This is a genomic window from Rhodovarius sp., from assembly GCF_040399605.1.
In the GTDB taxonomy this organism is placed as follows: Bacteria; Pseudomonadota; Alphaproteobacteria; order Acetobacterales; family Acetobacteraceae; genus Rhodovarius; species Rhodovarius crocodyli_A.
Genome location: NZ_JBBARU010000021.1, coordinates 1 through 43,134 on the forward strand (window position 1 = coordinate 1; position 43,134 = coordinate 43,134).

General features: G+C 68.1%; 39 protein-coding genes. 19 read left to right on the top strand and 20 right to left on the bottom strand.

What is annotated here, in order from left to right:
• The 10 genes from ABWP84_RS07930 to ABWP84_RS07975 form a co-directional block, all read right to left on the bottom strand.
• A partial coding sequence (locus ABWP84_RS07930) for a tripartite tricarboxylate transporter substrate binding protein (RefSeq protein ID WP_353211478.1) occupies positions 1-838 on the bottom strand: 838 nt, incomplete at its 3' end.
• 80 nt (positions 839-918) lie between these two features.
• Entirely contained in the window at positions 919-1,887 is a 969-nt protein-coding gene (gene speB, locus ABWP84_RS07935) for an agmatinase (RefSeq protein ID WP_353211479.1), read from the bottom strand.
• A 16-nt stretch (positions 1,888-1,903) separates the two neighbouring features.
• Entirely contained in the window at positions 1,904-2,362 is a 459-nt protein-coding gene (locus ABWP84_RS07940; protein ID WP_353211480.1) for a tyrosine-protein phosphatase, read from the bottom strand.
• 35 nt (positions 2,363-2,397) lie between these two features.
• Complete coding sequence (locus ABWP84_RS07945) at positions 2,398-2,709, bottom strand: 2Fe-2S iron-sulfur cluster-binding protein (protein WP_353211481.1); 312 nt, start codon at positions 2,707-2,709, stop codon at positions 2,398-2,400.
• Between the two features lie 331 nt (positions 2,710-3,040).
• Positions 3,041-4,000 (bottom strand): tripartite tricarboxylate transporter substrate binding protein, encoded by a 960-nt coding sequence (locus ABWP84_RS07950; RefSeq protein WP_353211482.1) that lies wholly within the window; start codon positions 3,998-4,000, stop codon positions 3,041-3,043.
• A gap of 50 nt (positions 4,001-4,050) precedes the next feature.
• Positions 4,051-5,805 carry an ABC transporter ATP-binding protein gene (locus tag ABWP84_RS07955; RefSeq protein ID WP_353211483.1) on the bottom strand — a complete coding sequence of 585 codons (1,755 nt, stop codon included), beginning with the start codon at positions 5,803-5,805 and terminating at the stop codon, positions 4,051-4,053.
• Positions 5,802-7,010, bottom strand: a complete 1,209-nt coding sequence (locus ABWP84_RS07960; protein ID WP_353211484.1) for a CCA tRNA nucleotidyltransferase — start codon at positions 7,008-7,010, stop codon at positions 5,802-5,804. Before ABWP84_RS07960 ends, ABWP84_RS07955 begins: the two co-directional genes overlap by 4 nt.
• The gene (locus ABWP84_RS07965) at positions 7,007-7,243 is read right to left on the bottom strand and encodes a hypothetical protein (RefSeq protein ID WP_353211485.1); all 237 of its coding nucleotides are present in this window, start codon (positions 7,241-7,243) and stop codon (positions 7,007-7,009) included. The genes ABWP84_RS07960 and ABWP84_RS07965 overlap by 4 nt, the downstream gene beginning before the upstream one ends.
• A 44-nt stretch (positions 7,244-7,287) precedes the next feature.
• Complete coding sequence (locus ABWP84_RS07970) at positions 7,288-7,878, bottom strand: CoA pyrophosphatase (RefSeq protein WP_353211486.1); 591 nt, start codon at positions 7,876-7,878, stop codon at positions 7,288-7,290.
• A complete protein-coding gene (locus tag ABWP84_RS07975) occupies positions 7,879-8,472 on the bottom strand; it encodes a DUF1285 domain-containing protein (RefSeq protein ID WP_353211487.1) in 594 nt (197 codons plus the stop codon).
• Positions 8,473-8,542: 70 nt separating this feature from the next.
• On the opposite strand from ABWP84_RS07975, the gene ABWP84_RS07980 reads away from it, so the two are divergent.
• From ABWP84_RS07980 to ABWP84_RS08045, 14 genes are all read left to right on the top strand, one after another.
• Positions 8,543-9,544, top strand: a complete 1,002-nt coding sequence (locus ABWP84_RS07980) for an AAA family ATPase (RefSeq protein WP_408904254.1) — start codon at positions 8,543-8,545, stop codon at positions 9,542-9,544.
• Complete coding sequence (locus ABWP84_RS07985) at positions 9,537-10,391, top strand: DUF58 domain-containing protein (protein WP_353211488.1); 855 nt, start codon at positions 9,537-9,539, stop codon at positions 10,389-10,391. Before ABWP84_RS07980 ends, ABWP84_RS07985 begins: the two co-directional genes overlap by 8 nt.
• Positions 10,388-13,066 (top strand): DUF4159 domain-containing protein, encoded by a 2,679-nt coding sequence (locus tag ABWP84_RS07990; RefSeq protein ID WP_353211489.1) that lies wholly within the window; start codon positions 10,388-10,390, stop codon positions 13,064-13,066. Before ABWP84_RS07985 ends, ABWP84_RS07990 begins: the two co-directional genes overlap by 4 nt.
• Positions 13,066-15,141: a hypothetical protein gene (locus ABWP84_RS07995; protein WP_353211516.1), complete on the top strand. Its 2,076-nt coding sequence runs from the start codon at positions 13,066-13,068 to the stop codon at positions 15,139-15,141. Before ABWP84_RS07990 ends, ABWP84_RS07995 begins: the two co-directional genes overlap by 1 nt.
• Positions 15,142-15,150: 9 nt before the next feature.
• Positions 15,151-15,816 carry an ankyrin repeat domain-containing protein gene (locus ABWP84_RS08000; RefSeq protein ID WP_353211490.1) on the top strand — a complete coding sequence of 222 codons (666 nt, stop codon included), beginning with the start codon at positions 15,151-15,153 and terminating at the stop codon, positions 15,814-15,816.
• 237 nt (positions 15,817-16,053) lie between these two features.
• On the top strand, positions 16,054-17,424 hold the full coding sequence (gene carA / locus ABWP84_RS08005) for a glutamine-hydrolyzing carbamoyl-phosphate synthase small subunit (protein WP_353211491.1): 1,371 nt from the start codon (positions 16,054-16,056) through the stop codon (positions 17,422-17,424).
• Complete coding sequence (locus tag ABWP84_RS08010; RefSeq protein WP_353211492.1) at positions 17,417-18,166, top strand: SDR family oxidoreductase; 750 nt, start codon at positions 17,417-17,419, stop codon at positions 18,164-18,166. Before carA ends, ABWP84_RS08010 begins: the two co-directional genes overlap by 8 nt.
• On the top strand, positions 18,166-18,795 hold the full coding sequence (locus ABWP84_RS08015) for a LysE family translocator (protein WP_353211493.1): 630 nt from the start codon (positions 18,166-18,168) through the stop codon (positions 18,793-18,795). The genes ABWP84_RS08010 and ABWP84_RS08015 overlap by 1 nt, the downstream gene beginning before the upstream one ends.
• Positions 18,792-19,049: a hypothetical protein gene (locus ABWP84_RS08020; protein ID WP_353211494.1), complete on the top strand. Its 258-nt coding sequence runs from the start codon at positions 18,792-18,794 to the stop codon at positions 19,047-19,049. The genes ABWP84_RS08015 and ABWP84_RS08020 overlap by 4 nt, the downstream gene beginning before the upstream one ends.
• Positions 19,049-19,303 (top strand): hypothetical protein, encoded by a 255-nt coding sequence (locus ABWP84_RS08025; protein WP_353211495.1) that lies wholly within the window; start codon positions 19,049-19,051, stop codon positions 19,301-19,303. The genes ABWP84_RS08020 and ABWP84_RS08025 overlap by 1 nt, the downstream gene beginning before the upstream one ends.
• Before the next feature lie 5 nt (positions 19,304-19,308).
• Positions 19,309-22,554, top strand: a complete 3,246-nt coding sequence (gene carB, locus ABWP84_RS08030) for a carbamoyl-phosphate synthase large subunit (RefSeq protein WP_353211496.1) — start codon at positions 19,309-19,311, stop codon at positions 22,552-22,554.
• 124 nt (positions 22,555-22,678) lie between these two features.
• Positions 22,679-23,152: a transcription elongation factor GreA gene (gene greA, locus ABWP84_RS08035; protein WP_353211497.1), complete on the top strand. Its 474-nt coding sequence runs from the start codon at positions 22,679-22,681 to the stop codon at positions 23,150-23,152.
• Positions 23,153-23,163: 11 nt separating this feature from the next.
• Positions 23,164-24,366, top strand: coding sequence for a threonine ammonia-lyase (locus ABWP84_RS08040; protein ID WP_353211498.1), 1,203 nt, complete (start codon positions 23,164-23,166; stop codon positions 24,364-24,366).
• A gap of 103 nt (positions 24,367-24,469) precedes the next feature.
• Complete coding sequence (locus tag ABWP84_RS08045; protein ID WP_353211499.1) at positions 24,470-25,612, top strand: acyltransferase; 1,143 nt, start codon at positions 24,470-24,472, stop codon at positions 25,610-25,612.
• Here the strand turns inward: ABWP84_RS08045 and ABWP84_RS08050 are convergent.
• From ABWP84_RS08050 to ABWP84_RS08060, 3 genes are all read right to left on the bottom strand, one after another.
• Positions 25,569-26,726 carry a TMEM43 family protein gene (locus tag ABWP84_RS08050; RefSeq protein WP_353211500.1) on the bottom strand — a complete coding sequence of 386 codons (1,158 nt, stop codon included), beginning with the start codon at positions 26,724-26,726 and terminating at the stop codon, positions 25,569-25,571. The two genes, ABWP84_RS08045 and ABWP84_RS08050, sit on opposite strands and share 44 nt — an antisense overlap.
• A gap of 59 nt (positions 26,727-26,785) precedes the next feature.
• Positions 26,786-27,454 carry a class I SAM-dependent methyltransferase gene (locus ABWP84_RS08055; protein WP_353211501.1) on the bottom strand — a complete coding sequence of 223 codons (669 nt, stop codon included), beginning with the start codon at positions 27,452-27,454 and terminating at the stop codon, positions 26,786-26,788.
• Between the two features lie 94 nt (positions 27,455-27,548).
• Positions 27,549-28,469, bottom strand: a complete 921-nt coding sequence (locus ABWP84_RS08060) for a DMT family transporter (RefSeq protein WP_353211502.1) — start codon at positions 28,467-28,469, stop codon at positions 27,549-27,551.
• 189 nt (positions 28,470-28,658) lie between these two features.
• Between ABWP84_RS08060 and typA the strand changes: the two genes are divergently transcribed.
• Complete coding sequence (gene typA, locus ABWP84_RS08065) at positions 28,659-30,488, top strand: translational GTPase TypA (protein WP_353211503.1); 1,830 nt, start codon at positions 28,659-28,661, stop codon at positions 30,486-30,488.
• A 269-nt stretch (positions 30,489-30,757) separates the two neighbouring features.
• Here the strand turns inward: typA and ABWP84_RS08070 are convergent, their stop codons facing one another.
• Positions 30,758-31,594: a GNAT family N-acetyltransferase gene (locus ABWP84_RS08070; protein WP_353211504.1), complete on the bottom strand. Its 837-nt coding sequence runs from the start codon at positions 31,592-31,594 to the stop codon at positions 30,758-30,760.
• A 90-nt stretch (positions 31,595-31,684) separates the two neighbouring features.
• Here ABWP84_RS08070 and lysA point away from each other — a divergent pair, with 90 nt between their 5' ends.
• Together lysA and ABWP84_RS08080 are read left to right on the top strand one after the other, a co-directional pair.
• A complete protein-coding gene (lysA, locus tag ABWP84_RS08075) occupies positions 31,685-33,028 on the top strand; it encodes a diaminopimelate decarboxylase (RefSeq protein WP_353211505.1) in 1,344 nt (447 codons plus the stop codon).
• Positions 33,025-35,562, top strand: a complete 2,538-nt coding sequence (locus ABWP84_RS08080; protein ID WP_353211506.1) for a DUF4175 family protein — start codon at positions 33,025-33,027, stop codon at positions 35,560-35,562. Before lysA ends, ABWP84_RS08080 begins: the two co-directional genes overlap by 4 nt.
• Here ABWP84_RS08080 and ABWP84_RS08085 read toward each other — a convergent pair whose 3' ends face one another.
• Positions 35,563-36,345, bottom strand: a complete 783-nt coding sequence (locus tag ABWP84_RS08085; RefSeq protein WP_353211507.1) for a hypothetical protein — start codon at positions 36,343-36,345, stop codon at positions 35,563-35,565.
• 208 nt (positions 36,346-36,553) lie between these two features.
• Here ABWP84_RS08085 and ABWP84_RS08090 point away from each other — a divergent pair, with 208 nt between their 5' ends.
• Positions 36,554-37,531, top strand: a complete 978-nt coding sequence (locus ABWP84_RS08090; protein WP_353211508.1) for a tripartite tricarboxylate transporter substrate binding protein — start codon at positions 36,554-36,556, stop codon at positions 37,529-37,531.
• 225 nt (positions 37,532-37,756) lie between these two features.
• On the opposite strand, the gene ABWP84_RS08095 is transcribed toward ABWP84_RS08090, so the two are convergent.
• The 4 genes from ABWP84_RS08095 to hisF form a co-directional block, all read right to left on the bottom strand.
• Positions 37,757-39,253 (bottom strand): ABC transporter substrate-binding protein, encoded by a 1,497-nt coding sequence (locus ABWP84_RS08095; protein ID WP_353211509.1) that lies wholly within the window; start codon positions 39,251-39,253, stop codon positions 37,757-37,759.
• A gap of 209 nt (positions 39,254-39,462) precedes the next feature.
• Positions 39,463-39,837 (bottom strand): HIT domain-containing protein, encoded by a 375-nt coding sequence (locus ABWP84_RS08100; protein ID WP_353211510.1) that lies wholly within the window; start codon positions 39,835-39,837, stop codon positions 39,463-39,465.
• Positions 39,838-39,850: 13 nt separating this feature from the next.
• A complete protein-coding gene (locus tag ABWP84_RS08105; protein ID WP_353211511.1) occupies positions 39,851-40,450 on the bottom strand; it encodes a phosphoribosyl-ATP diphosphatase in 600 nt (199 codons plus the stop codon).
• Positions 40,450-41,232, bottom strand: a complete 783-nt coding sequence (gene hisF / locus ABWP84_RS08110; protein WP_353211512.1) for an imidazole glycerol phosphate synthase subunit HisF — start codon at positions 41,230-41,232, stop codon at positions 40,450-40,452. The genes ABWP84_RS08105 and hisF overlap by 1 nt, the downstream gene beginning before the upstream one ends.
• 138 nt (positions 41,233-41,370) lie before the next feature.
• On the opposite strand from hisF, the gene ABWP84_RS08115 reads away from it, so the two are divergent.
• Positions 41,371-42,090 carry a M48 family metallopeptidase gene (locus ABWP84_RS08115; protein ID WP_353211513.1) on the top strand — a complete coding sequence of 240 codons (720 nt, stop codon included), beginning with the start codon at positions 41,371-41,373 and terminating at the stop codon, positions 42,088-42,090.
• Between the two features lie 132 nt (positions 42,091-42,222).
• On the opposite strand, the gene ABWP84_RS08120 is transcribed toward ABWP84_RS08115, so the two are convergent.
• Positions 42,223-43,134, bottom strand: a 912-nt coding sequence (locus tag ABWP84_RS08120; RefSeq protein WP_353211514.1) for a zinc ribbon domain-containing protein, incomplete at its 5' end; no start/stop codon positions are given.

The following is a 43,134-nucleotide window of genomic DNA, read 5'->3' on the forward strand; positions in this document are numbered from 1 at the left end:
AGGTGATGGGGGTGGAGAGCCGCTCGAAACCCTCCACCACCGAGGGCGCGCGCAGCGCGCGCTGGCAGGCGGCCTCGGCGCGTTCCATGAAGGCGGCAGGCGTATTGGCCGGCGCGAAAAGCCCCGCCCAGATCGAATAAACCAGATCATAGCCCTGCTCGCGCATGGTGGGGGTATCGGGGAATTCAGCCGTCCGCGCCTCGGCCATCACGCCCACGGCTTGGAGGTTGTTCACCCGCAGCGCGCCGGGCAGATCGGCATAGACTTCAACATCCTGGCGCAGCAGGGCGATGATCGCCTCGGCGCTGCCCCGGAAGGGCACATGCGTCATGTCCAGATTATTCTGCCGGGCGAGCGCCACCATCACGATATGCGGTATCGAACCCGGCCCGACCGAGCCGTAATTGAAGCCGCCGCGTGCCGCCCGGGCGCGCGCCACCAGGCTGGCCGCATCACGCACCGTGCTGCCGGGGGCGGACATCACCATCACCGGCGCATCGCCCAACTGGCAGAGGGGCGCGAAATCAGCCACGCGATAGGGCAGGTCGCTGCGGAAATGCGGCTGCACCCCCATCGGGCCGGTGGTGGTCAGCAGCAGGGTGGTGCCATCGGGCCGGGCGCGCGCCACCTCGGCCGCGCCAATCGCGCCCGCCGCGCCCGTCGTGGTCTTCACCACCACCTGGGTGCCCAGCGCCTCGCCCAACTCCGGCGCCAGCAGCCGCGCCATCCGGTCGGCCGAGCCGCCAGCAGCGAAATTCACCACAATGGTGATGGGCGCCTGCGCCCGCGCCGCAGGGGCGAGCAGGGCCAGCAGGGCAAGAACGGGCAACAGACGCATGGGGCAAGGCTTCCGAAAAATGTTCGATCGCATATTTTCGCACCCGCGCTCGCCGGGCAAGCGTTCGAAACGGTTAAATTTTAACTGCCCGCCGTTTCTGCCCGCGCACGCGCCAACAGGCAGAGAATCTCGAACATCATCGTTGCACCGGCCAAAGCCGTGGCATTGCCCACATCAAAGGGCGGCGAGACCTCAACCACATCAGCACCCAGAATGCGCAACCCCTCCAGCCCGCGCAGCATGCGAATCGCCTCACGCGGGGTCAGCCCCCCCACCTCGGGCGTGCCGGTGCCGGGCGCGAAGGCTGGGTCCAGGCTGTCGATATCAAAGCTGAGATAAGTCGGCCCCATGCCCACCACCCGCCGCGCCTCGGCCACCACCGCATCGGGGCCCAGCCTTTCGCATTCCTCAATGGTGATGATCCGCACACCCTGCGCCCGGGCCCAATCCATATCATCCATGGCGTAGAGCGAGCCGCGGATGCCGATCTGCACGCTCCGCTTGGGGTCGAGCAGCCCCTCCTCGATGGCGCGGCGGAAGGGCGTGCCATGGGTGAAGCGATTGCCGCCGAAATAGCTGTCATTGGTGTCGGAATGCGCATCGAAATGCACCATGCCGAGCGGTGCCAGCGCCGGCCTTGCGCGCATAATCCCGCGCAGGATGGGCAGCGAGATCAAATGATCGCCGCCCGCCACCAACGTCCATGCGCCGCCAGCGCGGATATCGGCCACCTGCGCGGTGATCAATTGCAGCGTCTCCAGCACATTCACCGGATTGGTGGTGACATCGCCCAGATCCGCCACCGCGCAAAGCTCATAGGGCGCCACGCCGGTCACCGGATTGACCCGGCGCATCAGGGTGGAACTGGCGCGCAACTCCCGTGGGCCATGCCGCGTGCCGGGGCGATTGGTGGTGCCGCCATCGAAGGGAATGCCGATGATGGCGATATCCAGCCCCTCGGCGCTCTCGCGCTGCGGCAGGCGCATAAAGGTCACGGGCCCGGCAAAGCGGGGCATGGTCAGCCCATCGGGCGGCATCGGGTTTGTCATGGGGGAAATCCTAGCCCTATGTCCGCGCGCCAACCAGCGTGGCCACGGCATCGCGCTGCGCCTCGGTCTCCGGGTGAGATCCGGCAGCGTAAACCCGTGCCGCCGCCTCGGCCGGGGCCATCCCCAGGGCGCCGAGCAGGCCCAGCGCCGTCATCCCGGTGCGGCCAATCCCCGCACCGCAATGCAGCAGCAGTGTCTCCCCCGCCCGCAGCCGCGCCGCCTGCAGGCCAAGCCATGCGGCAAAAGCGCCCAGATCATCGGGCACGGAAAAATCCTCCACCGGATGGGCATGCACCTGCCAAGGCGCGGCACCGCTTTGCAGCAGCGTCGCATAGGCGGGGGATTTCTGGGCGATTTCGGCCGCGCCGTTCAGGCACAGCACATGGCCAATGCCCGCCTCTTGCATCGCCGCCAGCCATTGCGCCATCGCAGCCCCGCGCCCCGGCATGGCCGAGAGCCAAAGCCTGCCCGCCACCCCCTCCGGCAGGGGAAGCGGGCGCAGCAGCGGGCTCAGGCCGGAATCCGCACGACAATGCCATCGGTTTCGGCCGAGACCGGGATTTGGCAGGCTAGGCGGGATTCGGGCCGCCGATGCTCCGCCTCGGCCAACATGCTGCGCTCCTCCACATTGGGTGCGGCCAGCCTTTCGCCCCAGGCCGCATCCACATAGACATGGCAGGTGGCGCAGGCGCAGTCGCCATAGCAATCAGCCTCGATGCCCGGCACCTTGGCCGCCAGCGCCGCATGCATCGCCGTCAGCCCCTCCTCGCCCTCCACATCCCGGCGGGAACCATCGGGCAGGGAAAATATTACACGTGGCATGGGCTTCCTCATTGCTAGGCCCATGAAATCGCGCCCGGCGGGTCTTCGTCAAGAACGATGCGGCTTCGTCACGAAATCGGGTCAATCTGCTGTGATATTGCCGGCCTGAATCACCGCCTGCCAGCGCTCCAACTCGCCCCGCACCAGGGCGGTGTATTCCACCGGCCCCAGTCGGCCCGGGCGCACGCCAATGGCGGTGAAGCGCTACACTACCCCCGCATCGGTCAGCAGCGCGGCCAGTTCGCGATCCCAGCGCGCCACGATCTCGCCCGCCACGCCGGCCGGCAGCGAAAAGCCGAACCAATTGGTGGCGGCGGGGAAGCCCGCCCACCTACCCGGCCTGAAGCTCCAACCGGCGCAGCAGCGGCCCCCACCGATTGCTCTCCCTGGTCAGAAAATGGCCGAATTCCGCCGGCGTGGAGCCGGCGGCGAACATCCCCTCATTCAGCATCCGCCCGCGAAAATCATCGCCGCGGATGACCTGCACCGCGGCCTGGGAAATCCGCTCGATCATCCCCGCCGGGCTGCGCGCCGGCACCAGCAGGCCAAACCAGGTCTGCGCCACCACATCGGGCTTGAAATCGGCCACCAGCGGCACCTCCTCATTGCCCGGCATCCGCCTCTCGCCGGTCCAGGCCAGAATGCGGCCGGTGCCTCCGCGGTGCAGCGCCAGGCCGGTGGCACCGCCCACCACCAGCAGGTCTAGCCGCCCGCCCAGCAAATCCGCCACCTGGGCGGAATCCCCCCGATAGGTCACATCCTGCATCCGCACCGAGAAGGCTTCATTCACCAACAGCATGGCAATGTTGTTGAAGCTGGAAGGCCCATTGGTGCCATAGGTGATGGTGCCGGGCCGCGCCGCCGCGCGGGCCATCAGCGCAGGCAGATCCGCCGGCCCATCCGGCCGCGCCACAATGGCGAAGGGCAGGGTGGAAACCAAGGTGACCGGCGAAAAATCCTCCACCCGATAGGAGAGATTGCGCACGATATGCGGGTTGATGGTCAGCGTGCTGCCCGAGGCGATGAGCACAGTATGCCCATCCGGCGCGCTGCGGGCGACGTAATCGGCACCGATCACCGTCGCCGCCCCAGGCCGGTTCTCCACCTGCACCGGCAGGCCCAAAGGTGCGGCCATGCGTTCGGCCAGCACCCTGGCGGTGACATCGGTGGAGCCGCCGGGCGGGAAGGGCACGGTGATGGTCACCGGCCGGGCCTGCGCCTGCCCCGGCTTGGGGGCGGCGGCAGACAGGGCAATGCAGGGCGCGGCCAGCATGGCGCGGCGAGTTGGCATGGGATTCCTCCAGTCTTTGGCAGGATGTTGGCCCGCCCGGCCGGTCAGCGCTACCCGGAAAACGCCTGGGCGCGGACCAGACGGGCATAGAGCCCATCCTGCGCCATCAGCGCGGCATGATTGCCCTGTTCCAACGCCCGCCCCGCTTCCATCACCACGATCAGGTCAGCATCCTTCACGGTGGAAAGCCGATGCGCGATGACCAGCGAGGTGCGGCCCTGCCGCAGCCGGGCGATGGCCTGCTGCACCAACACCTCATTTTCGGCATCAAGCGCCGAGGTCGCCTCATCAAGCAGCAGCACGCGCGGGTTGCGCAGCAGGGCGCGCGCCAGCGAAATCCGCTGCCGCTGCCCGCCCGAAAGCCGCCCACCGCCCGGCCCCAGCGGCGTGGCATAGCCGGCCGGCAGGGCAGTGATGAAATCATGCGCCGCCGCGGCGCGGGCGGCATCCTCCACCTCTTCCTGGGTGGCACCCGGCCGGCCACAGGCGATATTGGCCAGGGCGGTGTCGTCGAAAATCAGGCTCTCCTGGCCGACATAGGCAATGGCATCGCGCAGCCCCGCGATCTGCAACCCGCGGACATCCACGCCATCGAGCAGCACCGCCCCCCCGGTCACATCATGCAGCCGGGGCAGCAAGGTGATGGCGGTGGATTTCCCCGCCCCCGAAGGGCCCACCAGCGCCACGGTCTGCCCCGGTTCGGCGGTCAGCGAGAGGCCGGTCAGCGCCGCCTCCTCGCCCTGGCCATAGGCGAAGGTCACGTCGCGGAACTCGATCCGCCCATGCCCGGCCGGCAGTGGCTTCGCATCCGCCGCATCGACCACGAGGCGCGGCGTATCCAGCACGGCGAAAACCCGCGCCAGCCCCGCCAACCCTTCCTGCAAGGTGGCATTGAGCGAGCCCAGCGCCCGCACCGGGCGCGAGGCAATGAGCAGGGCGGCAACAAAGCCGGTAAACTCGCCCACCGTGCCCAGCCCATTGGACACCCGCCAGCCGACAAAACCCAGCACCGCGGCCACTGTCAGCCCCCCCAGCACCTCCAGCACCGGATCGACCCGCGCACGGCTGGTGGCAATATGGAACAGGGATTCGCGCAAGCCCAAAAAGGCGGCGCCGGCACGGCCCTCCTCGGAGGCTTCCAGCCGATAGGCGCGCACCACGCGGGCGGCGGAAAAACTCTCGGTCAGCAGCGCCGCGGTCTCGCCCACCCGGTCCTGCATGCCCGCACTGGCGCGGCGGATGCGCTTGCCCAGGCGGATGATCGGCACGGCGGCAATCGGGTAGAGCAGCGCCGCGCCCAGCGCCAATTGCCAATCAAGCCAAAGCATGGAGCCAACCAGGCCCAGAATGGTCAGCACATCGCCCAGCCCGCCGAGGGATTTGAACAGCGCATCGCGAATGGCGGTGGCATCGGTGGTGAAGCGCGCCGCCTGGCGGGCCGGGGCCAGCGCCGTGGCAGTGGCCAGATCAGCGCGGGTGAGGGCGATGAACAGCTTGTTCTGCAAAGCCTCCAGCGCCCGCAGCACGGTGCCCTGCAGCACATATTGCTGGGCATAGAGAAAGCCGCCGCGCAGCGCCGTCACCACGATAATGGTGGGCGGCAGCACCCAGATCAGCGTCTCATCGCCACGCTGAAACCGGTCAAACGCCTGCTGGATGACAATGGGGTAGAGCGCGGTGATGCCGGCCAGCCCCAAGGTGCAGAGGGCGGCGGTGGCAATGCGGCGCCGCAGCGGCGAGAGCAATTCGCGCCACAGCCGCGCCAGGAGCGGCAGCGTGCCGGTGATGTTCTTGGCCGATGTCATGGGGCGGTGTTCCGTTTCGCGTATTCGCGCAGTTTCTCCAGGCAGTCTGCACGGCTGGCGCGGGTGGCGGCTTCCCGCAGCCACCATGCCTCAACGGCGCCCAGCAGCCGGCCGAGATCCGGCCCCGGCGGCACGCCCAGCGCCAGCGCATCGCGGCCCTGCAGCGGAAAGACCGGCGGGGGGCCATGGATCGCGGCGCGCTCCGCCGCACGGTCCAGCCCATCACGCGCATCGGCCAGCCAGAGCGGCAAATGCGCATCGGGGGGCATGCCGAAGCGGCTGAGCGCCCGCCAGATCAACAATTCTGCCTCGCTGGCACCGGGCGGCAGCATCGCGGATTGATCGAGGATATGCGCCAGGCGCAGCACCTCCGCGCTGGACAATTTCAGCCGCTGGCCGAGTGCGACATGATCCGCCCCCGCTGGCAGCAATGCCGCCAGCCGCAGCAGCGCATCCACCGGCGCCGCGCGCGCCACCAGCAGGTCCAGCGGTGCCAGATCCACCGGCAATGCCTCCGGCAGCACCGCCCCCAGCACGCCCGTCCGCTCCATCAGCCGCAGCGCATCCGGGGGCTCGGGCGCTTGCAGCAGCCGCTTGATCTCCATCCACACCCGCTCCACCGAAAGCCTGGCCAGCCCCGGCACCGCATCGCGGATCGCCGCCACCGCCTCGCCATCCGGCGCGCCCCGGCCATACCGGGCCCAGAAGCGAAAAAACCGCAAGGCGCGCAGATAATCCTCCGCCAGCCTCGCCCCCGGCACCCCCACGAAGCGCACGCATCCGGCCCGCAAATCCGCCATGCCGCCGAAGTAATCATGCAGCACGCCATCGAGGCCCATGCTCATGGCATTGATAGTGAAGTCGCGCCTCGCCGCATCCTCGCGCCAATCGCCGATCCATTCGACCTCGGCATGCCGGCCATCGGTGGCCACATCGCGGCGCAGGCTGGTCACCTCCACCGGCTGGCGCTCCAGCACCGCGGTCACCGTGCCATGCTGCAAGCCGGTCTCGAAGACTTTCAGCCCGGCCTCGCGCAGCCGCCGCGCCACCTCCAGCGGCGGCAGCGCCACCGCCACATCCACATCATGAATCGCCTTGGGCGGCTCGCACAGAAAATCGCGCACCGCACCGCCCACCGCCCGCGAACCGGGCAATGCCGCCAGCACCGCCGCCGGCGTGCCATGGCGCAGGAATTCGGGCGTCACCGCTCGGGCGTCAGCGTGGCGGGCACGTAGCGCTCGCCGCGTTCCATGCTGCGGTTCAGCCCGTAATGCAGCGCCCCGCCCAGCACCAGCGCCACCGCCAGGGCGGCGGCCAGCACCAGCCAGCCCGAAGGGGTCTCACCGGGGCGCAGATGCCGCCACAGGAAGAGCGCCGCCAAAGGCAGCAGAAAGGCGAGGGCTGCGATGAAGAGCGGCATGGCGCCTATGTAGAGCACGGATCACCCGCCCGGAAGCAGGGCAATCTCGCCGCATCAGGCCATCAGCCTTCGCGCAAGGCCTGGGCCAGAGCGACCAGGATGGTCGCCGTGGCGCCCCAGATGAAGTGCCTGTCATGCGGCCAGACCCAGTATTCCCGCATCCGCCCCTTCCATTCCTTGCTCTCGCGCCGCGGTGCTGCGGGGTCGAGCAGGGTGGCGAGGGGGAATTCGAAGGCCTCCGCCACCTCGGATGGGTCGGGCATCATCGGAAAACCGGGCTCCAGCAGCCCCAGCACCGGAGTGACCATATAGCCCGCGCCGGTCTGATGCCGTGGCATGCGCCCGATGAGGCGGGGCCAGTGCCGCGGCAGGCCCACCTCCTCCTCGGCCTCGCGCAGGGCGGCCTCCTCCGGCGATTCGCCCGCCTCCAGCCTGCCACCGGGAAAGGCGACCTGGCCGGCATGAGCACTCAGATGCGCAGCCCGGCGGGTGAGCAGGATGGCCGGCGCGCGATGCAGCACCAGCGGCACCAGCACCGCCGCCTGCCGCAAGGGCACCTGGCTGACACCGGCCGCGTCATCGGCCGAACCGGGGCCCATGGCATCAAAAAAGCCCGGCCGCGCCAGGCGATGGGCAAGTTGCTCCGGCGTCACCTATTCGGCGGCCAGTTCATGCTGCGGTACATCATCGATGGGGAAGAACACGCCCTGGCTCCACACCCCCAGCACCTGCCGCCCATCCAGGCTCTCAGCCTCAGCCAGGGCGACCAATTCATAAAACACCGCGCGATTGATCCGCGCCTCAAGCCCCGGCCGCACCATCACATAGGGGCGCGGCTCGCGTGAGATCGGGTCAAGCTGAATGCGGATCGGATGTTGGGCATCCGCCGTCACCATCTCATCGAGATTGGTGCGAAAGCTGAGCACCTGATGCCCGCCATCATTGCGCCAGAACAACTCCACCGCGATGAAGGGCGCGTCCTCCACCATGATGAACCCACGCTCCACCGGGGTTTCCAGCACATAGGCGCCATCCGCATCGCGCCGCAGCACCGAGGCGAAGAGGCAGACCAACTCCTTCCGGCCGATGGGGGAGTTCTTGTAATGCCAGGAGCCATCGCGGGCGATGCGGATGTCGAAATCGCCACAATCTCGCTTCGCCCTGCCGGCGCCGCCCTCAGCCGCGCCTGTGACGAGCCCGCCCAGCAAGCCACCGTCCAGCCCCACCGCATTCCGTGCTTTGTCCAAAGGCCCCGCCACCCTTAAGCTTCCCGTCCGACTGCCCACATAGGGGTCATATAGGAAGGCTTCGCGCCGGATGGGAGACGTGTTGGATATAGAAGCGACACAATGGCTCACCGAGGCCGAACAATTGGCCGAAAAGCTCGGCCGCACCCGCGCCGCCATCGCCCGGGTGATCTTCGGGCAGGAGGCGGTGATCGAGCAGGTCGCCATCACCCTGCTCTCCGGCGGCCATGTGCTGCTGGTGGGCGTGCCTGGCCTGGGCAAGACCAAGCTGGTGGAAACGCTGGGCACGGTGCTCGGCCTCGATGCCCGCCGGGTGCAGTTCACCCCCGACCTGATGCCGGCCGATATCCTGGGCTCGGAGGTGCTGGAGGAGGATGCTCATGGCAAGCGCAGCTTTCGCTTCATCAAGGGGCCGGTTTTTTGTCAGTTGCTGATGGCTGACGAAATCAATCGCGCCTCGCCCCGCACCCAATCCGCGCTGCTGCAGGCGATGCAGGAGCACAAGGTGGCCATCGGCGGCGAGGTCTTTGCCCTCCCCAGCCCCTTCCACGTGCTGGCCACCCAAAACCCCATCGAGCAGGAGGGCACCTATCCGCTGCCCGAGGCGCAGCTTGACCGCTTCCTGCTCGAAATCGAGGTCGGCTACCCCGATGAAGCGGCCGAGCGTGCCATGCTGCTGGCCACCACCGGCGGCACCGAGGCCAAAGCCGCAGCGGTGCTGACCGGCGCCGAACTGCTCGCGGCGCAAGCCCTGATCAGGCGCATGCCAGTGCCCGAGACCGTGCTGGAGGCCATATTAAAGCTCGTGCGTGGCGCCCGCCCCGAATCGGCAATATTGCCCGCGGTTCAAAAGAATCTGGCCTGGGGCCCAGGCCCCCGCGCCGCCCAGGCGCTGATGCTCGCCACCCGCGCCCGCGCGCTGCTGCAAGGCCGCCTCGCCCCCAGCGTGGAGGATGTGCTGGCCCTGGCCGAGCCGGTGCTGCGCCACCGCATGGCACTCAGCTTCGCCGCCCGGGCCGAGGGGGTGAAGCTGGGGGAAATGATCGCCCTGCTGAAAGCCTCCATTGCCTAGCGCCGTCCTGCGCGCCGAGGCGCTCGGCGCCCATCTGCCGCCCCTGGTGGTGGAGGCCGAGCGCGTGGCCAGCACTGTCATGCAGGGCGTGCATGGCCGCAGGCGGGCGGGCATGGGCGATAGTTTCTGGCAATTCCGCCCCTACCTGGCCGGCGATGCCGCCGCCCGGGTGGATTGGCGGCAATCCGCCAAGGCCGAGCGGCTCTATCTGCGCGAAACCGAGTGGGAGGCAGCGCAGAGCGTGGTGCTCTGGCGCGATGGCGGCCCGCGCATGCAATGGCGCAGCCATCTGGCCGAGGTGACCAAGAAGGACCGTGCCTCCCTGTTGCTGCTGGCCCTCGCCGTCCTGCTGCTGCGTGGCGGCGAGCGGGTGCGGCTGCTGCCCGGCCCGCCACGGAGTTTCCAAGGCCGCGGCGCGCTGCCCGCTTTGGCTGAAGCCCTCGCCCTCGCACCCGAAGCCCTGCCCAGTGCGGCCGATGCCCTCCCCCGCCACGCCCGCATAGTCATGTTCTCCGATTTTCTCGGCCCGCTGGAGGAAACCCGCGCCATCGCCGCGCAACTTGCCGCGCGCCCGCTCAGCGGCCGCCTGCTGCAGATCATGGACCCCGCCGAGGAAAGCCTGCCCTATGCCGGCCGTCGCCGCTTCGAGGGGCTGCTGGGTGAATTGCCGGCGATCCTGCCCCGGGTGGAAGCGGTGCGTGACCTCTACGCCGCGCGGCTGGCAGCCCAGCGCGCGGGCTTGGCCGATATGGCCGGCGGGCTGGGCTGGAGCTTTTCCACCCACCGCACCGATGCGCGGCCAGAGACGGCACTTTTGGCGCTGTGGCAGGGCCTGGCCCCGGCATGATCGTTTTCGCAGCACCCTGGCTGCTGCTGGCGCTGCTCGGCCTGCCCCTTCTCTATTGGCTGCTCCGCGTCACGCCCCCGCAGCCGCGCGCGCAAAGCTTTCCGGCCATCGAATTGCTGCGTGACCTGCCAGTGACCGAGGAAAGCCCCGCCCGCACCCCCTGGTGGGTGCTGCTGATGCGCCTGGCCGCCGCCGCCTTGCTGATCCTCGGTCTCGCACGCCCCGTTTGGGGCCCGGGGGCGGAGAGCGAAGGCCCAGGGCCGCTCTTGCTGGTGATGGATGATGGCTGGGCCGCGGCCCCAGATTGGGCACCGCGCATGGCCGCCGGCCTCGCCGCACTCGACCGCGCGGCGCGGCAGGCCCGCCCCGCGGCCCTGCTCGCCACCGCCTCCACCGAAACCGCCGCCCCCCCCCGCGTGCTGGGGCCCATGCCGGCGGGAGATCTGCGCGCGAGGCTGCTGGTGCTGCGGCCAAAACCCTGGCCGACCGATCCACATGCCGCCGCCCAGGCGCTGTCAGAGTGGCGCGCCGCCCATCCCGGCCCGCTCACCAGCCTGCACATCACCGATGGGCTGGAGGCCGCGCTCCTGCATGGCCCCCTCACCGCCGCCGGCCCGCTGAGCCTGATGCGATCACAGGAGCGCCCCCGCCGCATACTGGCCGCCCCCCGCGCCGAGCCGGACCGGCTGCATGTCACGCTGCGGCAAACCCCGCTGCCCATCGCCTCCCAGGCCGCGGTGCTGGCGCGCACCGCCGATGGCCGCGCCCTGGCCCGTGCCGTGCTGGCCTTCGCGCCCGGCACCACCGAGGCCACCGCCGCGCTCGAATTGCCGCTGGAAATCCGCAATCAGGTGGTGCGGCTGGAGATTGAGAACGAGGCCGGGGCCGCCGCCGTGGCGCTGCTGGATGAGCGCTTCCGTCGCCGCCCCGTCGGGCTGCTGCCCGGCGCCGAGGAGGGCGCCGATGCGCCGCTGATCGGCGATCTTTTCTATCTCGACCGTGCCCTGGCCCCCTTCGCTGAAATCCGCCGCGGCACGCTCGATGCCCTGCTGGCCCGACCCATCGCCGTGCTGGTGCTGGCCGACCGCCCGGTGGCGCCGGGGCGGGAGGAGCAATTGCTGTCGCGATGGGTCCAGGCCGGCGGCACGCTGCTGCGCTTTGCCGGCTCACGCGTCGCCGAAAGGCCCGATGCGCTGCTGCCGGTGCCATTGCGCGCCGAGCGCGCGCTTGGCGGCGGGCTCACCTGGGAACAGCCGCAATCCCTCGCCGGTTTCGCCGATACCTCGCCCTTTGCCGGCCTGATTGTGCCGGCCGAGATCGCCATCGAGCGCCAGGTCCTGGCCGAGCCCAGCCCGCGCCTCGCCGAGCGCAGCTGGGCCCGCCTCTCCGACGGCACGCCGCTGGTCACCGCCGAAACACGCGGCCAGGGCCGGATCATCCTCTTCCACATCACCGCCACGGCGGAATGGTCCAACCTGCCGCTTTCGGGGCTTTTCGTGCAGATGCTCCGCCGCGTGGTCGCCCTCTCCGCCGGCGTGGCCGGCGTGCCGGAGGGCGAGGCCGCGCTGGCGCCGGTCGAAAGCCTCGATGGTTTCGGCCGCGCTGTACCCCCGCCGCCGGCCGCCGCCGCCATCGCCGCGCCGGCGCTGGAGAGCACCATCCCATCGCCCCGCCACCCGCCGGGCTGGTACGGCATTCCCGGCGCCGACAGCGCCTATCGCCGCGCCCTGAATCTGGGTGCGGCATTGTCCCACCCACAGCCCCTGGCCCCAGCGCCCCCGGATGCGCGCCTGCTGTCGCTGGAGAGCCTGCCCACCGAGCGCGACCTCGGCCCGTGGCTGCTGGCGGTGGCGCTTGTGCTGCTCGCGGCGGATTTGCTGGTCTCGCTGCGCCTGCGCGGGCTGCTGGTATGGCGCGCAGCGGCTTTGGCCCTGGCCCTGGCCCTGCCGGCCCAGGCGCAAACCGCCCCTGAAGGCGCCCCCGCCCTCGCCACCCGCCTCGCCTATGTGGTCAGCGGTGATGAGGCGCTGGATGAATTGCAGCGCCAGGGCCTCGCCGGCCTGTCGGATTTCGTGAATCGTCGCACCGCCGCCGCCCTGGCCGAGCCCATGGCGGTGGTGCCGGGCGAGAGTGATCTGGCGATGTTCCCGCTGCTCTATTGGGCCATCTCGCCCAATGCAGCGCCGCCCTCCGCCGCGGCTTTGGCTGCCCTAAACGCCTTCATGCGCAATGGCGGCATCATCCTCTTCGACACCCGTGACGAGGGCTCGGGCGAGGGGTTTTCCCCCGGCTCACGCGCCGCCCTGCGCCGCATCACCCAGGGGCTGGCCATCCCCGCCCTGGCGCCGGTTGCGGAGGATCACGTGCTGCGCCGGGCCTTCTACCTGCTCCACGAATTGCCCGGCCGCTTCGCTGGCGGCCAGGTCTGGGCGGCGCGGGACCAGGACCGGGCGAATGACAGCGTCTCCCCCGTCATCATCGGCGGGCATGACTGGGCCGGCGCCTGGGCTGTGGATGCCCGCGGCCAGAACCTGCATGCCGCCATCCCCGGCGGCACAAGGCAACGCATCCTGGCCTATCGCTTTGGGGTGAATCTGGTGATCTACGCCCTCACCGGCAATTATAAGGGTGACCAGGTCCATGTGCCCGCCATCCTGGAGCGGCTGGGCCAGTGATGCAGCAATTCACCACCCTCGATGTCGCGCCCATCATCCCACTCTGGCTGCTGGCGGCAGCGGCCGGGCTTTCGGCGCTGGCGTTGCTGCCTGGTTTTTTACGCCGGGCACGCGGCATCTGGTGGCGCGCCGCCGCCTTTGCCGCGCTGCTCCTCGCCCTGGCCAATCCCCGGCTGGTGGAAGAAACCCGCGAACTCCGCCCCGATATCGCCCTGCTGGTGGTCGATGCCTCGGACAGCACGCAACTCGTCCCCGGCCGCGCCGCCGCCATGGCCGCCGCGCGCCAAACCCTGGAGGCCCGGCTTGGCCGGCTCGACAATCTCGAATTGCGCGTGGTGGAAGTGCCCGAGGGCGGCAACCAGGGCACCAGGCTCTTCACCGCGCTGGAACGCGCCCTGGCCGAGACCCCGCGCGCGCACCTCGCCGGGGTGCTCGCCCTCACCGATGGCCAGGTGCATGACGTGCCCCCCACCCCGCCGCTCGATGCGCCCTTCCACCTCCTGCTGCCCGGCCGCCCGGGCGAGATGGATCGGCGGCTGCGGGTGATCGAGGCGCCGGGCTTTGGCATTGTCGGCCGCACGGTGGAATTGCGCGTGGCGGTGGATGATCTGGGCCTCGACAACGCCCCTGGCACGGCGCGGCTGACCATCCGGCGCGACGGTGCCGCCGCCACCGAGGAAGCAGTGCCGGTGGGGCGCGAGCACCGCATCGCGGTGCCCATCGAACGCGGCGGCCCCACCGTGCTCGAATTGCTGGCCGAGCCGCGCGCTGGAGAGGTGTCAGCGGCCAATAACCGCGCCGTCATCACCATCAATGGCGTGCGTGACCGGTTGCGGGTTCTGCTGGTCAGCGGCGAGCCGCATGCGGGTGAGCGCACCTGGCGGCGGCTGCTCAAGGCCGATCCGGGCGTGGATCTGGTGCACTTCACCATCCTCCGCCCACCCGAAAAGGATGACCTGACGCCGCTGAATGAATTGGCGCTCATCGCCTTCCCGGTGCGCGAATTATTCCAGGTGAAGCTGCGCGAATTCGACCTCATCGTCTTCGACCGCTTCGCCAATCGCGGCATTCTGCCGCCGGCCTATATGCGCAACATTGCCGAATTCGTCCGCGCTGGCGGCGCGCTGCTGGTCAGTGTGGGGCCGGAATTCTCCGGCCCCGCCAGCCTGGCCAATACCCCGCTGGCAGCCGTGCTGCCGGCCCGGCCGGTGGCGCCGCCGAATGCCATTCAGGAAACCCCCTTCCGCCCGCGAATCTCCGATGCCGGCCGCCGCCACCCGGTGACCGATGGGCTGCAACCCGGCCCGGAGCCCGAATGGGGCCGCTGGTACCGCTACCTGCGCAGCGAGGCGCGCGGCGGCACCACGGTGATGGAAGCCCCCGAGGGCGCGCCGCTGCTGCAGCTTGACCGGGTGGGGCAGGGCCGTGTCGCCCTGCTGCTGAGCGACCATATCTGGCTCTGGGCGCGCGGCCATGAGGGCGGTGGCCCGCAGCAGGAGCTTCTCCGCCGCATGGCGCATTGGCTGATGCGCGAGCCTGAATTGGAGGAGGAGGATCTCACCGCGCGAATCGAAGCCGGCCGGCTGCAGGTGGTCCGCCGCAGCCTCGCCCCCGGCCCGCCGCCTGAGATCGTGATCACCGCGCCCGATGGTTCCACCCAGCGCCTGCCCCTGGCACCCAGCAGCGGTGGCCGCGCCACGGCCGAAGCGGAGGCCATGGCGGCGGGGATGTGGCAGGCCAGCGATGGCCGCCGCCAGGCCTATGCCGCCGCAGTGCCGGCCAACCCCGCGGAACTGGCGGATTTGCGCGCCTCGCCCGAGCGGATGGCGGCGCTGCTGCAAGCCAATGGCGGGGCCATCCGCTGGCTGGGTGATGGCAGCCGGCTGCCCGAATTGCGCCGGGTGACGGCTGGGCGTGACATGGCGGGGGCGGGTGCTGCCGGCTGGATTGGCCTGCGGCGCAATGCCGACCACTCTGTGACCGGCATCTCAGCCCTGCCGCTGCTGCCGCCCTGGCTGGCACTGCCGCTGCTTCTCGGCCTCGCCCTGCTGGCATGGCGGCGGGAGGCGCGTTAGAACCACCCCATGCGCATCCTTCCCGCCCTTATCACCCTCTCCCTTCTTCTGCCCGCCGCCGCCATGGCGCAGGGCCGCATGGGCGCCAATAATCCGGCGATGCGCCCGCCCGAGGCGCCGCGCGCACAAGATAGGCCCGCCGGCCTGCCCGGGCTCACCGCCAGGCCCAGCCAGGTCATTCCGCCGACGACCATCCCCTCCTCGATGAACCCCAATGATGCACTATTCGATGCGATCTCGCGCGGCGATGTGCCCACGGCGCGCGAGGCGGTGGCGCGCGGGGCGGACACCAATGCCCGCAACGCGCTGGGGCTGACGGCGGTGGATTCGGCCGTGGATCAGGGCCGGCCGGACATGATCTTCTACCTGCTCTCCCTGCGCGGCTCCGCCGGTTCCGCCGCCGCGCCCGAGGGCAATACCCCGCCGCCGCCAGCGCGCAACCGCGCCGCCCAGCGCGAGCCCCGGCCCAGCCCCACCGCACCCGCCGCCACCGCCCCGGTGCGCGACCCGGCACCGGCGCGCACCGCCCGGCTCTTTGCCAATGATGGCGGCGCGGCGCAGCCGCAAATGGGCTTCCTGGGCTTTGACGCCGGCCGCGCCGCGGGTGCCACCGCCAGCCATCCGCATGAATCGCGCAGCCGTGGCGAGGCGCGTCGGCAACGCGCCCCGGGTTAGCAGGCCGCTGAAAAACGACAGCGATGGAGAATGAGATCGAGGGGCAAAGCCCTTTCGCTCTTTCTTTCCCTCCGCCATCAGCGTTCTCCAGTAGCCCCCGAGGCCATTTCCAAGCCTTGCGGCTTTGCCCCCGGTGAAATGGCCCCAGGCTCGGGTAACCACCCCGCCCCTTGGGAAAGAATTTCCCAAGCGATAAGATCGCTTGCTTTGGGAAAAACTTTCCCGCATAGCCCTCTCATGCGCAGTGTCGAAGACATCATAGCCCTTCTGGGTGGCCCCGAAACCGCCGCCTCTCGCCTGGGCCTGGGCACGGAGGCGCTGCGGAAATGGCGCCAGAACAGCGCCATCCCATCCAAACATTGGGCCGGAATACTGGCCGCCACCGGCCTCTCCCTGAGCGACCTGCCAGGCGCCGATGCCAAAACGGAGACAGCCATGCCCGAAACACCCGACAGCACCCGCGCGCCTGCCGGCGCGACAGCCGCCCTGGTCCTGGCCGATGGCAGCATCTTCTGGGGCCGCGGCTTCGGCGCCCATGGCAGCGCCGTGGCCGAAATCTGCTTCAACACTGGCATGACCGGCTATCAGGAAACCCTGACCGACCCCTCCTATGCCGGGCAGATCATCAACTTCACCTTCCCCCATATCGGCAATACCGGCACCAATGCCGAGGATGAGGAGGCGGCCAACCCCGCCGCCCGCGGCCTGATCGTCAAGCAGGATGTGACCGAGCCGGCGAATTACCGCGCCACCGCCCGGCTGCAGGATTGGCTGAAGCGCCACAACCTGCCCGGCATCGCCGGCGTGGATACCCGCGCCATCACCATGCGCATCCGCGATGGCGGCGCGCCCAATGGCGTGCTGGCCTATCCCGCCAATGGCGCCTTCGACATCCCCGCCCTCATCGCCCAGGCCGCCGCTTGGCCGGGGCTGGAGGGCATGGACCTCGCCCGCGAGGTCACCACCGCGCAGAGCTATCACTGGAATGGCGGCGTATGGGCCTGGGATGGCGGCTTCCCCGCCCCGCCCCCGGCGCGGCACAAGGTGGTGGCCCTCGATTACGGCGCCAAGCGCAATATCTTCCGCTCGCTGGCCGCCTCAGGCTGCGACATCACCGTGCTGCCTGCCACCGCCTCGGGCGAGGAAATCCTTGCCCACAACCCCGATGGTGTCTTTCTGAGCAACGGACCGGGGGACCCGGCGGCCACCGGCATCTACGCCGTGCCCGCCATTCAGGCGGTGCTGGCCGCCGGCGTGCCGATTTTCGGCATTTGCCTCGGCCACCAATTGCTGGCCCTCGCACTCGGCGCCAAGACCTACAAGCTGGCGCGCGGCCATCGCGGCGCCAACCAGCCGGTGCAGGATCTTTCCACCGGCCGGGTGGAAATCACCGCGCAAAACCATGGGTTCGCGGTGGATGAGGCCTCGCTGCCGCATGGCGTGCGGGTCACCCATAAAAGCCTCTTCGACGGCTCGAACGAGGGCATCGCCTGCGACGACCGGCCAGCCTTCTCGGTGCAATACCACCCCGAGGCCTCGCCCGGCCCCTCCGACAGTTTTTACCTCTTCGGCCGCTTCTCCGCGATGATGGAGGCCCGCCGTGTTTGATCTGACGGGCCGAGTCGCGCTGATCACCGGCGGCAATGGCGGCATCGGCCTGGGCATGGCGCAGGGGCTCGCCGCCTGCGGCGCGCGCATCGTCTTCACCGGCCGCCGGGCCGAGAAGAACGCCGCCGCCCTGGCCGCTCTGCCCGCCGGCAGCATCGCCATCGCGGCCGATCTGACCGAGGCCGGCCGCCCCGAATCGGTGCTGGCCGAAACCCTCGAAAACACCGGCCGACTGGACATTTTGGTCAATAATGCCGGCGCCAATATCCGCAAGCGGCCAGAGGAGATCACCGATGCCGAATGGCATTCCGTGCTCTCGCTGAACCTCACGGCCGTGATGCAGTTGACCCGCGCCGCCTACCCCGCGCTAAAAGCCTCAGGCCATGGCCGGATTATCAATATCGGCAGCATTCTGAGCATCTTCGGCGTGCCCTTCTCGCCAGCCTATGGCGCCAGCAAGGGCGCCATCGTGCAATACACCAAAAGCCTGGCCACGGCCTGGGCGATGGATGGCATCACCGCCAATGCCGTGCTGCCCGGCTGGATCGAGACCGAATTGACCGATGGCGCCCGCGCCGTGGTGCCCGGCCTCTATGAGCGGCAATTGGCCCGCACGCCGATGGGCCGCTGGGGCAGGCCTTCGGACCTTTCCGGCATCGCCGCCTTCCTGGCCAGCGATGCGGCGGCGTTTGTCACGGGCACGGCCATTCCGGTGGATGGCGGGTTTTCGTCGGTCGGCTGATGCCCTCCCCCGAAACCCTCGCCATCTTCGCCGCCCTCTCCCTCGGCCTGGCCGCCACGCCGGGGCCGAACATGCTCTATATCGTCACCCGTTCCCTGGCGCAGGGCACCCGGGCGGGCATGGTCTCGCTCATCGGCTGCCAATTCGGCTCGCTCTTCATCATGGTGCTGGCGGCACTCGGCATCACCGCCGCCCTCTTCGCCGTGCCCTATGCCTATGACGCACTCCGCCTGGGTGGCGCCGCCTACCTCGCCTTCCTCGCCTGGCAGAGCATTAAACCCGGCGGCCGCGATCTCTTCGCCCCCCAGCCCTTGCCGCCCGAGCCCTCGCAAAAACTTTTCGCCGTGGGTTTTCTCACCGCCGCGCTCAATCCGAAGGTGGCGCTGTTTTACGTTGCTGTTCTGCCGCCCTTTATCGACCCTGCGGGGCCGGTTCTCGCCCAGGGCCTGATCCTCGGCGCCACCCAGATCATCACCTGCCTCGCCTTCGATGCCCTGCTGGTCTGGGGCTCTGGTGGGGTCTCGCGCTTCCTCGCCACCCGCCCGCTTTGGCTCGCGGCGCAGCGCTGGGTGCTGGGGGCGGCGCTGGCGCTGCTCGCCGTCAAACTCGCCACGACGAGCCGCGCATGATCCTGCATATCATCCTCATCCTGCCGGTGCTGCTCGGCGCCAGCTTCGTCGCCATCGTCACCACAATGGCGCTGCGGCGCGCCTTGCGAGACATGCTGCCCGCCCTCTCAGCCTCGGCCATCATGATGGGCCTCACCCTGTGGGTCGCCGCAATTTTCCCGGCAGAAAACCCCTGGCCATTGGCCATTGTGGTACTGGGCAGCCATGCGGTGGCCTTTGCGGTCATCCGCCTGAGCGAGCGGCGGCGGGGCTGATGGAGATCGCCCTCGGCCTTTTCGCCCTGGCCTATTCGGCAACCGTGCTCTTCGCCCTGGCCGGCGCGCTGCGCAAGCGCCTGCCGCCACGCCGTGCCGCCCTCACCGCCTTTGCCATCTCTGCCGCGCTGCACGCCGCCACCCTATTTGCCGCCCCTGCCGACCAAAGGGCGCTGTTCCTGGCCTTCTGGGCCATTCCCCACATGCTCATCCTGCCCATCCTGCTCTGGATGGCCAGCCGAACCCGCGGATAATTCCCATGCCCAAGCGCACCGACATCAAATCCATCCTCATCATCGGCGCCGGCCCGATCGTCATTGGCCAGGCCTGTGAATTCGACTATTCCGGCGCCCAGGCCTGCAAGGCGCTGCGGTCCGAGGGCTACCGCGTCATCCTGGTCAATTCCAACCCGGCCACGATCATGACCGATCCCGGCCTCGCGGATGCCACCTATATCGAGCCCATCACCCCCGAGATCGTCGAAAAAATCATCGCCAAGGAGCGCCCGGACGCGCTGCTCCCCACCATGGGCGGCCAAACCGCGCTGAACACCGCGCTCAAACTCGACGCCGCGGGCGTGCTGACGAAATACGGCTGCGAACTCATCGGCGCCCGCGCCGACGTCATCGACAAGGCCGAAGACCGGCAGAAATTCCGCAATGCGATGACCAAGATCGGCATCGAAAGCCCCAAATCCGAAATCGCCCATACGATGGACGAAGCCCGCGCGGCGCTGAAGATCGTGGGCCTGCCCTGCGTCATCCGCCCCTCCTTCACCCTCGGCGGCACCGGCGGCGGCATCGCCTACAACACCGAAGAATTCGAGCAGATCATCACCGCCGGCCTCGATGCCTCCATGACCAATGAGGTGCTGGTCGAGGAAAGTGTGCTGGGCTGGAAAGAATTCGAGATGGAGGTCGTGCGCGACCGCAACGACAATTGCATCATCATCTGCTCGATCGAAAACCTCGACGCGATGGGCGTGCACACCGGCGACAGCGTGACCATCGCCCCGGCGCTGACCCTGACCGACCGCGAATACCAGCGCATGCGCGATGCCTCCATCGCCTGCCTGCGCGAAATCGGCGTGGACACTGGCGGCTCCAATGTCCAATTCGGCATCAACCCCAAGGATGGCCGCATGGTCATCATCGAGATGAACCCGCGCGTCTCCCGCTCCTCAGCGCTCGCCTCCAAGGCCACCGGTTTCCCCATCGCGAAAATCGCCGCCAAGCTGGCCGTGGGCTATACGCTGGATGAGCTGAAAAACGACATCACCATGGTCACCCCGGCGAGCTTCGAGCCGACCATCGACTACGTCGTGGTGAAAATCCCCCGCTTCACCTTCGAAAAATTCCCCGGCACCCCCGCCTATCTCACCACCAGCATGAAGAGCGTGGGCGAGGCGATGTCCATCGGCCGTTCCTTCGCCGAGGCGCTGCAAAAGGGCCTGCGCAGCCTGGAGACGGGTTTCTCCGGCCTCGACCCCATCCCCGCCCCCGGCGATGGCAGCAAGCAGGCCTTCATCGCTGCCCTCGCCACCCCCACGCCGGACCGTATCATCATGGCCGGCCAGGCGCTGCGCGCCGGGCTGAGCGTCGAGGAAATCGCCCAAGCCTGCCGTTTCGACCCGTGGTTCCTGCGCGAGGTAGAAAAAATCATCCAGGCCGAGGCCGCCATCGCCAAAACCGGCCTGCCCACCACCGCCCATGCCATGCGCGCCATCAAGGCGCTCGGCTTTTCGGACCGCCAACTCGCCCACATCACCGGCCAGAAGGAGGAGGCTGTCTTCGCCGCCCGCCAAAAACTGGACGTGAACCCGGTCTATAAGCGCATCGACACCTGCGCCGCCGAATTCGCCTCCGATACACCCTATATGTACTCCACCTATGAGGGTGGCTTTGGCACCCCGGTCTGCGAAAGCCGGCCCACTGACGCCAAGAAGGTCATCATCCTCGGCGGTGGCCCGAACCGCATCGGCCAGGGCATCGAGTTCGATTATTGCTGCGTTCATGCCGCCTATGCGCTCAAGGAAGTCGGCATTGAGACCATTATGGTCAATTGCAATCCCGAAACCGTCTCCACCGACCCCGAGACCGCCAATCGCCTCTATTTCGAACCGCTCTTCCATGAGGATGTGCTGGCGCTGATCCGCAAGGAGATGGAAGCCGGCACCCTGCTGGGCTGCATCGTGCAATATGGCGGCCAAACACCACTCAAGCTCTCCCAGGCGCTGTCACGCGCCGGCATTCCCATCCTGGGCACCAGTGCCGACGCCATCGACATCGCCGAGGATCGCGAGCGCTTCCAGGTGCTGCTCAAGGGCCTGGGCCTGGGCCAGCCGCAAAACGGCACCGTGCGCAATATCGAGGAAGCGCTGGTCGAGGCCGAGCGCATTGGCTACCCCGTCGTCGTCCGCCCCAGCTATGTGCTGGGCGGCCGCGCCATGGAAATCGCCTATTCCGCCGAACAACTCCGCCGCTTCGGCGCCGAAGCCGTGAAGGTCTCGGGCGAAAACCCCATCCTCATCGACCAATACCTCGCCGATGCCATCGAGGTGGATGTCGATTGCATTTGTGACCGCGAGGGCCAAGTCTATGTCGCGGGCGTGATGGAACATATCGAGGAGGCGGGCATCCATTCGGGTGACAGCGCCTGCTCGCTGCCGCCCTATTCATTGCCGCCCGCCATCGTCACCGAATTGCGGGCCGAGACCGAGGCCATGGCCCGCGCCCTGAAGGTTCAGGGCCTGATGAATGTGCAATACGCGGTGAAGGACAATGAAATCTTCGTGCTGGAGGTGAACCCGCGTGCCAGCCGCACCGTGCCCTTCGTCGCCAAGGCCACGGGCGTGCCGGTGGCCAAGATCGGTGCTCGCGTCATGGCCGGCGCCCTGCTCAGCGAGTTCAAACTCGATGATGATGCCGTGCCGCGCCACGTGGCTGTGAAAGAGGCGGTCTTCCCTTTCAACCGTTTCCCCAATGTGGATGTGATCCTGGGCCCGGAAATGAAGAGCACGGGCGAGGTCATGGGCCTCGACCTCTCCTTCGAGCGTGCCTTCCTCAAGGCCCAGCTCGGCGCCGGCGTCATCCTGCCGGAAACTGGCACCGCCTTCCTCAGCGTCAAGAATTCCGACAAGCAGGCCGCCATCACCCTGGCCCGGCGCCTGACCGATATGGGCTTTGCCCTATTGGCCACCCGCGGCACCGCCTCCCGGCTGCGTGAGGCCGGCATCGCCTGTGAGCAGGTGAACAAGGTGCTGGAAGGCCGCCCGCATTGCGTGGACAGCATCAAATCCGGCGGCGTGCAGCTGGTGATCAACACCGCCCAGGGCGGCCAGAGCCTGGCCGACAGCTTCGATATCCGCCGTTCCGCCCTCACCCATGGCGTGCCGCATTACACCACTCTGGCCGGTGCCAGGGCCGCAGTGCACGCAATTGCGGCACTTCGCGCCGGAACCCTTGATGTCGCGCCCCTCCAATCCTACTCTAAAGCCTTGTTCTGAGCACCGCAGGGCTGCCAAGCTGCCTTCCCCTGCTCTTCCCCCCAAGTCGCGCAGGCTAGGCCCATGGTGGGCCGGCCTGCCCGCATTTGGGGCTGCTCGTGTTTGAATGAAGGATGGTGTTGCCGTGCAGAAGTTTCCGATGACCGCGGAGGGCCTGGCGAGACTCGAAGAGGAGCTGAAGCACCTGCGCTCGCAGGAACGCCCGGCGGTGATTCGCGCCATTGCCGAGGCCCGCGCCCATGGCGATCTTTCCGAGAACGCCGAATATCACGCGGCGCGCGAGCGGCAATCCTTCATCGAGGGCCGCATCGCCGAGCTGGAGACGATCATTCCCTCCTCGGAAGTGATCGACATCGCTAAGCTCTCCGGCAATCAGGTGCGCTTTGGTGCCAAGGTCACCGTGCTGGATGAGGAGACCGAGCAGGAGAAGACCTATCGCATCGTCGGCCAATATGAGGCCGATATGAAGGATGGCTCGATTTCCATCTCCTCGCCCCTCGCCAAGGCGCTGATCGGCAAGAAGGTGGGCGATAGTGTTGAAGTGCCCGCCCCTGGCGGTGCGCGCGCCTATGAGATCACCGCCGTCGCATTCCGGTGAGTGCGACCAAGATGCAATTGTCGCTCGCCGAGGTGCGGGCGGCGGCGGCGCGCATCCAGGGCGTCGTGCGGCACACGCCCACGATCGAATCGCCCTCGGTCAATGCCGAATGCGGCACGCGGGTTTTCCTCAAGCTTGATAACCTGCAGGCCACCGGCGCGTTCAAAGAACGCGGTGCCGCCAACCGCATTGCCACGCTGAACGCGCGCGAACGGGCCGCCGGCGTCATCGCCATGTCGGCCGGCAACCACGCCCAGGCGGTGGCGCGGCATGCGACGCTGGCGCAAATCAAATCAACCATCGTGATGCCGCGCTTCACACCCTCGACCAAGGTTGTGCGCACCGAGAATTTCGGTGCCAATGTGGTGCTGCATGGCGACACGCTGGCCGAGGCGGCGGCGCATGCCCATGAACTGGCGCTGCGCGAGGGCTATGTCTTCCTGCACCCCTATGATGATGTGGGCGTCATCGCCGGCCAGGGCACGCTGGCGTTGGAATTGCTGGAAGATGTGCCGCAGATCGACACCCTGATCCTGCCCGTGGGCGGCGGCGGGCTGCTGGCCGGCTGCGCCACGGCGGCCGCCGAACTCCGCCCGGGCATGCCCGTCTTCGGCGTGGAGGTCGAGGGCTACCCGGCCATGGCGCAGCGCCTGGCGGGCAAGCCGGTCAGCGTCGGAGGCCCGACGGTGGCCGAGGGCATAGCCGTTCGCGATGTTGGCGAGACGCCGCTCGCCATGATCCGCGCCCTGGGCTGCGAGGTTCTCGTGGTGTCCGAGCTGATGGTCGAGCAGGCCATCGCCCTGCTGGCCGAGGGTGCCAAGGTGGTGGCGGAGGGCGCGGGCGCGGCTGGCCTGGCGGCGGTGCTGGCCTACCCCGAGCGCTTCGCCGGCCGCATCGTCGGCACGACGGTTTGCGGCGGCAACATCGATGCGCGGACGCTCTCGAATGTGCTCCTGCGGCAATTGCTGCGCGATGGCCGCATCCTGCGCCTGCGCTTCGACATTCCCGACCGGCCGGGTGTCCTGGCCGATATCGCCAAGCGCGTCAGCGCCTTGGGCGGCAACGTCATCGAGGTGCAGCACCAGCAGTTGTTCGGCGCGCCGACAGCACAGAGCACCGAGCTGCTGCTGATGATCGAGGTGCGCGACCGGGCGCAGGGCGATGCTCTGGTGGCGGCGCTGGAAGCTGGGGACTACGTGGTGCGGCGGGGATAGGGCGGCGGTGCCTCCTGATTGCCGCAATGGCCCGCCATTCTGTGACCATGATCGCCCCTGACAGCGTGCCCGCCCGACCCCAGACCCCAGCGGGTCACCCCCGATGAAACCCGCCCTGTCGCTTTATCTCGACGCCGTGCGTTTCACCGCGGCGATGGTGGTCTATCTCGGCCATCTGGCCCTGGCGAGTGAGCCCTCCTTTGTCAGCCCGGGCTTTTCCGCCACGTTCAGTGGCCTCTCCGCCTGCATCGATGAGGCGGTGATCATCTTCTTCGTGCTCTCGGGCTTCGTCATCGCCCATGCCACCGCTGCGCGGCCGACCACGCCCGAGGCCTATGCCACCGCCAGGCTGGCGCGGCTCTACTCGGTGGCGCTGCCGGCGCTGCTGGCGACCCTGGTGCTGGACATGCTGGGCCGCGCCATCGCACCGGCCTTCTATCCGCCCTTCGCGCCGCAGCCCTTCCTCGGCGCGCTCCTCTTCCTCAACCAGCTTTGGTATATTGATGTTGGGGCGGGCTCGAATGGGCCGTATTGGTCGCTGAATTTCGAGTTTTGGTATTACGTCCTCTTCGGCATGATCCTGTTTCTGCGCGGCTGGCAGCGGGTGGCGGCGGTGTTGGCCACGCTGCTGGTCTGCGGGCCGCAGATCGCGCTGTATTCGCTGCTCTGGTTCGCCGGAGTCGGGCTGCATGGGCTAACCCAGCGGCTGCGGCTTTCCCAGGGCCTGGGGCTGGGCCTCTTCCTGCTGGGACCGGTGATCTTCTTCCTGGCGGTGAACCACCCCGTGCCCGGCGAGGCCTTCATGCTCGACCGCCTGGCCTGGCTTCTGCGCGATTCCAATATCTTGCATGATAGCGTCATCGCGCTCGCCTTCGGCATGCATCTTCTGGGCTGCCACAGCCTGGCAGCCTGGCTGGAGGCGCCGCTGAGCGCCATCGCCCGGCCGCTGCGCTGGCTGGCTGGCAGCACCTTCACCATCTATCTTTTCCACATGCCACTCAGCCGCTTCCTCGCGGCGGTGCTGCCCACGCCGCCCGGGCCTTGGTCCGGGCCGCTGCTGCTGGCGCTGGGTTTCCCCCTGCTGCTGGCCATCGCGGCGGTGACCGAGCGGCGCAAGCAGCCCTGGGTGCGGCTGTTCACCGCCGCCTTCGCGCCATTTCGTCGGCCGGCGCAGGCTGCCCCGGTCGGGGGGACGAACCACCTCAGGCCGGGGCAGCCACCACCCGGCCACGCCGCAACCGGCTGATGCCAAAGGCCAGCGCGAGGCCAACCAGGATGACCGCCCCCGCCAGCAGCGGCCGAAAGGTCAGCCAGGCGATGGCGATGATCACCGGCGCCACCACCAAGGTCAGCATCGCTGCCAGCACCCCGGTGCCAAAACCCACCAGCCAACCCAGCGGCGGAATGATATCGGCCAGCACCTTCAACGGCGCGAAAAGCAGCCAAAAGGCAAAGAAAATCACCAGCCCCCCCGCCAGGCGAAGCGCCCAAGTCAGGATCGCATTATCGTCTTCGGCGGCGGCGAACATCGCTGCGGCGGGCATCCTGCCGGTCTGCACCATCATCAGCGCATCGCCGGCGCGGGTGGCATAGGGGCCAAAGCCATCCCCGGTCTGCGCCGCCACGATGGATAGGCTTTCGGGCCTGGCCATCCGCCAACTCACCCGCAAATCCCCCACCCGCGGCGCATTGGCATCCTGGCCAATAAAGCGCGTGGGTTGGTCGATATCCTGCTCTGCATCAACCTCATTGATCTGCGGCGCCTCCAGCCGGAAGGCACCCAGGCGGGCATTCTCGGCATTCCAACTGCGCGATACCCAGCGCGGCTGCGGATTCTGATGCCCCTCGGGCTGATGGAAGCGGGCGCTATCAACGCGCCCCTCCCGCCAGCCACGGCTATAGGAATAGGTCGTCACCGTCTCGGTGCCGCCGCCGAGGCGATTGCGGGTCTCGCTGCGGCTTTCCTCCAGCCACTGATACATCTCCACCCGGCGGAACAGCCGAAGCGCCCCGGCGGGGGCCGTGACTTTTAGCTCCGCATCCTGCGGTGGGCTGGGGATGGTGAGCGTGCCCGCCACATGAACCAGACGGCCCTCGCGCGCAGGGTCAATGCGATCAGTGGCGACGGAGACAACAACCCCCGCACCCTCGGTCAGGCTGCGGGCGGTCTGCACCGCGCGGCCCTCATTCCAGAACAGCAAAACCCCGCCGGCCGGCATGAGGAGCAGCCCAATTACCAGCCCCGTCAGCGCGCCACCAATGCGCGAGAACCAGGATTGCTGCGTGGTCTCGGTAAAAGATTGCTGCGTGGTCTCGGTAAAAACCTCGCTGATCTCGCCGCCGTCACTGCTGTCGATCATGCCCCACTCCTTTGCCCTCCCGCATCATGACAAACGACTGCAGGCCAAGGAAACGGGCATTAATCGGCGTTGCGAACCTTCACAAGAGTGAAAAGTCCGGCAGGCGGGCAGGGGTCACGGCTCTCCACCCTTGTCACCGCCGGGTCCAGCAAATCCTCGATCATGAAATCGGGATGCCAGCCCAGCACCCGTGCCAGCGGCGCCATGCTGCGCTCCACCCACCAGCGGAAACCATTCTCGGCGGCGAAATGATTGACGAAGAGCAAATGCCCACCCGGCCGCACCACCCGCGACATTTCGGCAAAGAGCTTCTTCGCATCCGGCACCACTGAGGCGGTGAACATCGCCACCGCAATGTCAAAGCTGCCCGATGCGAAGGCCATATTCTCGGCATCCATCTCCAGCAGGCCATGCACATTGGCCAAAGCCTGCTCGCCCACCTTCTCCTGCGCCTTGAGCAGCATCTCGCGTGAGAGATCAATGCCCACCACATCAAGGTCGGGCCGGTACAGCGGCAAAGCCAGCCCCGTGCCCACACCCACCTCCAGCACGCGCGGGCCCGGCAGCAGGTTCACCGCCGCCACGGCGCGCTTGCGCCCAAAGGCCGAGACCCCGCCAAACACCACATCATAAACCCCCGCCCAGCGGCGATAGGCTTCCCGAACCGAGGCCGCATCCAGGGCGGCGCGAGGATGGTCCCTGTCCTGGGTGATACCGATAATGGACATGGATGTATTTCTTCTCCGGCCTTACGGAGGCTGCGATAGTCCCGCTACGGTTTGATGTCTAGCGGATTTCAGTTTTATGGATTTTGTGTGTCAATCATGGCCGGCGCCGATCAGGCAGCACCGCCAGAATCCCGCCGCAGAAGATCACCGCCGCGCCCATCAGCGTCCAGCGGTCCGGCAGGTCAGCAAAGACCAGCCACCCCGCCACCCCGGCCCAGACAAGCTGCGAATAGGAAAGCGGCGCCAGCACCGAAACCGGCGCCCGGGCATAGGCCAGCACCAGCAGCCCATGGCTCGCACCGCCGATCACGCCAATCGTCACCAGCAGCAGCCATTCGAAGGGCCTGGGCCATATCCAAACGAAGGGCAGGGCGAGGGATGAGACCACCGTCGCCACTAGCCCGGTGTGCAGGATGGTGGTGCGCGGGTCATCGCGCGCCGCCAGCTGGCGGGTGAGGATGGTGTAGAGCGCGAAAAGCGCCGCCGAGCCCAGCGGCAGCAAATAGGCCGGGTGGGGCGCCGCCTCGCCGGTGATAAAGGGCGGCCGCACCGCCACCATCACCCCCGCCAACCCCAAACCCACGCCCAGCCAGCGCCGGGGCGAGACCTTTTCCCCCAGGAACAATGCCGCCGCCGCCACGCTCAGCAGGGGGGCGGCGAAATTCACCGCCGTGGTATCGGCCAGCGGCAGAAAAACCAGCGCCGAGGAGAAAAAAAAGGTGCAGCCCGTCAGCGTCAGGCTGCGCGCCGCCTGCAGCCCCGGCGCGCGCGAACGCCACGGCACCCGCCCCCGGCTGGTCAGCCAAAAAAACAGCCAGACCGTCAGCGTCGAAAAGAAAAACCGCGACCACGCCAATTGCGCCACCGCGAAATGCCCGGTCAGCAGCTTGAACACCGTGTCCATGCAGACAAACAGCACCAGGGCAATGAGTTGCAGGGCAATGCCGAAAAGCGCTGAGTTGGTGCTGATCACAACCCCATCATCGGCCACAAACCGCCGCGCGGGAACTGCCATGCGGCCAGGCCATTGCAGCCACCCCCGCCTATTGATGCCCATGGCCAATTTTCCTCTGGCCTTTCGCCGCCCAGACGCCTATGTGGCTTCGCAACAAGCCCCAAGGCCCGTCATTTCTCACCCCGGTTCGCAGTCGCGGCCCGGGTGCTTGTTATGGCGAGCCTTTCACCGCCTGAAGGCCCTTTTCATATGTCCATGCGTAACCTCGCCATCATCGCGCACGTTGACCACGGCAAGACCACCCTGCTGGATCAGCTGCTCAAGCAGGCTGGAACCTTCCGCGAAAACCAAGCCGTGGCCGAACGCGCCATGGACCGCAATGATCTCGAGCGCGAGCGCGGCATCACCATCCTGGCCAAATGCACGGCCGTGGAATGGGAAGGCGTGAAGCTCAACATCGTCGATACCCCCGGCCACGCCGATTTCGGTGGCGAGGTGGAGCGCATCCTCTCCATGGTCGATGGCGCCATCCTGCTGGTCGATGCCGCCGAGGGCGTGTTGCCGCAGACCAAATTCGTGCTCGGCAAGGCCTTGGCGCGCGGCATCAAGCCCATCGTCATCGTCAATAAGATCGACCGTCAGGACGCCCGGCACGAAGAAGTCCACAACGAAGTCTTCGACCTCTTCGCCGCCCTCGACGCGACGGATGAGCAGCTCGATTTCCCCATGCTCTACGCCTCCGGCCGCCAGGGCTGGGCGGATGAGGTGATCGACGGCCCGCGCAAAGACCTCTCGGCGCTGTTCAACCTCATCCTGCGCCATGTGCCCGAGCCCGGGCTGGACGCCACGCTCCCCTTCGCGATGAACGCCGCCATCCTGGAGAGCGACAATTTCCTCGGCCGCATCCTCACCGGCCGCGTGGAGCAGGGCGTCGCCCGCCTGAACATGCCGGTCAAAGTGCTGCGCCCCGATGGCACGCAGATCGAGACCGGCCGCCTGACCAAGCTGCTCACCTTCCGTGGCCTGGAGCGCGTGCCGGTGGAGAGCGTGCAGGCAGGCGACTTCATCGCCATCGCCGGCCTGTCGGATGCCACCATCCCTGACACGATTTGCGAGCCCTCGGTGATGGCGCCGCTGGTCTCCGTGCCCGTCGATCCGCCGACCCTCGCCATGACCTTCCGCGTCAATGACGGCCCGCTGGGTGGCCGCGAGGGCAAGAAGGTCACCAGCCGCCAGATCCGCGACCGCCTGGCCAAAGAGGCCGAGGGCAATGTCGCCATCCGCGTCACCGTCTCGACCGAAACCGACGCTTTCGAAGTCGCCGGCCGTGGCGAACTCCAACTCGGCGTGCTGATCGAGACCATGCGCCGCGAGGGTTTTGAACTCACCATCGGCCGCCCCCGCGTGCTGACCCGCACCAATGAGGAGACCGGCGAGAAGGAAGAGCCCTTCGAGGAAGTCCTGGTCGATGTCGATGAAGGCTTCACCGGCGTGGTCGTGGAAAAGCTCTCCATCCGCAAGGCGCAGATGCAAGACATGCGGCCCTCCGGTGGCGGAAAGGTTCGCATCACCTTCATCATGCCCAGCCGCGGGCTGATCGGCTATCACGGCGAATTCCTGACCGATACGCGCGGCACCGGCATCATGAACCGGCTCTTCGCCGGCTATCAGCCCTGGGCTGGCAATATCGAGGGCCGGGTCAAGGGCTCGCTGATCTCCAACTCCGATGGCGAGGCGGTGCAATACGCGCTCTTCGCCCTTCAGGAGCGTGGCACGCTGTTCGTGAACCCCGGCGACAAGGTCTATGAAGGCCTGATCCTGGGCGAGAACAGCCGCGAAAACGATCTGGACGTGAACCCGATCAAGGAAAAGAAGCTGACCAATATCCGTGCCGCCGGCAAGGATGAGGCGCTGCTGCTGATCCCGCCCCGGCGCATGAGCCTCGAGCAGGCGATTGCCTATATCGAGGATGACGAATTGGTCGAGGTCACGCCCTCGGCCGTGCGTCTGCGCAAGCGCTACCTTGACCCCAATGAGCGCAAGAAGAACGCCAAGCGTTCGGAAAGCGCCGCGGCCTGAGATGGTGGGCGCAGCTGCTGGAACCGCCAGCAGGGTGCTTAAAAGGCTGATGACCGGAAAAAAGAGCGAGAGGGCAAAGCCCGGGCTTTGCCCTCTCGAGCTCTCACACCAGGGTCGACATGTATGTCGACGATTTTCCTGGACCTTTGATGAACTGGGTATATCAATAATCTAACGAAGGTGCAGGAAACTAAGTTTCCTGCTGGGGTGCTCGAGGGGCAAAGCCCCTCGATCTTATTTCCACGCGCTGACCGTCTTCCAGCAGCCTCCTAGCCCAGTTCAAAGCTGGTAATTCCAAAGATTTTCTCCCGCGCCATCACAGGCACCGGCCCGACATACATCCGCGCAGTCTCAAAGCCCTTCGCCATGCCAAGCCCCAGCGCCAGCCGCACCGCGGCTTCATGGTTCTCCGGCACATCCAGCGTCAGCATGCCGTGGCCATGCTGCCCCAGCCCCGCGAGCAGCAGGGCCGCATCGGCCTCGGTCTCGGCGAAGAGCGGGCCAATCTTCACCCCCTCGCGGCAGGGTCGCGCCACGCCAAAACCGCGCATTCCCCCATTATCCCTTCTGGGCAAGGCGAGGGCGAGGTGCCCCTCCGTCTCCATCCATGCCCGCAAAAACGCCGGCCGGGGCGCGCCAAAACACGCCGCGTCATAATCCACCAGCGCCTCGAAGGGCATGGAAGCGGCCAGCGGCAGCGCCACAGGCGGCGGTGTCGGCCGCGTCATGCCGGTGTAGCGCGCATTGTTCCAGGCCAGCGCAAAACCCGATTTGCGGTAATTCCCCTGCTGCGCCACCACGCCATCAAGGCCAATCACCCGCCCCTCCAGCCGCGCCATGCCCGCCCGCCACAGCGCCAGCCCATGGCCCCGCCCGCGCATCTCCGGCGCCACAATATAGAAGCCGATAAACCCCAGACCCGCGCCATAGCGCACCGCGGACATACAAGCGACCGGTCGCCCCGCCTCCTCGGCCAGCAGAAACCCGCCAGGATCCTCGGCCAGAAAAGCCGGCACATCCGCCAGCCCCGGATTCCACCCCTCGGCCGCGGCCCATTCCACCGCCAGCATCACCTCTGGCGCGGTCATCGTGCGAATATTCAGCATGCGGCCAGCTTAGGCGATGCCAGCACATTTCGAAAACCAACCCGCCGATTTGACCATTGCGAATGCCGCCGGAGACGCCATGCTGGAGCCATGGCCTCCACTCCCGCTTCCGCCCCCACCACCCCCGACCCCAGCCCCGCCGAGCTTCTCGCCGCGCGCCCCATGCTGCGCATGGACCCCTCCGCCGGCCTGTGCATCGAGGATGTCCCCCTCGCCCGTCTGGCCGATGCGGTGGGCAGCCCCGCCTGGGTCTATTCCGCCTCCACCCTGCGCCGCCGCGCCCGCGCCCTGACCGGCGCGCTGGAGGGTGCGGCGCTGCGAGCAAAAGTGCATTTCGCCGTCAAGGCCAATCCCAATTTGGCCGTGTTGGCGCTGCTGGCGGCCGAAGGCCTGGGCGCCGATATCGTCAGCGAAGGCGAATTGCGCCAGGCCCGCGCCGCCGGCATTCCCGCCAGCCACATCGTCTTCTCCGGCGTGGGCAAAACCGAGCGCGAACTCCGCCTGGCCATCGCCGAGGATATTTCCCAGGTGAACCTCGAAAGCGCCGAGGAGGCCGAGATGCTCTCCGCCCTCGCCGTCTCCCTGGGTCGCACTATGCGCGTGGCGCTGCGCGTCAACCCCGATGTGGACGCCAAGACCCACGCCAAGATCACCACCGGCACCAGCGAGAATAAATTCGGCGTCGATTTCCCCCTCGCCCCGGCGCTTTATGCCCGCATCGCCGCCCTGCCAGGGCTCGAACCAGTGGGCCTCGCCGTGCATATCGGCAGCCAGATCACCCAGGGCGTGGGCGCCTATACCGCCGCCTATCGGCGCCTCGGCGAATTGGTGGTGGCGCTGCGCGGGCAGGGCCTACCCGTGCCGCGGGTGGATTGCGGCGGTGGCCTGGGCATTTCCTACCGCGATGAAGCCCCTGCCTCGCCCGAGGCGCTGGCCGGCGCCATCCAATCCGGCCTGGGCAATCTGGGGCTGGAGCTGATGCTCGAACCCGGCCGCTGGATTTGCGGCCCCGCCGGCATCCTGCTCGCCCGCGTCGTCATCCAAAAACAAGGCACCGCGCGCCGCTTCGTGGTGATTGACGCCGCGATGAACGACCTGCTGCGCCCTGCCATGTATGACAGTTGGCACGGCATCCTGCCCGTCTCACCGCACAGCTTCGCCGCCCCCCTCGCCCCGGCCGATGTGGTCGGCCCGGTTTGCGAAAGCTCGGACACCTTCGCCCAGGGCCGCGCATTGCCCGACCTGCCAGCCGGAGAATTGGTGGCGATTCTCGATGCCGGCGCCTATGGTGCCTCCATGAGCAGCACCTACAATGCCCGCCCGCTCGCCGCCGAGGTGCTGGTGCAAGGCGGAGAATGGTCCGTCATCCGCGCCCGCCAGGGCTATGAGGCGCTGCTCGCCGGCAGCCGCATCCCCGACTGGGTGCGTGCTTGACGCAAGCCGGGCCCCCGGGCCTGCGCGTCCGGCGCCTCCTGGCCCGTGCGGCCCTGGGCTGGGAGCTGCTTTGGCCCGGCGCCTGGCCGGTGCTCGCGGTGCTGGGGGTTTTCCTGCTCCTGGCCCTGCTTGGCCTTCCGGCATTCCTGCCCCCCTGGCTGCATAGCCTGGGCCTTTTGGCCTTCGCCGCTTCCCTGGCCCTTGTGCTGCGCCGCGCCTGGCAAGGCTGGCGCATCCCCGATGCCCAGGCGGCCGAAAGGCGGCTGGAACGCGCCTCCGGCCTTAGCCACCGTCCCCTCTCCGTGATGGCCGACCGCCCGGCGGGCAATGACCCCCTGGCGATGGCCATCTGGCAGGCGCATCAGGCCCGCATGGCGGCGCGCATCCGCCAGCTTCGGGTGGACCTGCCCCGCCCCGGCCTCGCAGCGCGGGACAAGCGGGCCCTGCGCGCCGGAATGGCGGTGGCCCTTATCGCCGCCTTCGGCATCGCCGGCGATGCCGCGCCCGAGCGGCTGCGCCGCGCCATTCTGCCTGGCTTCGCCAAGCCTGAACCCGCTGCCGCCCAGCGGATCGAGGCCTGGGTCACCCCCCCCGCCTATACCGGTGCCCCGCCCATTTTCCTCTCCGCAAGCGGCGGCCAGGCCACCGTCCCCGCCGGCAGCCGCATGAAGCTCACCCTCTCCGGCCGCCCCGGCACCGCGCCCGAACTCACCGGCCCCGCCGGCACCATCACCCTGCAAGGCCTCGATGCCAGCAGCTTCGCCGGCGAATTGCCCCTGACCGCGCCCGCCCGCCTCACGCTGCGCCGCGATGGCGCAGTGCTGGCGGAATGGAACCTCGCTTTGCAGGCCGATGCGCCGCCGCTGGCCAGCTTCCCCGAGCCCCCCGCCCGGGCGCAGCGCGGCCTCACCCTGCGCATCCCCTGGCGGGCCGAGGATGATTGGGGCGTGCACAGCCTGCGCTTTGAATTGCGCCTGAGCGCGCGCCCCGAGGCGCCGCCCCTCACCCAGGACATCCCGCTCCCCCCCGGCACCCCGCGCCAGGCCCGCGGCATCGCATCGCCCGATCTCTCCGCCCACCCCTGGGCCGGCCTGCCGGTGCGCCTCAGCCTCACCGCGCAGGATGGCGTGGGGCAGGTGGGTGCCTCCGAGCCGGTCGAGATCACCCTGCCCGAGCGCAGCTTCACCCATCCCGTGGCCCGGGCGCTGGTCGCCATCCGCCGTGACCTCTCTTTGGCCCCCGAGGCGCGCGACACCGCCCGCCGCGCCCTGGAGCAACTCGCCACCGCCCCCGACGCCTTTGAAAACGACACCACAACCGCCCTCGGCCTGCGGGTGGCGCGCAACCGCCTGTTGCAGCGCCGCGCCGGCGCGGTGGAGGAGGCGCAGGAACTGCTCTGGGACATGGCGCTAGCGCTGGAGGAAGGCCGCGAGGGCCGCACCGCCCGCGCCCTGGCCCAGGCCCGGCAAGCCCTGCGCGAGGCGCTGCAAAATGCGGAACGGCAGAATCAGGAGCGTGCCAATAACGACCCCGCCCGCCAGCAGGCCGAGCGCCGCATCCAGGACCTGCGCGAGGCGATCCGCCGCCACCTCGAAGCCATGGCCGAGCGCCTGCAGCGCGAAAACGCCGAAAGCCTGAGCGAATTGCCGCAAAACCGGGCCGATCAGCGCGAGATCAACCGCCGCACCGAGCGCCTGCGCGAGGCCAATCGCGAAAACCGTATCCCCGACGCCGAGCGCGAATTGGCCGAGCTGGAGGAGATGCTGCGCAACCTCGAGGAGGGCCGCCAGGCCCGCGGCGAAGACCCCGAGCGCCAGCAGCAGCGCCAACGCGGCCAGCAGCAAATGGGCGTGGTGCAGGATATGCTCCGCCGCCAGGGCGAGATGCTCGACCATGGCCAGCGCCGCATCGAGGCCGAGGAGGCCCGCCGCAACCAGCTCCGCCGCAGCCAGGGCGCCCAAAATCCGCCCCCCGCCACCCAAGCCGTGCCGCAAACCGCCGATGCCCGCCGCCAGCGCGCCCTGCGCCGCGCCCTGGGCGAGCTGATGCAGCAATATGGCGACCTGACCGGCGAGGTGCCCCAAGCACTCGGCCGCGCCGACCAGGCGATGCGCGAGGCGCAGGCGGCGCTATCCGAGGGCGGCGATGCGCGAGACCCGCAAAGCCGCGCCATGCGCCACCTGCAGGAGGGCGGCCGGCAGATGGCCCAGCAAATCCAGCGCCAATTCGGCCAACAGCCCGGCCAGGGTGAGGGTGAGGGCGAGCCCGGTGATGCCGATCTGGCCGGCAATACCGAGGAGGGGGCCGAGGGCGAAGGCGAGGGAAGCGAGATGGGCGAAGGCCGCGACCCCTTGGGCCGCCGCGCCCGAGATGTCTCGGGCAATGCCGATCAGGGCAGCGATACCCGCCTGCCCGAGGAGGCCGAGCAAATGCGCAGCCGCCGCATCCTCGATGAACTCCGCCGCCGCGGCGCCGAGCGTGAGCGCGCCGTCGAAGAGCTGGACTATATCGAGCGGCTGCTCAGGCGCTTCTGATCAGATCGTCTCGTCCTGCGCGCTGTTGAAATGCGCCTCGCCATTGCGCCGGGTGCGCTCCTCGCGCCCGGTGTTGCAATGATGCTCGCTGAACAGCGCGCTGCCCGGATGGGTGATCTCCATCTTGGCCCGCACCCGGCAGACCAGGCGATTGGTGGCCCCGGCGCTGGCGCCATGCCAGCGCCGCAGCGCCTCGGCCCAGCCATGCTCCTGGCCCCAGCGGGCCAGCATGCCGCCGGCCCAATCGGCCGAAAGCCTGGCATCAAGCGGCCAGGTCTCACCACGGGCATGCAGCCGGGCATTCACCTGCATGCAGCCCGCCATCACATTGCGGCTGCGCGAGGCGGCGCGCAGCAGCGCGGCAGCGGCGTCCGGTGATGCCGGAAACACCGCCCGGCCGCCAATATTCATCGCATAGGCGTGCATGCCACTTTCCGAGAGCGCGATTGCGCTCAGCAGGCCCGGCGGCAGGCCATGAATATGCTCGGCCCGGCGGGTGGCCTCAAGGCAGGCCGCGCGCGGCGAGCCCTGGAAGATGGTGGATACGGCGAAGCTGCCGCCGCTGGCCACCGGCCGAAAATCCTGCGGCCGGTCGGGCAGGCGGGGGGCACGGGCATATTGGTTGTGGCGGCGGGCGCGGGCATGGCGGGTCTGGCTGGGTGCGGCATGAGGGGCCGCCTTGGCGGCGGCAGGGCGGGCCTGAGGGCGCTCGGCCTGGGCCGGCCGGGCTTGCGCTGAAAATGCCAAGGGCCCGCAGGCCAAAACGGCGGCGAGGGTCATCATCGTTATACCGCGATGGGGAGCTGGGGGTTCCATCACGCGCGGAGGGAGGGCCGGGTGGCGCAGACCTTGGGGGGTCCACGGAGCAATCTCGGTCTTCATGAAACATTAAGTAGCATGGCGTGAAGATGCAGGGCAAGCCTTGCCCCTCCGGGCCCCTCCCCGCCGCCTTTCGGGCGGTGCATTCTGCTGGCGGAAACGGGAGATGAGCATGCTTGGCTCCAGGCGCAATCTGCTGCTATCCGCCGCCGCTGCCCCGCTGCCGGGGGCAATGGCAAAGGGGGCGGCCGAGGCGGTGGTGACGCTTGTCGTGCCCTTTTCCGCCGGCGGTTCGGCTGATCTCTCGGCGCGTGCCCTCGCGGCGCATTTGCCCGCGCTGCTGCCGGGCCGTACCGGGATTGTGGTGGAACACCGCGCCGGCGCCTCGGGCGCTGTCGGCACCGCCTCGGTGGCGCGCGCGGCACCTGATGGGCAAACCCTGCTGCTGGCACGGGTTGGCTCTTCGGCCATTCTGCCGGCCACCGATGGCCGCACCCCCTTCGCCTGGGATGATTTCACCTTCCTCGGCCTGCTCGAGCAAAGCGCCTATGCCATCGCCGTGCGCGCCGAGGCGCCATGGGCCGATCTGGCCGCGCTGGTGGCAGCGCTGCGCGATGCGCCCGGACAAATGCGCTTTGCCACCTCCGGCCCCGCCACCATTCTCGATCTGGGCGTGCGGCAATTGTTCATCGCCGCCGGGCTGGGGTTGGATGCCGCAACCGCCCTGGTGCTGCGTGGCGGGGGTGAGGCGGTGCAGGCGCTGCTGGCCGGGCAGGTGCAGTTCATCGGCAATAACCTGCCCGATCTGGCGCTAGGGCTGCGCGATGGCAGCCTGCGCGCCCTGGCCGTCTCCGGCCCCGTGCGGCTGGCGGAGTTCCCCGCGGTGCCGACCATGACCGAGGCGGGTTTTCCCGCCCTGGAGGGGTTGACCGGCTGGAGCGCCCTGGCCGGCCCGCCCGGCATGGCGCCGGAATTGGTGGCGCGCTGGGCGCAGGCCCTGGCCGCGCTGCGCCATAACCCGGCCTGGCTGGCCGAGGTGGAGCGCCAAGGCAGCCTGCCGCGCCTGCTGCCGCCTGATGAGACCCGAGACTATATTGGCGGCCAAGTGGCACTTTATCGTGAATTGGCGCGGCAATTGGGGCTGCAATGAGTTTTTTGACGCGGACATAAAGGCCGGCGTTTCAGCCCCAGGCTTGACAGAAATCGGCAAATAATCCTATATCATCAGCCAAGTGCCGCGCTGTTTTGACAACCGCATCCGCCCCCCACCACCGCCACCCCACCTGCGGGGCAATTTGTCCGAATACCACCATTTTGCGCGCAACCCAGCCCGGCCGCAGATAAACGCAATAAAAACAGCCGGCTGAAAAACCCCTCAGCCGCGCAACCGCAGCCCCTGCACCCGGATCAAGCCATCGGGAATAAGCCGCAACCCCTCCAGCGCCGGCCGCAGGGCGAAGAAGGTCTTGGGGTGCCACAAATAGATGTAAGGCCGGTCCCGCAGCAGAACCGTCATGGCGCGCTCATAGGCCGCAAGCCGGGTCGCCGGGTCAGTGCTGGTGCGGCCCTGGCGCAGCGCCGCATCCGCCTCGGCCGAGCAATACCGCCCGCCATTGAGGCTCTCGCCACAGGCATTGAAGCTCCAGAGATTCTGGTCAGCATCGGTGCGGCCGGACCACTGGATGATCAGCGCCTCAAAATCACCCATGGTCCATTGCCGCAGCAGCGTCGCGGTCTCCAGCACCACAATCTCAATGGTGATACCCGCCTCGGCCGCCATGGCCTGAATCACCTCCGCCGCCTGAGTGTAATCCGAGGTGCCGGGCACCGAGAGCCGTATCCGCACCCGCTCCAGCCCCGCCTCACGCAGCAGCGCCCGGGCCCGGGCCAGATCCCGCGGCGGCGTGACGATGCTGGCGATATGATGCGGGTGCCCAGGCGGCGTGGATTGGTTGGCCGGGCTGAAGCGGCCCTCAAAGGCCACCCGGTTCAGCACCTCACGGTCAATCGCCGCCTCCAGCGCCGCACGCACCCGCCCATCACGGCCGAGCGGCGTATTGGCCCGCTCGCCATTGGCCATATTGATGGCGATATAGAACGCCGCCAGCGAAGGCCCCTCCACCACCCGCACCCGCCGATCGGCGGCGAGGGTATCAAGATCGGAGGTGCTGACCCGCTCGATCACCTCCAGCGCGCCCGCGCGCAGGTTGGAAGCGCGCACAGTGGTATCGGGTATCGGCCGATAGACCACCCGCTCGAAGTGAATATTGCTCCGGTCCCAGTAATCGGCGAAGCGCTCCAGCTCGATGCGATCCTGCGCCACCCGCCGCGTCAGCCTAAACGGCCCGGCACAGGCCGGCGCGGCCTGCGATTCCATCGGCGTGCGGGGTGAAACCAGCATCCCCGCCCGGTCACTCAGTGCCGCCAGCAGCGGCGCAAAGGGCTCCGAGAGGCGTATGCGCAGCGCCATCGGCCCCGCCACCTCCACCGCGCTCACCGGCCCCAACTCACCGCGGCGGGTGGAACCGGGTGCGGTCAGGTGCCGGTTCAGCCCGGCCATGGCGGAGGCGGCGTCCAGCGCCTCGCCATCATGAAAGCGCACCCCGGCGCGCAGGTTCAGCAGCAGCGCCCGGCCATCCTCCTGCCACTCCCATGCGGTGGCGAGTTGGGGAATGAGTTGCCCCCGCTCATCCACATCCAACAGCTTGTCGCACATCGCCGCAAAAACCTGCCGGGCGGCCACGCTGCGCGAGAGGCTGGGGTCGAGCACATCGGGGTCCGAGGCGATGCCGATGCGCAATGTCTGCGCCGCCGCCGGCAGCGCAAGAATGAGGCAGAGCAGGGCCGCGGACGGCAGGCGAAATGATCTCATCCGCTTAGCCTGCCGCAAAGATTGCGAAGAAGCCATGGCCCCCAGCTTTCTCCCAGCCCTCGACCGCAGGAAGGCGCCGCCCGCGTCAGGAATTCACCCTGAACGCCTCCCAGATGACCGCACCCCACCGCCTCATGGTGGTGGGCGGCGGCGCTGTCGGGCTGGTCTCCAACCGGGTGGAACCGGGGTGACGCTGCATTGAGCCGGGCTCAGCCCCGCTTGAGCATGGGACCCAGCGGCCGGCCGCCAAAGACATGGACGTGGAAATGCGGCACTTCCTGCCCCGCATCGAGGCCCATATTGGACAGGATGCGGTAGCCGCTGGCCTCCAGCGGCCGGCCCACCTCACCCACCGCCCGCCAGAAGCCGGCAATGGCCTCGGCGCTTGCGCCGGCGTGGAAATCCGCCGCCGAAACCCATTCGCCCTTGGGTATCACCAGGATATGGCTGGGTGAGAGCGGGTTGATATCGTGGAAGGCCAACGCGTGCTCAGTCTCCAGCACCCGCTTGCAGGGGATTTCACCGCGCAGGATGCGGGCGAAGATGTTGTTGCTGTCATAGGGAGGCAGCCCGGTCACGCTCATGCTCGCTTGGTCCTCAGGGCAGTTTGCGGGTCTTGGCCAGGCGCGTGATGGTTTTCGGCCGCGCGGCCTTTTCGGCGATGCCGGAAATGCCCTCGCGCCGGCAAAGCTCGCGCCACACGTCATCGGGCGCCACGGAGGCATCCACCCAGAGCACCAGCAGGTGATAAAGTAGGTCGGCACTCTCGCTGATCGTGGCTTCGCGGTTGCGCGCCACCGCCTCGATCACCAGTTCCACCGCCTCTTCGCCCAGCTTCTGCGCCACTTTCTGCGTGCCGCGTGCCAGCAGGCGGGCGGAATGCGAGGTGGCGGCATCGCCCATCACCCTCCGCTGCTCGATCACGCTCCATAGCCGTTCCAGCACCCCGGCGGCGGCGCTGTCATGGGCGGGTTTGAGCAAGCGCTTTTCGATCTGCCGCACCGCCTTGGCGAGTTTGACCGGCTTGGCGACGGGCGCTGCCGCCAGAACCTTGATGACGGTGGCGCTGGCCTTCGGGCTTTTCGCCTTTGCCACCTTATTCTTGGCCGGGGCCTCAACCACCGCCGGCAGCGCGTGGGTGACCACCGCCTTGGGGCGCTTGGCCTTCTCGACTTTTTTCTTTGCGGGCTTGGCCATCACGCGGCCTCCATCACGGGTGCTTCGGCCGGGCGCACCGGCCAGCCAGCGGCGGCCAGTGCTGCCTTGGCCTGGGCAATACGAAAAATACCGTCATGGAATACGCTGGCGGCGAGCAGGCCAGAGGCGCCGGCAGCGGCCCCCTCGGCGAAGTGGTCCAGGCTGCCCACGCCGCCGCTGGCCACCAGCGGCAGCCGCACCCGGGCGCGCACGGCGCGCAGCAGGCCCAGGTCAAAGCCCTGTTTCGTGCCGTCGCGGTCCATCGAGGTCAGCAGCAATTCGCCCGCACCGCCCTCGGCCATGCGTGCCGCCCATTCCACCGCGTCAATGCCGGTGCCGCGGCGGCCGCCATGGGTGAAGACCTCCCATCGGCCGGGCGAGACTTGCTTGGCGTCAATCGCCACCACGATGCATTGGCTGCCAAAAGCCTGGGCCGCGCGGGCCACCAATTCGGGCTCGGCCACGGCGGCGGAATTGATGCTGGCCTTATCGGCCCCGGCCAGCAGCAGCTTGCGGATATCCTCCACGCTGCGCACGCCACCACCCACCGTCAGCGGAATGAACAGCCTGGCTGCGGTGCGCGCCACGACATCGAGCATGGTGTCGCGGTTTTCATGGGTGGCGCCAATATCGAGGAAGGTGAGTTCATCGGCGCCCTGGGCGCCATAGGCGGAGGCCTGCTCCACCGGGTCCCCAGCATCGCGCAGGGCGACGAAATTGACGCCTTTGACGACGCGGCCTTCCTTCACGTCCAGGCATGGAATTACACGAAGCGTAAGCACCAGCAGATGACCTTGCAAATTGTCGAGTTTTGGCCGCGCTTGCAACGGCAGAGTTTCGATGCGCTGCGCTTAGCGTCGGGTCAAGGTGTTTTGCACGTGGTTCTGGCGCGGCGCGCGTGAATTTGGCAATGACCATGCATGATCGGCGATGAGACGGAGACAGTTCTGTTGCGCCCCCGGGCTTTTCTGCCCGAGGTGGCCTGTTTGGTGCTGTGGCGGCGCTCGGCCAGGGCGCGTCGGGTCTCGCTGAAAATCTCCCCGCGAGATGCCGCGGTGATTGTGACGCTGCCGATGCGCGCCCATCGGCGTTTGGGCATGGCGCTGCTGGCTGAGCATGCCGCCTGGGTCACCGAACGCCTGGGCGCGATTGAGGCGCCGGTGGTGTTGGAGCCCGGGGGGGCGGTGCCCATTGGCGATGTGCCACATGTTATTGTCCATGACCCTGAGTGCCGCGGGGGAGGGATCATCGAGCCGGGGCGGGTGGTGGTGGGTGGCGGGCTGGAATTTCTGCCCCGCCGGGTGATGGATTGCCTGCGCGCCGAGGCGGCGCGGCGCATTGGCCTTGTGCTGCCGGTGCATGCCGAGGCGCTGGGGGTGCGGCCGCGCGCGCTGCGGCTGAAGGATACCCAGACCCGCTGGGGAAGCTGCGCCCCGGATGGCACCATCGCTTTCTCCTGGCGGCTGGTGATGGCGCCGGATTGGGTGCTGGATTACGTGGTGGCGCATGAGGTGGCGCATTTGCGCGAACTCAACCACTCGCCGCGCTTTTGGGCGCTGGTGGAGAGCCGCACCCCGCATCGGGATGCGGCCAGTTTGTGGCTAAAGGCGAATGCCGGGCGGTTGATGCGGATCGGTTAGCGGGCTGCTGCGTAACGAAGGCGGGGGACGATAAGATCGAGGGGCTTTGCCCCTCGGTCCTTCTTTTACCAACACCTTGCTTTGATCGTGTGATGTCGGCTACACGCGGCGCAACGCATTTGGACCATTGCCTCAATCCGGTTCGCGGATGCTGCCTATCAGATCTTGAGCGTTGGACACTTCAGTCGAGATAGCCCTGGCCAAGCCGCTCGAGCTCTCTGAAGCCGCGCCGCTGCCAAGGCCTGGTTGTGCCATGTCGAGCATGGCGGCGAGGTGTCCCTCCACCGTGATGTCAGGCACCCCGCGCCTTCCAGCCGGATGAATGATGACGCGCTCGATTAGGGCCCGGGCTGCTTCCAGCGCAGCTGGATTGTCGGCGGCGGCAAGTGCCGCTCGCAATCCTTGGAGCTTCGCTCGGTATACGGCACCGATATCGGGCCTAATCCGGATTATCGCCGGCCTGGCATTGCTGATGGCAGCATGCAGCCGTTGCGTTTCTGCTTCCGCGGCTTCGAGCTTGGCCTGCAGCCGCGGGCCTCTCAGCCCATCAGCGATGGCCTCAAGCAGATTGGCAAGCCTCCGCTCGGCGACATCCAGATCACGCTGCAGCTTTGGAGCTGCCGCCTGCAGTTGCGTCGTCAAGCGGTTCCATTCCGCAGCGAACTCTTCTGCAAATGCCTGCACGACCTCGGGGTCCATCATTTTTTCAGCAAGTGTCTCCAGCACTCGTTCCTCAAGAACATCGCGGCAGATCGCTGCGCGGTTGTCACACATGCCACGCTGGACGTTGTTGCAGGTGTAGGTCTTTCTGGTATTGGCCGCGAAGGGAGCTCCACACTTTCCGCAAATCAGCCTGCCAGACAGCAGGTAGCGGCCGCGGCGCTTCTCCCAAAATTTCTGCTGCCCCGTACCAGCGTTGGGCGGCGCGGCATCAGCGTCCAGCCTTGCCTGAACTACCGCCCAGACCGCGTCATCAATGATTCGGTATTCGGCAAGCCGCGGGCGGTCCTCCATCACTCCGACCGCGGAAGCCAATATAGCAGT

What these genes read in the sequence shown, in the direction of transcription:
- ABWP84_RS08090 (WP_353211508.1), top strand. Translation starts at nt 36,554, where the DNA reads ATGCTTGGCTCCAGGCGCAATCTGCTGCTATCCGCCGCCGCTGCCCCG.
- carB (WP_353211496.1), top strand. Translation starts at nt 19,309, where the DNA reads ATGCCCAAGCGCACCGACATCAAATCCATCCTCATCATCGGCGCCGGC.
- ABWP84_RS08055 (WP_353211501.1), bottom strand. Translation starts at nt 27,454, where the DNA reads ATGTCCATTATCGGTATCACCCAGGACAGGGACCATCCTCGCGCCGCC.
- ABWP84_RS08115 (WP_353211513.1), top strand. Translation starts at nt 41,371, where the DNA reads ATGATCGGCGATGAGACGGAGACAGTTCTGTTGCGCCCCCGGGCTTTT.
- ABWP84_RS08000 (WP_353211490.1), top strand. Translation starts at nt 15,151, where the DNA reads ATGCGCATCCTTCCCGCCCTTATCACCCTCTCCCTTCTTCTGCCCGCC.
- ABWP84_RS07995 (WP_353211516.1), top strand. Translation starts at nt 13,066, where the DNA reads ATGCAGCAATTCACCACCCTCGATGTCGCGCCCATCATCCCACTCTGG.
- ABWP84_RS08100 (WP_353211510.1), bottom strand. Translation starts at nt 39,837, where the DNA reads ATGAGCGTGACCGGGCTGCCTCCCTATGACAGCAACAACATCTTCGCC.
- ABWP84_RS07980 (WP_408904254.1), top strand. Translation starts at nt 8,543, where the DNA reads ATGGGAGACGTGTTGGATATAGAAGCGACACAATGGCTCACCGAGGCC.
- ABWP84_RS08045 (WP_353211499.1), top strand. Translation starts at nt 24,470, where the DNA reads ATGAAACCCGCCCTGTCGCTTTATCTCGACGCCGTGCGTTTCACCGCG.
- ABWP84_RS08060 (WP_353211502.1), bottom strand. Translation starts at nt 28,469, where the DNA reads ATGGCAGTTCCCGCGCGGCGGTTTGTGGCCGATGATGGGGTTGTGATC.
- ABWP84_RS07955 (WP_353211483.1), bottom strand. Translation starts at nt 5,805, where the DNA reads ATGACATCGGCCAAGAACATCACCGGCACGCTGCCGCTCCTGGCGCGG.
- ABWP84_RS07990 (WP_353211489.1), top strand. Translation starts at nt 10,388, where the DNA reads ATGATCGTTTTCGCAGCACCCTGGCTGCTGCTGGCGCTGCTCGGCCTG.
- ABWP84_RS08025 (WP_353211495.1), top strand. Translation starts at nt 19,049, where the DNA reads ATGGAGATCGCCCTCGGCCTTTTCGCCCTGGCCTATTCGGCAACCGTG.
- lysA (WP_353211505.1), top strand. Translation starts at nt 31,685, where the DNA reads ATGGCCTCCACTCCCGCTTCCGCCCCCACCACCCCCGACCCCAGCCCC.
- ABWP84_RS07945 (WP_353211481.1), bottom strand. Translation starts at nt 2,709, where the DNA reads ATGCCACGTGTAATATTTTCCCTGCCCGATGGTTCCCGCCGGGATGTG.
- speB (WP_353211479.1), bottom strand. Translation starts at nt 1,887, where the DNA reads ATGACAAACCCGATGCCGCCCGATGGGCTGACCATGCCCCGCTTTGCC.
- ABWP84_RS08095 (WP_353211509.1), bottom strand. Translation starts at nt 39,253, where the DNA reads ATGAGATCATTTCGCCTGCCGTCCGCGGCCCTGCTCTGCCTCATTCTT.
- ABWP84_RS07950 (WP_353211482.1), bottom strand. Translation starts at nt 4,000, where the DNA reads ATGCCAACTCGCCGCGCCATGCTGGCCGCGCCCTGCATTGCCCTGTCT.
- ABWP84_RS08015 (WP_353211493.1), top strand. Translation starts at nt 18,166, where the DNA reads ATGCCCTCCCCCGAAACCCTCGCCATCTTCGCCGCCCTCTCCCTCGGC.
- ABWP84_RS08040 (WP_353211498.1), top strand. Translation starts at nt 23,164, where the DNA reads ATGCAATTGTCGCTCGCCGAGGTGCGGGCGGCGGCGGCGCGCATCCAG.
- typA (WP_353211503.1), top strand. Translation starts at nt 28,659, where the DNA reads ATGTCCATGCGTAACCTCGCCATCATCGCGCACGTTGACCACGGCAAG.
- ABWP84_RS08020 (WP_353211494.1), top strand. Translation starts at nt 18,792, where the DNA reads ATGATCCTGCATATCATCCTCATCCTGCCGGTGCTGCTCGGCGCCAGC.
- ABWP84_RS08070 (WP_353211504.1), bottom strand. Translation starts at nt 31,594, where the DNA reads ATGCTGAATATTCGCACGATGACCGCGCCAGAGGTGATGCTGGCGGTG.
- ABWP84_RS08085 (WP_353211507.1), bottom strand. Translation starts at nt 36,345, where the DNA reads ATGATGACCCTCGCCGCCGTTTTGGCCTGCGGGCCCTTGGCATTTTCA.
- carA (WP_353211491.1), top strand. Translation starts at nt 16,054, where the DNA reads ATGCGCAGTGTCGAAGACATCATAGCCCTTCTGGGTGGCCCCGAAACC.
- ABWP84_RS08105 (WP_353211511.1), bottom strand. Translation starts at nt 40,450, where the DNA reads ATGGCCAAGCCCGCAAAGAAAAAAGTCGAGAAGGCCAAGCGCCCCAAG.
- ABWP84_RS08050 (WP_353211500.1), bottom strand. Translation starts at nt 26,726, where the DNA reads ATGATCGACAGCAGTGACGGCGGCGAGATCAGCGAGGTTTTTACCGAG.